This window comes from Arcobacter cryaerophilus gv. crypticus (genome assembly GCF_002993025.1).
Classification (GTDB): Bacteria; Campylobacterota; Campylobacteria; order Campylobacterales; family Arcobacteraceae; genus Aliarcobacter; species Aliarcobacter cryaerophilus_B.
On the sequence record NZ_NXGI01000007.1, the window covers coordinates 1 to 57,671 of the forward strand.

Annotated in this window: 44 protein-coding genes (1 of these 44 running past the window's edge); 32 read left to right on the forward strand and 12 right to left on the reverse strand. The window is 28.5% G+C overall.

What is annotated here, in order from left to right:
* Positions 1-706: 706 nt before the first annotated feature.
* Positions 707-1,375: a LexA family transcriptional regulator gene (locus tag CJ670_RS04350; protein ID WP_105938998.1), complete on the reverse strand. Its 669-nt coding sequence runs from the start codon at positions 1,373-1,375 to the stop codon at positions 707-709.
* A 94-nt stretch (positions 1,376-1,469) separates the two neighbouring features.
* Between CJ670_RS04350 and CJ670_RS04355 the strand changes: the two genes are divergently transcribed.
* Positions 1,470-2,762: a DNA polymerase Y family protein gene (locus CJ670_RS04355; RefSeq protein ID WP_105938999.1), complete on the forward strand. Its 1,293-nt coding sequence runs from the start codon at positions 1,470-1,472 to the stop codon at positions 2,760-2,762.
* An 81-nt stretch (positions 2,763-2,843) separates the two neighbouring features.
* On the opposite strand, the gene CJ670_RS04360 is transcribed toward CJ670_RS04355, so the two are convergent.
* A complete protein-coding gene (locus CJ670_RS04360; protein WP_105939000.1) occupies positions 2,844-3,938 on the reverse strand; it encodes a tyrosine-type recombinase/integrase in 1,095 nt (364 codons plus the stop codon).
* 149 nt (positions 3,939-4,087) lie between these two features.
* On the reverse strand, positions 4,088-5,959 hold the full coding sequence (rpoD, locus tag CJ670_RS04365) for an RNA polymerase sigma factor RpoD (protein WP_105910838.1): 1,872 nt from the start codon (positions 5,957-5,959) through the stop codon (positions 4,088-4,090).
* 165 nt (positions 5,960-6,124) lie between these two features.
* On the opposite strand from rpoD, the gene CJ670_RS04370 reads away from it, so the two are divergent.
* From CJ670_RS04370 to CJ670_RS04380, 3 genes are read left to right on the forward strand one after another with little or no spacing between them, the layout of a single operon-like run.
* The gene (locus tag CJ670_RS04370; RefSeq protein WP_105910837.1) at positions 6,125-6,622 is read left to right on the forward strand and encodes a 3-isopropylmalate dehydratase small subunit; all 498 of its coding nucleotides are present in this window, start codon (positions 6,125-6,127) and stop codon (positions 6,620-6,622) included.
* Complete coding sequence (gene leuB / locus CJ670_RS04375; protein WP_105939001.1) at positions 6,622-7,689, forward strand: 3-isopropylmalate dehydrogenase; 1,068 nt, start codon at positions 6,622-6,624, stop codon at positions 7,687-7,689. Before CJ670_RS04370 ends, leuB begins: the two co-directional genes overlap by 1 nt.
* Before the next feature lie 8 nt (positions 7,690-7,697).
* The gene (locus tag CJ670_RS04380) at positions 7,698-8,627 is read left to right on the forward strand and encodes a DHHA1 domain-containing protein (protein WP_105939002.1); all 930 of its coding nucleotides are present in this window, start codon (positions 7,698-7,700) and stop codon (positions 8,625-8,627) included.
* A gap of 18 nt (positions 8,628-8,645) precedes the next feature.
* On the opposite strand, the gene CJ670_RS04385 is transcribed toward CJ670_RS04380, so the two are convergent.
* Positions 8,646-9,005 (reverse strand): HIT family protein, encoded by a 360-nt coding sequence (locus tag CJ670_RS04385; RefSeq protein WP_105910834.1) that lies wholly within the window; start codon positions 9,003-9,005, stop codon positions 8,646-8,648.
* A 219-nt stretch (positions 9,006-9,224) separates the two neighbouring features.
* Between CJ670_RS04385 and rpmJ the strand changes: the two genes are divergently transcribed.
* From rpmJ to guaB, 8 genes are all read left to right on the forward strand, one after another.
* Entirely contained in the window at positions 9,225-9,338 is a 114-nt protein-coding gene (rpmJ, locus tag CJ670_RS04390) for a 50S ribosomal protein L36 (RefSeq protein WP_004509205.1), read from the forward strand.
* 5 nt (positions 9,339-9,343) lie between these two features.
* Entirely contained in the window at positions 9,344-9,712 is a 369-nt protein-coding gene (gene rpsM, locus CJ670_RS04395) for a 30S ribosomal protein S13 (protein WP_105910833.1), read from the forward strand.
* 9 nt (positions 9,713-9,721) lie between these two features.
* Positions 9,722-10,114, forward strand: coding sequence for a 30S ribosomal protein S11 (gene rpsK, locus CJ670_RS04400; RefSeq protein WP_105910832.1), 393 nt, complete (start codon positions 9,722-9,724; stop codon positions 10,112-10,114).
* A 10-nt stretch (positions 10,115-10,124) separates the two neighbouring features.
* Positions 10,125-10,751, forward strand: coding sequence for a 30S ribosomal protein S4 (gene rpsD, locus CJ670_RS04405; RefSeq protein WP_105910831.1), 627 nt, complete (start codon positions 10,125-10,127; stop codon positions 10,749-10,751).
* Between the two features lie 17 nt (positions 10,752-10,768).
* Complete coding sequence (locus tag CJ670_RS04410; protein ID WP_105910830.1) at positions 10,769-11,767, forward strand: DNA-directed RNA polymerase subunit alpha; 999 nt, start codon at positions 10,769-10,771, stop codon at positions 11,765-11,767.
* 14 nt (positions 11,768-11,781) lie between these two features.
* Positions 11,782-12,132: a 50S ribosomal protein L17 gene (rplQ, locus tag CJ670_RS04415; protein ID WP_105910829.1), complete on the forward strand. Its 351-nt coding sequence runs from the start codon at positions 11,782-11,784 to the stop codon at positions 12,130-12,132.
* A 154-nt stretch (positions 12,133-12,286) separates the two neighbouring features.
* Entirely contained in the window at positions 12,287-13,645 is a 1,359-nt protein-coding gene (gatA, locus tag CJ670_RS04420; RefSeq protein WP_105939003.1) for an Asp-tRNA(Asn)/Glu-tRNA(Gln) amidotransferase subunit GatA, read from the forward strand.
* 23 nt (positions 13,646-13,668) lie between these two features.
* Positions 13,669-15,114 (forward strand): IMP dehydrogenase, encoded by a 1,446-nt coding sequence (gene guaB, locus CJ670_RS04425; protein WP_105910827.1) that lies wholly within the window; start codon positions 13,669-13,671, stop codon positions 15,112-15,114.
* A 119-nt stretch (positions 15,115-15,233) separates the two neighbouring features.
* Here guaB and ligA read toward each other — a convergent pair whose 3' ends face one another.
* Positions 15,234-17,180 (reverse strand): NAD-dependent DNA ligase LigA, encoded by a 1,947-nt coding sequence (gene ligA / locus CJ670_RS04430; RefSeq protein ID WP_105939004.1) that lies wholly within the window; start codon positions 17,178-17,180, stop codon positions 15,234-15,236.
* A 137-nt stretch (positions 17,181-17,317) separates the two neighbouring features.
* On the opposite strand from ligA, the gene CJ670_RS04435 reads away from it, so the two are divergent.
* Positions 17,318-19,342 (forward strand): methyl-accepting chemotaxis protein, encoded by a 2,025-nt coding sequence (locus tag CJ670_RS04435; RefSeq protein WP_105939005.1) that lies wholly within the window; start codon positions 17,318-17,320, stop codon positions 19,340-19,342.
* Positions 19,343-19,353: 11 nt separating this feature from the next.
* Here the strand turns inward: CJ670_RS04435 and CJ670_RS04440 are convergent, their stop codons facing one another.
* Genes CJ670_RS04440 through CJ670_RS04450 form a run of 3 tightly spaced genes read right to left on the reverse strand, consistent with a single transcriptional unit; the run spans position 19,354 to position 22,400 of the window.
* Entirely contained in the window at positions 19,354-20,532 is a 1,179-nt protein-coding gene (locus tag CJ670_RS04440) for a glutathionylspermidine synthase family protein (protein ID WP_105939006.1), read from the reverse strand.
* Position 20,533: 1 nt separating this feature from the next.
* On the reverse strand, positions 20,534-21,169 hold the full coding sequence (locus CJ670_RS04445; protein ID WP_105939007.1) for a UPF0323 family lipoprotein: 636 nt from the start codon (positions 21,167-21,169) through the stop codon (positions 20,534-20,536).
* A gap of 1 nt (position 21,170) precedes the next feature.
* A complete protein-coding gene (locus CJ670_RS04450) occupies positions 21,171-22,400 on the reverse strand; it encodes a DEAD/DEAH box helicase (protein WP_228154200.1) in 1,230 nt (409 codons plus the stop codon).
* Positions 22,401-22,716: 316 nt separating this feature from the next.
* Here CJ670_RS04450 and CJ670_RS04455 point away from each other — a divergent pair, with 316 nt between their 5' ends.
* Positions 22,717-25,281, forward strand: coding sequence for a TolC family protein (locus CJ670_RS04455; RefSeq protein WP_105939008.1), 2,565 nt, complete (start codon positions 22,717-22,719; stop codon positions 25,279-25,281).
* A 37-nt stretch (positions 25,282-25,318) separates the two neighbouring features.
* Positions 25,319-26,278 (forward strand): tetratricopeptide repeat protein, encoded by a 960-nt coding sequence (locus tag CJ670_RS04460; RefSeq protein WP_105939009.1) that lies wholly within the window; start codon positions 25,319-25,321, stop codon positions 26,276-26,278.
* Between the two features lie 32 nt (positions 26,279-26,310).
* Here CJ670_RS04460 and CJ670_RS04465 read toward each other — a convergent pair whose 3' ends face one another.
* The 3 genes from CJ670_RS04465 to CJ670_RS04475 form a co-directional block, all read right to left on the reverse strand.
* Positions 26,311-26,913 carry a response regulator transcription factor gene (locus tag CJ670_RS04465; RefSeq protein ID WP_105939010.1) on the reverse strand — a complete coding sequence of 201 codons (603 nt, stop codon included), beginning with the start codon at positions 26,911-26,913 and terminating at the stop codon, positions 26,311-26,313.
* A gap of 160 nt (positions 26,914-27,073) precedes the next feature.
* Entirely contained in the window at positions 27,074-29,434 is a 2,361-nt protein-coding gene (locus CJ670_RS04470) for a hypothetical protein (protein WP_105939011.1), read from the reverse strand.
* A 67-nt stretch (positions 29,435-29,501) separates the two neighbouring features.
* Entirely contained in the window at positions 29,502-34,019 is a 4,518-nt protein-coding gene (locus CJ670_RS04475; protein WP_105939012.1) for a Calx-beta domain-containing protein, read from the reverse strand.
* 204 nt (positions 34,020-34,223) lie between these two features.
* Here CJ670_RS04475 and CJ670_RS04480 point away from each other — a divergent pair, with 204 nt between their 5' ends.
* Genes CJ670_RS04480 through CJ670_RS04490 form a run of 3 tightly spaced genes read left to right on the forward strand, consistent with a single transcriptional unit; the run spans position 34,224 to position 38,423 of the window.
* Entirely contained in the window at positions 34,224-36,389 is a 2,166-nt protein-coding gene (locus CJ670_RS04480; protein WP_105939013.1) for a type I secretion system permease/ATPase, read from the forward strand.
* Positions 36,386-37,804 (forward strand): HlyD family type I secretion periplasmic adaptor subunit, encoded by a 1,419-nt coding sequence (locus tag CJ670_RS04485; protein ID WP_105939014.1) that lies wholly within the window; start codon positions 36,386-36,388, stop codon positions 37,802-37,804. Before CJ670_RS04480 ends, CJ670_RS04485 begins: the two co-directional genes overlap by 4 nt.
* 22 nt (positions 37,805-37,826) lie before the next feature.
* Positions 37,827-38,423: a LuxR C-terminal-related transcriptional regulator gene (locus CJ670_RS04490; protein WP_105939015.1), complete on the forward strand. Its 597-nt coding sequence runs from the start codon at positions 37,827-37,829 to the stop codon at positions 38,421-38,423.
* Positions 38,424-38,448: 25 nt separating this feature from the next.
* Here the strand turns inward: CJ670_RS04490 and CJ670_RS04495 are convergent, their stop codons facing one another.
* Positions 38,449-38,550: a hypothetical protein gene (locus CJ670_RS04495; protein WP_165785180.1), complete on the reverse strand. Its 102-nt coding sequence runs from the start codon at positions 38,548-38,550 to the stop codon at positions 38,449-38,451.
* Between the two features lie 186 nt (positions 38,551-38,736).
* Between CJ670_RS04495 and CJ670_RS04500 the strand changes: the two genes are divergently transcribed.
* From CJ670_RS04500 to CJ670_RS04565, 14 genes are all read left to right on the forward strand, one after another.
* On the forward strand, positions 38,737-39,837 hold the full coding sequence (locus CJ670_RS04500) for a tyrosine-type recombinase/integrase (RefSeq protein ID WP_105939016.1): 1,101 nt from the start codon (positions 38,737-38,739) through the stop codon (positions 39,835-39,837).
* A gap of 174 nt (positions 39,838-40,011) precedes the next feature.
* Positions 40,012-40,488, forward strand: a complete 477-nt coding sequence (locus tag CJ670_RS04505; RefSeq protein ID WP_105939017.1) for an FtsZ/tubulin family protein — start codon at positions 40,012-40,014, stop codon at positions 40,486-40,488.
* A 56-nt stretch (positions 40,489-40,544) separates the two neighbouring features.
* Positions 40,545-41,471: a helix-turn-helix transcriptional regulator gene (locus CJ670_RS04510; RefSeq protein ID WP_165785181.1), complete on the forward strand. Its 927-nt coding sequence runs from the start codon at positions 40,545-40,547 to the stop codon at positions 41,469-41,471.
* Positions 41,472-41,539: 68 nt separating this feature from the next.
* Positions 41,540-45,112: a hypothetical protein gene (locus CJ670_RS04515; RefSeq protein ID WP_105939019.1), complete on the forward strand. Its 3,573-nt coding sequence runs from the start codon at positions 41,540-41,542 to the stop codon at positions 45,110-45,112.
* A complete protein-coding gene (locus CJ670_RS04520; protein ID WP_105939020.1) occupies positions 45,105-49,991 on the forward strand; it encodes a DEAD/DEAH box helicase family protein in 4,887 nt (1,628 codons plus the stop codon). Before CJ670_RS04515 ends, CJ670_RS04520 begins: the two co-directional genes overlap by 8 nt.
* Before the next feature lie 114 nt (positions 49,992-50,105).
* Positions 50,106-50,696 carry a restriction endonuclease subunit S gene (locus tag CJ670_RS04525; RefSeq protein WP_105939021.1) on the forward strand — a complete coding sequence of 197 codons (591 nt, stop codon included), beginning with the start codon at positions 50,106-50,108 and terminating at the stop codon, positions 50,694-50,696.
* A gap of 4 nt (positions 50,697-50,700) precedes the next feature.
* On the forward strand, positions 50,701-52,188 hold the full coding sequence (locus CJ670_RS04530; protein ID WP_105939022.1) for a type I restriction-modification system subunit M: 1,488 nt from the start codon (positions 50,701-50,703) through the stop codon (positions 52,186-52,188).
* The gene (locus tag CJ670_RS04535; RefSeq protein WP_105939023.1) at positions 52,185-53,168 is read left to right on the forward strand and encodes a virulence RhuM family protein; all 984 of its coding nucleotides are present in this window, start codon (positions 52,185-52,187) and stop codon (positions 53,166-53,168) included. Before CJ670_RS04530 ends, CJ670_RS04535 begins: the two co-directional genes overlap by 4 nt.
* The gene (locus tag CJ670_RS04540) at positions 53,168-53,461 is read left to right on the forward strand and encodes a hypothetical protein (RefSeq protein WP_207763611.1); all 294 of its coding nucleotides are present in this window, start codon (positions 53,168-53,170) and stop codon (positions 53,459-53,461) included. The genes CJ670_RS04535 and CJ670_RS04540 overlap by 1 nt, the downstream gene beginning before the upstream one ends.
* Positions 53,461-54,657, forward strand: a complete 1,197-nt coding sequence (locus tag CJ670_RS04545; RefSeq protein WP_105939024.1) for a restriction endonuclease subunit S — start codon at positions 53,461-53,463, stop codon at positions 54,655-54,657. Before CJ670_RS04540 ends, CJ670_RS04545 begins: the two co-directional genes overlap by 1 nt.
* Positions 54,654-55,607 (forward strand): CBASS cGAMP-activated phospholipase, encoded by a 954-nt coding sequence (locus tag CJ670_RS04550; RefSeq protein WP_105939025.1) that lies wholly within the window; start codon positions 54,654-54,656, stop codon positions 55,605-55,607. The genes CJ670_RS04545 and CJ670_RS04550 overlap by 4 nt, the downstream gene beginning before the upstream one ends.
* Positions 55,597-56,775 carry a nucleotidyltransferase domain-containing protein gene (locus CJ670_RS04555; protein WP_105939026.1) on the forward strand — a complete coding sequence of 393 codons (1,179 nt, stop codon included), beginning with the start codon at positions 55,597-55,599 and terminating at the stop codon, positions 56,773-56,775. The genes CJ670_RS04550 and CJ670_RS04555 overlap by 11 nt, the downstream gene beginning before the upstream one ends.
* A 3-nt stretch (positions 56,776-56,778) precedes the next feature.
* On the forward strand, positions 56,779-57,381 hold the full coding sequence (locus tag CJ670_RS04560; protein ID WP_105939027.1) for a type II CBASS E2 protein: 603 nt from the start codon (positions 56,779-56,781) through the stop codon (positions 57,379-57,381).
* Positions 57,378-57,671, forward strand: partial view of a hypothetical protein gene (locus tag CJ670_RS04565; RefSeq protein WP_133161061.1) — the 5' portion only. Its footprint extends 3,333 nt past the window's final position; 294 of the gene's 3,627 nt are visible here — the first part of the coding sequence; its start codon is at positions 57,378-57,380; the stop codon falls past the right edge of the window. Before CJ670_RS04560 ends, CJ670_RS04565 begins: the two co-directional genes overlap by 4 nt.

A 57,671-nucleotide genomic window follows, 5' to 3' on the forward strand; every position in this document is an offset into this window, starting at 1 on the left:
AATACTCTAAAACTTAGCTCAACCTTATAGACGCATCATAAAGATTTCATGGCTCACTTTGAAATGCGCACGGTGGCCAAATCATTATGCGTCAAGTGGCCAAGTGTCAATGCGCGCGGTGGCCAAATTCTTTGCGTCCCTACAAACCATATTATGTAATATTTTTAAATGATACATATTGAATAAAATATATTTCGTATTAATTTCAAAGGCTCGATTTTTTAAGGTTACTTAAAAAATGAGCAAACAACTGGAAGAGGTATTTATTAAAAAGAAACATTTAATCCAGTTGTTACTGATTAGTTGGTATTTAAACTGAAATATTGAAATTATCTTGCTAAACTTCTAAACTTGCCAAACTGTTATAAACGAATATCTTTAATATAAATTGTTTTTAATACTAAGTGATATTTATCTCAATCTATATTTTAAATGTACTATAATCTTTATTGTTTAGTGAGATTTTTTACTGTGTAAAATTTGTACAAAAAATTAATATATTAAAAGTTTTTTTTGATGTATTGAAAAATAATATATAGCTGTAAGGGTACTATTTGAAGGCTTTTTATTGTTTTTAATTATATTATTTTTCTTAACTTATTTAATTGTATATTATTTGTGGAGAAAAATTATAATAATTTGCATTTGTTTATTTTCTTCACAGTCCCCATGAAATTACTCTAAAAATATACGTAAAAAACTCTCCTCACACCAACCCAACTTTACCAACAACCTTACCTAATATCTGAATTGAATCTAGTTCGGTTTTTTGTATTATTTCACTATTGTAGTTTTTATTATCACTTATTAGCTCTATTGATCCGTCTAGTTTTAAAGATACTCTTTTTACAAGTAATCCTATATTTGTTGAAACTATAAATATTCCACCTTTTGAGATATCTATATTGTTTTTATCAAATAATATTACCTCTTTGTTTAATAGTGTTGGCTCCATTGAATCACCTATTACATTTAATGCAATTATTGATTCAGGATTTGAGTTATTGGATTTATATAAAGAGTCTAGTAATTTCTTATCTATACTTAATAGCTCATAATTGTCATCATAGTTAAATCCACCTCCACCAGCACTTGCATTTATCTCATTAAAGTATTTTATTCTTGAATACTTATTAGTTTGCTCTTCTAATGACTTTGGTGCTTGATCAAATAAAACCCAATTGATTGATATTTTTCTAATAGCACAGAATTTTGCTATCTCTTCATAGGGAATAGAGTTTTTCTTCTTTAATATTGATAGTGATTGCTTTGAAAGATTTAATGCTGCTGCTACATCTTTATCAAATACTCTTTTATTATTTAACTCATTTGATAATATATCTTTTATCTTCTCTATAATCTCATTTACATTCATTTTTTACCTTTAGTTAAATATTGTTTAACTTTTTAATCCATATTTACAATTATAATTATAATTTCTTTAATTAATTATAATTTTGGATACTAATATGAAGATACATTTGGATTTAGATTGTTATTTTGTGAGTGCTGAAAGAACTAGATACCCTTTTTTAAAAGATAAAAATGTTGTTGTTGCTAAAAGTAGTGATAAAAAGATATTTTCTAAAGATAAAAAACAAGGTGTAATTCTTGGTGATACTGGAGCATTTAATAGTGTTTTAGAGTTTAAAAACTCTTATGACACTAATAATATATTAAAAGCATGGAAAGATGAGTTTTTAGATGAAAATGGTGAAATTCATGGAATAGTAATTGCAAAAAGCTATGAGTGTAAACCTTATGGTATAAAAACAGGAACTCCATTAAGAGAAGCAATATATATGTGTCCTAATTTAATCATTATTCCTAGTGATCATCTATTTTATCAAGAACTATCTCAAAAGCTAAAAGCATATCTTGAATTTAAAATACCTGTACTTGAACAATACTCAATTGATGAGTTTTTTGGAGATTTAAATGGTTGGGTTAAAAATAGTGATACGTTAGAATTTATAAAAGATCTAAGAGATGATATAAAAGAGAAATTTGATCTACCAATTACAATTGGAGCTAGTAAAAGCAAATGGATCGCAAAACTTATAACTGATAGAATAAAACCATTTGGTGTATATGTATTAGAAGAAAGTAGGGTACTTGATTACACAAAAGATATTGATGTAAATGATTTTCCAGGTATTGGAAGAGCAATTAGTAAAAAATTAGCTGATTATAGAGTTAAAACATTAGGAGAATTAAGAGCTAGACCAAATTTATTATACTTATATGGTAAAACAGGAGTTGAATTATATGAAAGAATTTGTGGAACTGATAATGAAAGAGTAATACCATATAGTGATAGAAGAGGTATTGGTATTAGTAGAAACTTTAAAGCAATTATTGATAGAAATGAAATATATAGAAGAGTAATGATACTTGCTAGATATCTTAGTTATACAATTACAAAATTAAATTTAAATCCAACAACTTTTTACTTTAAAATTAGATATGAATATGGAATAAAAAACTCTCAATCAATTACAGAAAATAGACTATTTAATGAAAAATTTCTAATAGATTTAGCAAAATTTATGATAAAAAAACTAGATACAAGATTAAACTACAAAATACACTATATAGCAATAAGTGCATCAAACTTTGCATCAGATCATAATATTAAAACCTTTTGTTTAATAGATTATAAAAAAGATCTAAAATATAAAGCATTAAATGAAAATCTATTAAAAGTAAGAGATAAATATGGTATTGATATTGTGAAGTATGCAAGTGAAGAGCTTGTTTGAAATTGTTGTTGTCTCTTTTTTTAGTATTTGGGATCATTCCATCATCAATAAAAACATTTTTTTAACTATTGCATTTTTTAACTATAAATCTAAATTTACAATAGCTTCTCTTCCACTATCTGGACTCAATTTTGCATATCTCAAAGTCATTTTTATATCTTTATGATTCATTAATTTTTGAATAGTAAAAATTGGAGTTCCATTGATAGCTAAATGACTTGCAAAAGTATGTCTTAATGTGTGAATTACAACTTTATTTTTTCTATCCTCTAAATCTATACCAATATTGAATAAATCATTTAAAATGGTTCTCGCTTTTAATTCTTGAGTTGTTTTGAATATCTTATCATTTGGTTCCAAATGCTTTATTCTAAATTCTAATAAATTATTTAAATCATCAGTTAAAAAAGTTTTATAAGTTGTATTATTTTTAAAATCTTTTAAAGTTAATAGTTGATTCGATAAATCAATATCTTTTTTACAAATATTTTGTAAAGTTGCTAATCTTGCACCAGTATTTAAAGCTAGTTTAAAAAATAGATAAATTGTTTCATCCTCTTTTATTTTGTCATATAATATTTGTATTTCTTCTTTTGATAAGAATCTTTCTCTTGTATTATCTACATCAAAAAGATTTATATATTTTGTAAAATCATTTTTTAGTAAATCATTTTTTAAACCATATTTTGTAATTGCTTTTAAAATATTTAAAATATCATTCATTGTTTTTGATGCCAATGGTTTATTTGTTCTACTTACTTTTTTTAATTTTAAAGTATTTGTAAATTTTGAAATATCTTCACGAGAGATATTTTCAAAATCATAATCTTTAAAAAATGGGAGGATATGATTTTTATAGTAAGATTTTACTATTTTGTTAATTGTTGGCTTGTCATTGAAGTAGTAAGTTGCTATATTTTCTATTGATATTATTATTCTTTTTTTTCTTTGCGCTATTGCAGGTGGCTCTTCTCCATTTCTTTGCTTTGTTATAATCTCATTTCTTTTTTGATTACAGTAAGCTTCTCTTATACCTTCACTATATTTTCCAATTTTTAGTTCAATCGTTTTTCTATTGTTATCTTTATACCTTATATAATATACTTTATCAGCTTTTCCATTTGTAATGCAATCTCTATAAATTACACCCGTTAAATTCGTTGTATGCCTTGCCATTTCTTTACACCTATATCACACTCTAAAATATGTTTATTTGATTTTATAGGTTTATTTGGATTTTGTCAATAGTTTGAGAGTGCCTATTTTAAGGCTATTTGTGTTTATTATATTATTTAAGGTTTATTGTAAATTAAATTATATAGAGATTAACTCTCTACATAATTTTTAAGATTTTTCCCTACTTTTGGGTGTTTTAATTTTTTAATAGCACTTGATTCAATTTGTCTAACTCTCTCTCTTGTAACAGAAAGTTCTTTTCCAATCTCTTCAAGAGTTCTATCACTAGCATCATCCATAAGACCAAATCTCATTCTTATAACTGCTTGTTCTCTTTCGTTTAATTGTCCCAGAATTTGATCAATTTGACCTTGAAGGTCTTCTTTCATAATATTATCCATTGGAGTTGGAGCTTTTTCATCTGGTACAAAATCTCCAAATTTACCATCATCATCACTTCCTATTGGAGCTTCTAAAGATACAGGCTCTTTTGTGATTTTTATTACTTGTTTTACTTTATCGACAGGTAATCCAACTTCTTTTGCAATCTCTTCAACATCTGGCTCTTTACCATTTTCTTGAATACCTTTTCTAATAATTTTATTTATTCTATTAATAGTTTCAATCATATGTATAGGAATTCTAATTGTTCTTGCTTGATCTGCAATTGCTCTAGAAATAGCTTGTCTTATCCACCAAGTTGCATATGTAGAGAATTTATAACCTTTTTTATACTCAAACTTATCAACTGCTTTCATAAGACCAATATTTCCTTCTTGAATTAAATCCAAGAAAGCTAAACCTCTATTTGTGTATCTTTTTGCAATAGAAACAACAAGTCTAAGATTTGATTTTGCCATTCTATCTTTTGAGGTATCTGTTATTTTTTTCCCTCTTTTAATCTGTTCTAAAACAGCTTTTAATTCTTCAGGTGTTAAATCAAAACCTTCTTTACTAGCTTCTGCTGTTTGGAAAAGTTTTTTTATCTCCATATATGTAGAAACCATTGTAGCTTCGGGAACCATTGCAGTTATTTGTGCTTTTGATAAATTGATTATATTATCAAGAATTTTTTTATGATTTTTTTGTAAAGTTTCATTAAAAAGTGGTAGTTTGTACTCTAATCTTTTTAACTCACTATCAAAACCAACATCAGATTTTAAAGATGTTTCCATAGCTTTTACTATTTCAGTTATTAATTTTGAAGTAGGTCCTAAATCAAGTAAAGCATCTTTTAATAATCTTTTTTTGAATGCAACTGCTAAATCAAAAGTCATAACATCAACTTCATCATCAGATTTAGCTATTTCTTTTGCTTGAAATTTTAGCCACTCTTTTTTTGTTTTTTCAAGATTTTTGAAAGCTTCTATGATTGTTTGAGCTCTTTTATCTAGTTTTTTTTGTTTTGCACCAGATAATTTTTTCTCATCATCCTCTGCTGTATCAACAGATAAATCTTCTTCATAATCTTCTATCTCTTCTTCTTCCTCTTCTGTATCATCATCAAAGTTTTTGAATAGCTCTTTTACTTTTCTCTCTCTATTTACAAGAGGTTCTTTGTATTCTAAAATAAAATCAATTAAGTATGGAACATAACAAATAGCATCAAGGATAATATCCTCTCCCATCTCAATTCTTTTTGATATTTCAATCTCTTCATCTTTTGTTAAAAGCGGAATTTGTCCCATCTCTCTTAAATACATTCTTACAGGCGAATCAGATCTTGACCATTCTAAAAGCTCTTTATTTTTCAGTAAGTCAAACTCATCATCTTCTGCTTCGATTAGTTTTTCTCTTTGCTCTTTTCTTTTTTTAGCCTCTTCATCATTTAGAAATTTAGCTTGTTCTTGAGAACTAATAACTTTTACATTATATAGCTGTACAAGAGCAAGAATTTTCTTAATTGTTGCACCTGTTGGAGCTTTTGGAAAAATTTTTATAATTTTCTCATAAGTTAATATTGAGTCTTTATACTCTTTGATTAACTGCTCTATAGTTTTATTTATATCTTTTGTACTCATTGTTTTAGGAAATCCTCCTTTTTAAATAGGAGGACATTATACCGAAATTATTTAAAGGTATGATTATATTGAACTATTTAGAAGAGTGTTTAAACAAAGTTTACTAAAAATTAGGATAAAATTTTTGCTTAATATTTAACGGTTAATAAAAATAAGGAATTAGGTATGAGTAAAATCACAGGTAAAGTTTGGAATTTTGGTGCAAATATTGATACGGATGTTATTATAGCTGCAAGATATTTAAATAGTTCAGATCCTGAACATTTAGCAAAATATGTTATGGAAGATGCGGATCCAGATTTTCCTAAAAAGCTAAAAAGAGGTGATATTATAGTTGCTGGTGAAAATTTCGGTTGTGGTTCAAGTAGAGAACACGCTCCCATTGCACTAAAAGCTGCTGGAGTTGCTGCGGTTGTTGCTCCTTCTTTTGCTAGAATTTTTTATAGAAATGCTTTTAATATGGGACTTCCTATATTTGAACTTCCAGAATCTATTGAAATAAAAGAGGGTGAAGAGATTTCAATTGATTTAGATAATGGAGAAATTACAAATAATACAACTAAAAAAACTTATAAATTTATACCAATTCCTCCATTTATGCAAGAGTTAATCTCAAGTGGCGGATTAATTAACTATGCAAAAGAAGAGATGAAGGCTAAATAATGAAAAATTACAATATTTCAATAATAAAAGGTGATGGAATAGGACCTGAAATAGTTGATGAGGCTATTAAAGTTTTAAATGCAGTTGCAAAAAAATGTGATTTTACTCTTTCATATAAAGAGTATTTAATGGGTGGAATTGCAATTGATACAACAGGCGTTCCTCTTCCAAATGAGACTGTTGAAGGTGTTTTAGCTAGCGATGCTTGTTTGTTTGGTGCAATTGGTGGAGCAAAATGGGATACTCTTCCAAGAGATTTAAGACCAGAAACAGGGCTTTTGAATTTTAGAGAGAAAATGGGTGTTTATGCAAATTTAAGACCTGCGATTGTTTATGATGAGCTTTTAAATGCTTCTACACTAAAACCAGAAGTTATAAAAGGTTGTGACATTATGGTGGTGCGTGAGCTTATTGGTGGTATCTATTTTGGAAAACCAAGAGAAAATGATGGATTTAAAGCATTTAACACAATGGTATATACAAAACCTGAGATTGTAAGAATTGGAAAAACTGCATTTGAATTAGCTATGAAAAGAGATAAAAGAGTTTGCTCTGTTGATAAAGCAAATGTTTTAGAGGTTTCTCAACTTTGGAGAGATACTATGAATGAACTTTCACGTGAGTATCCAGATGTTGAATTAACTCATATGTATGTTGATAATGCTGCAATGCAGTTAGTGCGAAATCCAAAACAGTTTGATGTAATTGTAACTGGAAATATTTTTGGAGATATTTTAAGTGATACAGCTTCTATGGTTGTTGGCTCTATTGGTTTACTTCCATCTGCATCAACTGGAGATAAGACAGCAATTTATGAACCAATTCATGGTTCTGCTCCTGATATTGCTGGACTTGGAATTGCAAATCCAATAGCTACAATTTTAAGTGCTGCTATGATGTTAAAATATACTTTAAATGAACAAAAAGCTAGTGATATGATAGAAAAAGCAATAAAAGATGCTTTAAAAGATGGATACAGAACAAAAGATTTGGCTGCTTTTGATGCTAAAGAGGTTTTAAACTGTGTTGCTATGGGTGATAAAATAGTAGAATATATCAACAATTAAGGTATGAAATGAGTGAAAAAAAGTATAGGCTAGTAACACGAAGTGATATGGATGGACTTGTTTGCGGTACATTGCTTAAATATCTTGATATTATAGATGAAATTACTTTTGTTCACCCAAAAGATATGCAAGATGGATTGATTGAGATTACAAATAATGATATAACAACTAATCTTCCTTATGTAGATGGAGTTTATTTAGCATTTGATCATCATTTTAGTGAAACATTAAGAAATGAGAAAAAAGATAATCATATTATAGATCCAGATGCTCCTAGTGCTGCTCAGGTTGTTTATGATTATTATGATGGAGATGAAGTTTTCCCTGGATATTTTACATCTATGATGCAAGGGGCAAATAAAGCTGATAGTGCAAACTTTCTATATGAAGATATTGTAAGACCAAGAGCTTGGACACTATTAAGCTTTTTAATGGATTCAAGAACTGGACTTGGAAGATTTAGAAACTTTAAAATATCAAATTATCAACTAATGATGGATTTAATTCACTATTGTGCTAGACATAATATTGATGAAATATTAGAACTCCCAGATGTAAAAGAGAGAGTTGATTTATATTTTCAATATGAGGAGCAGTTTAAAGATCAGCTTAAAAAATGTACAAAAGTTTATAACAACTTAGTAATAATAGATTATAGAGATGAAGAGATTATCTATCCTGGAAACAGATTTATGGTTTATACACTTTTTCCTGAGCAAAATATATCTATTCATATTTTCTATGCAAAAGATAAAGATAAGATTGTATATAGCACAGGAAAATCTATTACAAATAAAACTTCTAAAACAAATATTGGTGAACTAATGCTTAAATATGGTGGCGGTGGACACGAAAATGCTGGAGCTTGTCAAATTTATAAAGAAGAATCAGAAAAAGTTCTAAAAGAGTTAATAGAAAAAATCAATCAAGATGGTTGATTGATTTTTTAAAAATAGCTAAAAATCTTTTTTTAACTCATTTATAAAAACTTCAAAAGAGGGTAAATTTAAATTTGTCTCTCTTTGTTTTTTTCCCCACATAGGTTCTGGGAAAAAGCTATCCTCTTTAAATCTTGCCATGATATGAAAATGTACATGAGGAACATAATTTCCAAATGATGCAATATTTATCTTTTCAGGATTGTAGTATTCAATCATTTTTTTTTCTATAATATCAAGATATTTCCAAATTTCTTGTTTTGTTTCATTGTTACATTGTGAAAACTCTTTAATATTTTTATTTGTAAAAATTTTTAACCAAGGTATTTCACTATTTTCTATCTCTATATTTATTAAATTGTTTTTAAATATTTGCATATTTAACTCCTACTATTTATATTTTGGAAGATTATATCATATTAAACAATCCTTAAGTAATAATTAAATATAATGCAGTTCCATTTTTTCAACCATGAAAGAAGTTTTTGTAAAATTAATCAATTAAATTTGTATTTTATAGAGAGTTGGAAGAGTTTTAATTTAGATTTTTCCTGTTGAAAATTTGGAAAAAACACAAAGCAAAGAAGGACGAAACTTATGAAAGTAAGAGCTTCAGTTAAAAAAATGTGTGATAAATGTAAAGTTATCAAAAGAAGAGGTATCGTAAGAGTAATCTGCGAAAACAAAAAACATAAACAAAGACAAGGATAAGACACATGGCAAGAATCGCAGGTGTTGATTTACCAAACAAAAAAAGAATGGAGTATGCACTAACATACATCTTTGGAATTGGTTTACACCATTCAAGACTAATTTTAAATGCAACTGGAATTGATTTCAATAAAAGAGCATTTGAATTAACAGAAGATGAGGCTGCTTTAATTAGAAAAGAGATTCAAGAAAACTACCTAGTAGAAGGTGATCTTAGAAAAAAAGTTGCTATGGATATTAAGTCTTTAATGGATTTAGGTTCATATAGAGGATTAAGACACAGAAAAGGTTTACCTTGTAGAGGGCAAAAGACTAAAACTAATGCACGAACAAGAAAAGGTAAAAAGAAAACTATTGGTGCAGCAAGTAAATAAGGATAGATAATGGCAAAAAGAAAAGTTACTAGAAAAAAAATTGTAAGAAAAAATATTGCTGACGGTATCGTTCATATAGCTGCAAGTTTTAATAATACAATGGTTACTGTTACAGATAACATGGGAAATGCAATAGCATGGTCAAGTGCTGGAAACTTAGGGTTCAAGGGTTCTAAAAAATCAACTCCATTTGCTGCTCAAGCTGCAGTTGAAGATGCTATGGCAAAAGCAATGGAGCATGGAATTAAAAATGTAGGAATTAAAATTCAAGGTCCTGGTTCTGGAAGAGATACAGCTGTTAAGGCAGTTGGCGCTATTAATGGGATTAGAGTTACTTGGTTAAAAGATGTTACACCATTGGCACACAATGGTTGTAGACCTCCTAAAAGAAGAAGAGTGTAAGGAGTAAAATATGGCAAGATATAGAGGACCAGTAGAAAAAATCGAAAGAAGACTTGAAGCAGACCTTGGTTTAAAAGGTGAGAGAAGACTTTCAGGTAAAAGTGCTTTAGAAAAAAGACCATTTGCTCCAGGACAACATGGACAAAGAAGAAGTAAAATTTCTGAGTATGGATTACAATTAAGAGAAAAACAAAAAGTTAAATTTATGTATGGTATTTCTGAAAAACAATTCAGTAACTACTTCAAAGAAGCAGTTAGAAGAGAAGGAAATACAGGAACAATTTTAATTACTCTAATTGAACAAAGATTAGATAATGTTGTTTATAGAATGGGATTTGCTACAACTAGAGCATTTGCTAGACAAATAACAACTCACGGGCATATCTTAGTAGATGGTAAAAAAGTTGATATTCCATCATACATAGTAAAACCTGGGCAAAAAATTGAAATTAGAGAAAAATCAAAAAATAATCCACAAATTAAAAGAGCTATCGAGCTTACAAATCAAACAGGAATGGTTGATTGGGTAAATGTGGATAAAGATAAAGTATTTGGAATTTTCACAAGAATACCTGCTAGAGAAGAGATAGTTATTCCGGTTGAAGAGAGATTAATTGTTGAGTTATACTCTAAATAAAAAATAAAAGGTAGCCAATGAAAAAGTTTGCAGAAACTCCGTTTTTACCAACTGAAGTTGAAATTGAGGCTATTAGTGCTAATGAAGCTAAAATTACAGCATATCCATTTGAGGATGGATTTGCGATAACTTTAGCTCATCCGTTAAGAAGATTACTTTTAAGTTCATCTGTTGGTTATGCACCAATTGCTGTTAAGATTGAAAGCGTAACTCATGAGTTTGACTCATTAAGAGGAATGCTTGAAGATGTTGCTATGTTTGTTATAAATCTTAAAAATATGAGATTTAAAATAAATGGTGATAAAAATCAGGTTTCTGTTGAGTACTCTTTTAACGGACCTAGAGATATTAAAGGTGAAGATTTAATTAACTCTGAAGTTGATGTTGTATCAACAGATGAACATTTAGCAACTATAAATAGTGATTGTAATTTAACTTTTACAGTTATTATTCAAAAAGGTATTGGATATATGCCATCTGAGGATATTAGAGATATCGTTGGAGCAGATTTTATACCAATTGATGCTTTCTTTACTCCAGTTAGAAAAGTGGTTTATAGTATTGAAAAGATGTTGGTTGAAGATAATCCAAACTTTGAAAAAGCTGTATTTAATGTGCTTACAAATGGGCAAATTAGTCCAATTACTGCATTTAAAGAAGCTGTTAGTGTTATGTATTCACAAATGTCAGTATTTAATAAAGTTTTTGATTTATCAGAAGTATCAATAAATGATACAAGTGATGATAATGTTGAGTTAAAAGATTTGGTTGTAAAAATTGAAGATTTAAACTTAACTGCTAGAAGCTATAATGCTTTAGATAGAAATGGAATTAAATATTTAGGTGAGTTAGTACTTATGAGTGAAGTTGAAGTTAAAAATATAAAAAACCTTGGAACAAAATCTTATAATGAAATAGCTGAAAAGTTAGAGTCATTAGGTTATCCAGTTGAAAATACACTTCCAGAAAATATTGCTTCTTCTTTAAGAAGAAAATTAGAGCAATTAAAAGCATAAATTAAGGGTTTAATATGAGACATAAGCACGGTTATAGAAAGTTAAATAGAACTTCTGCTCATAGAAAAGCATTGTTAAAAAATTTAGCAATTGCAATTATTGAGAGAGAAAAAATTGAAACAACTGTTCCAAAAGCAAAAGAGCTAAAAAGATATATTGAAAAACTAGTAACATCTGCTAGAAATGCTGATTTAAATACACACAGATATGTATTTGCTGCATTACAAAGCAAAGAAGCTACTAAAAAACTAATAAATGAAATAGCACCAAAATACGAAGGTAGAAATGGTGGATATACATCTATTATTAAAACAAGAATTAGAAAAGGTGATGCTACACCAATGGCATTTATCTCTTTCATTTAATCTTTCAAGGGATAGGAAACTATCCCTTTTTTTATAAAAAAAACTATTATTTCCCTAAAAAATAACCTTTCAAAATCCACTTACACTTTTTTTAAACAAAATTTAGATAAAATCAGACGTTTATTATACCTAGAAATCTTAGGAGAACCAGTTTATGACTTTAAAAGAAGCACTCAATTTAAGTAGTGAAGATATAGAAAAATTAAAAGATGATTTAAAAATAAAAATTAAAAATAGTAATGTTGGCGCTTATATTGAACAGTTAGAAAATAAAGATATATATAGTTATGGAAATGGAATTCCAATAGCTATTAAAAACAATATAAATGTTAAAAATTGGGAGCTTGACTGCTCTAGTAATATATTAAAAGGGTATATTTCTCCTTTTAATGCAACTGTTATAGAAAAATTAGAAAGTTCTGGATTAAGTCCTTTTGGACTTACAAATATGGATGAGTTTGCAATGGGAAGCTCTACAGAAAGTTCAGCTCATGGAAAAACTTTAAATCCTATTGATAATTCAAGAATTCCAGGTGGAAGTAGTGGTGGAAGTGCAGCTGCTGTTGCGGCTGGAATTGCTATTGCAGCTTTAGGAACTGATACAGGTGGAAGTATTAGGCAACCAGCTGCTTATTGTGGTGTTGTTGGAATGAAACCAACTTATGGAAGAGTTTCAAGATATGGAATAGTTGCTTACTCATCATCTTTAGATCAGTGTGGACCAATTACTCAAAATGTCGAAGATGCTGCAATTTTGTACGATATAATAGCTGGTTATGATAAAAAAGACTCTACTAGCGCTAATATTGATTATACAAAAGTTACTCCAAATTTAGATAGTAATAAAAAATTTACGATAACAGTTATTGATAACTTTGTTGCTCAAGCTTCTAGTGAAATACAAACTTCATTTAATAAAACTGTTGAACTTTTAAAAGAGCAAGGACACAAAATTGTTCATGCAAATATGATTGATACAAATAAAATTATTTCAACATATTATATTATTGCAACTGCAGAAGCTAGTACAAATTTAGCTAGATTTGATGGTGTTAGATTTGGTGCAAGAAAAGGTGATGGAAACTTAAAAGATATGTATGTAGATACAAAAACTCAAGGTTTTGGATATGAAGTTAAAAAAAGAATTATGCTTGGTTCTTTTGTATTAAGTTCAGGATATTATGATGCCTACTATATAAAAGCCCAAAAAGTAAGAAATCTTATAAAAGCAGAATTTGATAAAATTTTTGAAAGTTCTGATTTGATTTTATCACCAGTTGCCCCAACTACTGCTCCAAAATTTGGTTCATATTCAAATGCTTTAGAGATGTATTTGGCAGATATATATACGATAGGTGTAAATTTAGCAGGTCTTCCAGCTATTAGTTTACCAGTTGCAAAAGATAGTGAAGGACTTCCAATAGGACTTCAGCTAATTGCAAATAGTTTTCAAGAACAAACTTTATTTGATGGTGCTTTATCTATGGAGAAAGCTGTAAAATATAAAAAATAATAAAATATAATTAGGATATAAAGATGAGAATTAGAAAAAGAGCTTTAACTTTTGAAGATGTGTTGCTTGTTCCTGCAAAATCAGAAGTTTTACCAAAAGAGGTTTGTACAAAAACAAAATTAACTAAAAATATTGAATTAAATGTTCCATTTGTAAGTGCTGCAATGGATACAGTTACAGAGTATCAAGCTGCAATTGCAATGGCAAGACTTGGTGGAATTGGAATAATTCATAAAAATATGGATATTGAAGCACAAGTTTTACAGTGTCAAAAAGTAAAGAAATCTGAATCTGGAATGATTATTGATCCAATTACAATTAAACCTAATCAAACTTTACAAGATGCAGAAGATATTATGGCTACATATAAAATTTCAGGTGTTCCTGTTGTTGATGATGATGGTATTTTAGTTGGTATTTTAACAAATAGAGATATGAGATTTACTAAAGATTACAGATTTAAAGCATATGAAAAAATGACAAAAATGCCACTAGTTACAGCAGTAGAAGGAACAACTTTAGAGCAAGCTGCTGAAGTAATGCATCAAAATAAAATAGAAAAACTACCAATTGTAAATAAAAATAATAAATTAATTGGACTTATTACAATTAAAGATATAAATAAAAAAATTGAGTATCCAAGTGCTTGTAAAGATGAGTTTGGAAGATTAAGAGTTGGTGCTGCTATTGGTGTTAATCAACTAGATCGTGCTAGAGCTTTAGTTGCTGTTGGAGTTGATGTTCTTGTACTTGATTCTGCTCATGGGCACTCAAAAGGTATTTTAGATACTGTAAAAGCTATTAAAGCAGAGCTTGATGTTCAGTTAATTGCTGGAAATGTTGCAACTGCTGAAGCTACAAGAGATTTAATTGCTGCTGGTGCTGATGGTGTTAAGGTTGGAATTGGACCTGGAAGTATCTGTACAACAAGAATTGTTGCAGGTGTTGGAGTTCCTCAAATGAGTGCAATCGATGAGTGCGCTATTGAAGCTAAAAAAACTGGAACTCCTATTATTGCAGATGGTGGGATTAAATATTCAGGTGATGTTGCAAAAGCTTTAGCTGTAGGTGCTAGTTGTGTTATGATGGGAAGTGCATTAGCTGGAACAGATGAGTGTCCAGGTGAAGTAATTCTTTATCAAGGAAGAAAATTCAAATCTTATAGAGGAATGGGAAGTATTGGAGCTATGACAAAAGGAAGTACTGATAGATATTTCCAAGAAGGAACTGCTGCTGATAAACTTGTACCTGAAGGAATTGAAGGAAGAGTTGCTTATAGAGGAACTATTGCTGATATTATTCATCAAATGGTTGGTGGATTAAGAAGCTCTATGGGTTATTTAGGAAGTAAAGATATTGTTACTTTTCAAGATACTGCAGAGTTTGTTGAAATTACAAGTGCAGGACTTAGAGAGTCTCATGTTCATGATGTAACAATCACAAATGAAGCTCCAAACTATCACGTATAAAAAAGAGTAGAAAACGGAAACTATATCCGTTTTCTTAGTAGAATAATTTAAAACCTAATAGGATTTCTCCTATTAAAATTACTTTGACACGAAATATTTAGTGGTTTTTATAAAATTGATTATAGTTTTGAATACATCTGCTCTTCTGTTAAAATTACAACTCCAAGTTCTACTGCTTTATCATATTTGCTTCCAGCATCTTCACCATAGATTAAAAAGTCTGTTTTTTTAGATATGCTAGAGCTTACTTTGGCACCTAGATTTTCTAAAAATAGTTTTATTTCATCTCTACTTTTGCTCATTGTTCCAGTTATAACGACTGTTTTGTTTTTAAATGGATTATCTTTTGCCTCTTCTTTTATAGTTACTTTTGGTTTTAAAATATCAAAAAGTTTTAAAACAAATTCACGATTTACTCTAAAAAACTCTAAAAATGAGTTTGCCATTTGTTCGCCAATTCCATCTATGCTTATAAGATCTTCAAATGAAATGTCTACCAAATTTAAACCAAATTTACTACAAATAGATTTTGAAGCAACTTCACCAATATGTTCAATTCCCAAAGCTGTAAGAACTCTATATAATTCACTATTTTTTGAGTTTTCTATAGCATTTAAAAGATTGTTTATTTTCTTTTCTTTAAATCCTTCAAGGTTTTCTAAATCCTCATATTTTAAAGAGTACAAGTCTAAAATATCAAAAATCTTTTTTTCATTTACTAAAAACTCTACTATTTTATCGCCTAATCCATCTATATTTAGACAGTTTTTACTAGCAAAATATATTATAGAGTTTACAACTCTTGATGGACAGTCAAGATTTTGACACTTAATCATAATCTCTTCTATTAAAAGTTCACTAGAACAATCAGGACAAATAGTTGGTTTTAAAATTTCTTTTTCATTTCCAACTCTTCTATCTTTTAAAACCTTTGTAATTTTTGGGATTACATCTCCGCTTCTTATTATAATTATTTCATCACCAATTTTTAAATCAAGTCTTTTTATCTCATCAAAATTATGTAAAGTAGCACGTTCTACATTTGCACCTTCGATTAAAACTGGTTCAACTATTGCAACAGGTGTTACAACTCCTGTTCTTCCAACTTGTAAAATAATATCTTTTAATTTTGTAGTTTTTTCTACTGCTGGGAATTTATATGCACATGACCATCTTGGAAATTTTTGAGTGAAACCTAAATCTTGTTGAGTTGAAATATCATCTATTTTTATAACCATTCCATCTAAAAGCATAGGAAAAGTATCTCTTTTTTTTATCATATTTTCATATAGTTTTTTTATATCATTTATCTCTTTTACTAAAGTTTGCATAGGAGTTTTTACAAATCCTAAAGAGAATATATAATCCATCATTTGAGATGTTTTTTCAAAATTTAAACTATTTTGACCAACTCCCCAAGCATTAAAAAATAGTTTTCTTTTTGAAGTAATAGAAGAATCAAGTTGTCTTAAACTTCCAGCTGCCGCATTTCTTGGATTTGCAAAAGTTGCTTCACTGTTTTTTAATCTTTCAATATTTATAGTTTCAAAGTCACTTTTTTTAATTACAACTTCACCTCTTATTTCAATAAGAGATTTTTCATCAATTTCTAAAGGTATAGATTGTATCGTCATAGCATTTTGTGTAACATCTTCTCCTATTTCACCATCACCTCTAGTAATTGCTTGTTTTAAAACACCATTTTCATAAATAAGATTTAAAGATGCTCCATCAAACTTTGGCTGACAAAAGAACTCTAAATTCTCACCAACCTTAGAAGCTCTTTTTATCCAATCCTCAAGCTCTTTGTCGTTAAAAACATCTTCTTGAGACCACATACGACTTAAATGATTTGCTTTTTTAAATCCTTTCAAAATAGCTCCACCAACTCTTCTATTTGGTGAATTTGGGTTTATTAAATTTTGGTTTTGATTTTCAAATTCCAAACACTGTCTTGCTAATTTATCATACTCTTCATCACTTGCTATTGGTTCATCGTCAACATAATAAGCCTTTGCCCAAGATATTATTTTTTTTATATTTATTTCATACTCTTCTTTTGTCATATTTTATCTTTTCTATAAATTTTGAGTAATATTGTATCATTTTTTGCTAAGCAATATCTAAAAATACATTATTTGTTATAGTTTAATTATTTAATTATGTTATATTAAATCTCATTCAAACACAAAGGGAGAGATACATGGAAGGGTTAAATTTTACTATTGCAAAAAAGATGATGCTATTTGCTATTGTTATTTTTGTGACAATTTTTATTACAGGACTTTTGAAGTTTAATAATCTTTTAAATACAGAAAAGAACTTTGATATATTTAAAGATAGGGCAGTTACTGGTAAATTTTATGTTTTGGAAGTTGAAAAAGAATTAAATTTTGTAGCTAGAAATTCAAGAGATATTATGCTTGGAAATGCGTACGAAAATAATATAAAGAACTTAGAGAAGAGTAGGGGAAATATAATAAAATCTTTTGATGGTTTACTTCAAACTTCTCAAAATGAAGCTGAAAAAAATGTTGTTTTGGAAGTAAAAAAAACAGTTCTTGATTTTATAGAAGATGGATATAAAAAGATGAAATCTCTTGAAACTGTTGATAGAACTCCAGAAGTTTTAGCAGCAATGTATCAAGCTTATAAAAAAGATGCAACGCCTTTGGCAAATAAAAGTAGAGAAAATTTCTCTAAGCTTATAAAAGAGAAAGAGGAAGATTATAAACTTCAATCAGAACTTTACAACAAGCAGATGAAAGGTTTGAAAAATATTATAATTATTGAGTCTTTAGTTATTATTTTAATAGTTATTTTGTCTTTATTTCTTTTATCAAGAGATATTATTACATCGTTAAATAAGTTTAAAAAAGGGCTTACATCATTTTTTGATTTTATGAATAAACATAACTCAAAAGTTGAATATATAGATATTCAAAATAGCGATGAATTTGGAGCTATGGCAAAAATTGTAAATGATAATATAAAAGTTATAGAAAATAGAACTTTAGAAGATAAAAAACTTATAGATGATGTTTTTGTTGTTGTAAATAGAGTTAAACATGGATATTACAGCCAGTTGATAAAAGAAGATACTTCAGATGAGATTTTGTCTACATTAAAAGATAGTATAAATGATATGATAAGCTCTACAAAACAAAACTTTATACAAGTAAACAATATCTTAGAAGAGTATGTAAAATATAACTATAGAGAAGAGTTAAAGCTAGATGGAATTGAAAAAGGTGGAGTTTTTGAAGCTTTAATAAATAATATAAATCAACTAAGAAGTGCCATAAACGATATGCTTAAAAAAGATAAGCTAAATGGTCTTATTTTAGATAAATCTTCAAATGAGTTGCTATTAAATGTTGATAAATTAAACAATAGTTCAAACGATGCAGCAACAAGATTAGAAGAGACAGCAGCAGCACTAGAAGAGGTTACAAGTAGTATTGCAAACTCAAATAATAAAATAAATGAGATGTCAAATATTGCAAAAAATGTTACAAATGCTGCATCTTTGGGGCAAGATTTAGCAAATAAAACTGCTTTGTCTATGGATGAGATAAATATTCAAGTAAATTTAGTAAATGACTCAATTTCAGTAATTGACCAAATAGCATTTCAAACAAATATTCTTTCACTTAATGCTGCTGTTGAAGCAGCAACTGCTGGAGAAGCTGGAAAAGGATTTGCTGTTGTTGCTCAAGAGGTGCGAAATCTTGCAAGTAGAAGTGCAGAAGCTGCTAAAGAGATTAAAAATATAGTTGAAAGTGCTACATCAAAAGCAAATGATGGAAAACAAATAGCAAGTAGTATGATAGATGGATACAAAGGTTTAAATAACTCTATAAATCAAACTATTTCATTAATACAAGATATAACAAGCTCTTCAAAAGAGCAGCAAAGAGGTGTTGAGCAGATAAATGATGCTGTCTCATCTTTAGACAAACAAACTCAAGAGAATGCTAATATTGCTAGAGTTGCTAGTGATATTGCAGGAGAAGCTTCTTCTATGGCTAAAAAAATACTTGAAAATACAAACTCAAAAGAGTTTCCTGGTAAAAATAGTGTTGAAGATGATTTTGTAAAAATGTTTAAAAATGGTAAAAAAGAGAGTTCTTCAACTATAAATAGTACTGAAAATAAAGTAGAAAAAATAGAAGATAAAAAAGTAGAAGATAAAAAAGTAAATTCAGATGAGTGGGAGAGTTTTTAAACTCCCGCTTTTTATTTAATAATATGTCCAACAAATTTTGACATATTATTTAATATTTTTCCACCTCTTCTAAATCCTAAGCCACAAGCTTCATAAGAGTAGAAAACTCCAGCTTGATAAAAGTCACCATTTTCATCTTTTGGAAACTCTACATACTCTTGATAAATTGGCATATGCCCTTCATAATCGCCACTAGTTTCTACATCTGTTGAACCATCTGTGTTTATAATTTTGACATTTGCTCCCTCTCTTCCAAAGGCTCTTTTTTCTACATATTTTTTGCCTTTTAGTGGTTCAAAAGATGTTTCAAGTAAAAGTGGATGATTTGGATATAAATCCCATAAAATCTTCATAAATGCTTTTGATTGAAAGATTAGTGTATAGGCAGGATTAAATATAATAGCTTTTTTCTCTTTTATTATTTCAGTTAAAAGCAAAGCTAAATCACCCTCTTCAATACCAATATTTTCCCAAGGAATAAGTTTAAACCAAAATTCAAAAAGCTCATCATTTTTAAAAATACCATCATCACTAAAAGAGACATTTTCAATGAATTCAAAATCTGTATTAAAACCAGCTTCTTGTGCAGTATGCTCCAAAAGTTTTGTAGTATTTATATCTTCACTCGAAGTTGAAATACTAGAAAATAGTATTTTCCAACCAAGTTTTGAGTAGTACTCATCAAAATTTTCTATATCACTATTTAGTGTTATTATTCTTTTAAAATTATCTTTTAGTGCATCGTAAAGATTGTTAAATTGTGCTGCTTCATCTAAACCATTTTGTTTTAGCATTGCCCACTGAATAATTGCTGTTTCAAAAAGTGAAGTTGGTGTATCTGCATTAAACTCAATTAGTTTAATTGGTTTACCATCTATTCCACCAGCTAAATCAAATCTTGAGTATAAATGCCAATGAACATCATTTTCCCAAGACTCTTTTACAAGCTCTACTAGATTAAAAGGGATATTTAGTTCGTGAAAAAGTTCCTTGTCTATTACAAATTGAGCAGTTTCAACAAACATATCATAAAGTTCATTTGTTGCTTCATAGTAAGCATTTGCTTCATTTTCAGATATTACAACTAACTTATCAGAAATATATGAACTCTCATCACTATCTGTGTGCCAAGTAAAGCCAATATTTTCTAAATATTCAGGTGTTAGTGCTTCTAATTTTTCTAATTTCATATCAACCTCCAATGCTTTGAGTTGCTGATTTGCTACTATTATTACTTTGGCTTGAATTTTGATTATTTCCACCAAAAAAACCACTTTTTTTCGTAGTTCCAGCTCCACTTGTTGGTTTATTAAATGAACTTTGAGATTTACTATAAGTTTGTGGAGATTTGTATTGAGCTGCTTTTTGGTTTTGGAAGTTTTGATTATTAAATAGTTTGTTACCAAGCCACGAACCAATCATTGCTCCTGCTATTGAAGATAGTAAAACTCCACCAAGACCCATTCCTCCACTACTCATTTCTGGATTTGTAAGAGCTGATGTTCCAGCATCTATTTTTGCTTCTTCTTCTTTTACAAGTTTATTAATCTCTTCTTGTGATAAAATTCTTTCAGTCCCATCTGGATTTCTAAGAACTATTGTAGTTTTTGCTGCTGGAAATTCATCTGCTATTTTGTAGCTTCCATCACTACCTTTTTCTACTACAACAAAAGCTCCCTCTTGTTGACTAGCATTTGTAAAAGTTCCATTTGACTGGTTATTTTGATTTGAGTTATCATTGCAAGCATTTAATCCTAAAATTAAAAATGTAGCAAGACCACCTTTTTTTGCTAACTCTTTTAATGTTTTGATATTTTTATTTTGCATATTATCCTCTCTTTGTTGTTTTTCTAAATTTAGTCTTATTTGTTTTTTTATTATTTATTTTATCTTTACTTTCTCTTTGTTTTGAATCAGATTTTTTTTCTTTTATAGATTTTTTTTCTCTTATTTTTGTTCGTGGTTTTTTCTCTTTTGTAGTAAAACCTTCAAGCTCAACTCTAGGAATTTTAAGCAACAACTCTTTTTCTATTTCTGCCATAAGTTGATAATCTCTTACACTTAAAAGTGTTATAGCAACTCCATCATTTCCTGCACGTGCAGTTCTTCCAACTCTATGAGTGAAGTCATTTATTGTGTCAGGTAGAGCAAAATTTATTACACAAGGAAGATTTTCAATATCAATTCCTCTTGCTGCAATATCTGTACAAACTAAAACTCTAAGTTCTTTTTCTTTAAATTTTCTCAATGCCAAAGCTCTTGAACTTTGTCTTACATCTCCGTGGATACAAGATGCTTTTAATCCATCAAGGTTAAGATTTTTTACTAAATCATCGGCTTCTAGTTTTCTATTTACAAAAACTAATGCTTGAGATATATTTTTTGAACCTATTAAATATGAAAGAAGTTCACTTTTTTTATCTTCATCAACAAGAACTATTTGATGTTCAATTTTTTCAACATGACCTCTTTGATTTGTAACTTCAATTACAACAGGCTCTTTTAAAAACTCTTTTGCAAGTTTTTTTACTGTTGAATTTATTGTTGCACTAAACATTGAAATTTGTCTATTTTTTCCAATATGTGGCAAAATTTGTTCAACTTCTTCTAAAAATCCCATGTCAAGCATTGTATCAAGCTCATCGATTACAACTCTTTGCACACTTGAAAGATTTATTGTATTGTTTTTTATATGTTCAAGTAATCTTCCTGTTGTAGCAACAGCAATATCAACTCCATTAGTTAGTTTTTTTTCTTGATCTTTTATTGAGATTCCACCAAAAATAGCAACTTTTTTAATGTCAATATATTTTGAATAATCATCAACTGCATTTGCAATTTGTTTTGCTAATTCTCTTGTTGGAACTAAGATTAAAGCTCTTAAAACACTATTTTGTTTTTCATCTTTACTCTTTTCATTTATTAAATCTTCTAAAATAGGAAGCAAAAAGGCACAACTCTTTCCAGTTCCACTTTTTGCAACTCCTATAATATCTCTTTTTTTCAATGCAATAGGAATTGCTTTTTCTTGAATAGCAGTTGGGGTTGTATATCCCAAATCATCAATTGCTTTTAAAATGTTTTCATTTAGTTTTAAGTTTTGAAAAGTTTTTATAAAAAATCCTTTGGTAAAAAATATTATATATTGTAGCGAAGTTGAAATTAGATTTAAGTTTAGTATCTATTTTTTTACTAAATTTAATAATATTTAATATATTTAAAAATTATTTATATTCATAAACCCTTTAAAAATGTAATAATCAAAATTATATTTCAATAAAATAATATTTTTATATATTTTAAGTAAAAAAATAAATTATTTTTGCTACAATTTCGCTTATAAAATACGAATAATAAAAATAGGAGAAAGAGTTATGAATGTTAAAAAAGTTATTTTAAGTGTGGTTACAGCTACTTGCTTATTTTCTATAAGTGCAAATGCTTTAACTTTAAAAGAGACTTTAAATGAAGTTTTAGATACAAATCCAGTTGTTCAAGAGAGGCTTAAAAACCTAAACGAAACTAGAGAAGATTTAAATATTGCAAAATCTGAATGGTTACCATCTTTAGATTATAGAGGAACTATTGGAAGAAATAATAGTGGTGATTTAAAAGATAGTGGAAATTCTAGTTTTAACCATACTGTAAGAGATAGTTCATACTCTCATTATACAAACTCATTAAAACTTACACAAAATATTTTCAATGGTTTTAGTACAACAGAAAAAATAAATTATCAAGAAGCTAGACTTTTTGGAGCTGCTTATCACTATTTAGAAAATGCAAATGATATATCATTTAATATGACACAAGCTTATATTGATCTTTTAAGAAGTTATCAACTATTGCAAAATGCAAAAGATAATGTTGTAATAAATAAAAAAATTTATGAAGATGTACAATCTCTTTATGACCAAGGACTTACAACAAAATCAGAGATGACAAAAATATATGCATCTTTATCTTTGGCAAATTCAAATATGGTTGTTCAACAAAACAATACAATGGATAAAGAGTTTAAATTTAAAAGAGTTTATGGAAGAAGTGTAAATGTAGGAACTCTTGAAGTTCCAAAACTTGACCTTGCAATGCCTGAAAGTAAAGCAAGAGCTACAATGATAGCAATACAAAATAATCCTTCAATGATTGTAAGTAGTTATAATATAAAAGGTGCACAAGCACTTTATAGAGAGAAAAAAAGTAAATTTATGCCTAGTGTTGATATAGAAGCTGAACAAATGTTTAATGACTATACAAAAGACAATGGCTTTGATAGTGCTGATGATAGACAAAGAATTTATGCTGTTTTAAATTGGAATTTATTTAAAGGTGGAGCTCATAGTGCTGATTTACAAAAAAGTAGAAGTACAATAAATAAAGAACTTGAGCTTCAAAGAGATTTAAAAAGACAAACAATAGAGAGTTTAGAGCTTTCATGGAGTGCATATGAAATGCTAGGAAAACAACTAACTGAACTATATAAATATTATGAATATTCAGAAGAGACTCTTTCTAGTTATCAAAGTGAGTATGAGATGGGAAGAAGAACACTTCTTGACCTTTTATCTGCTCAAAATGACCTAATAAGCTCTAAAGCACAAATTATAAATGCACAAATGGATAGACTTTTTGCACAATATAGAATTTTAGATGCTATGGGAATGCTTGTTAGTTCAGTTTTAGATGATAAGGATTATGCAAAAATTATAAAAACAACTACAAATCCACTTGATTTGGCGAAAGATGAGATTCCTGTATTATTGGATGTTGATAATGATAAAGTTGTAGATCATCTTGATATTTGTGATAACTCTGTTGTAGGAAATAATGATATTGGACCAGATGGTTGTAGTAAAGAGAAACAAGATAGTGATTTTGATGGAATTAGTGATGAGGCAGATAAATGTCCAGATACTCCATTTGGTGCAGTTGTAGGAGTAGATGGTTGTCCTGTTGGAACTGAAAATAAATTTAATATGACAAGCGGTGAGTATATAAACAATGTTTTAGCTTATGGTGAAGATAGTCCAAAAAAATCTGAAAAACTTGGACTTTATGACTATGAGTTTAATGTTGCAGCAAATAAAAATATAGAATCTACAACACTAGATAAACATCTAATGTACGATGATTTTGCTATGATAAAAAGATTTGACTTTGTAAATATGAACAACAAAGATGAAGCAAAAATAGATGAAATGGCAAAAAATCTTAAAGAGTACAACGGTACAAACGCAGTTGTAACTCTAATAGGAAATACAAGAGTTACAAAAAATAAAGAAGCAAGTTTTGATAAAGGTTTAGAATATGCAAACTCTCTTAAATCAGAACTTGTAAAAAAAGGTGTAGATGAAAAAATAATAGTTACACAATCAAGAGCTGATTTAGATAAAACATACACACAAACAGTTAGAAGTGATAGAAGTTTAAATGATGTTGTTGTAGCAGCTTTATATGTTCCAAAATCTTCAAATACAAACAATGATAGCGATGGTGATGGAGTTATAAATGAACTTGATGAGTGTCCAAATACTCCAATCGGTCAAATGGTAAATGAAAAAGGTTGTCCAAATACTATAAATCTTGAAGTACTATTTGAAAATGATAGCGATAGAGTAATAGAAAGTAGTGTAGAAAAAGTTAAAGCTTTTGCTAATTATTTGTTAGAAAATAAAGATTTTGAAGCTAGTATTACAGGACATGCAAGTCAAAGTGGAAGCGAAAGTAATAAAAACAGTTACAAAAATAGTGCTAAATACAATTTAGAACTATCTTTAAAAAGAGCCGAAGCTATTAAAAATATTTTAGTTCAAAATGGTGTTCCATCTTCAAGAATAATAGCTACAGGAAAAGGTTTTGAAGAACCAATAATGAGTAATGATACAGAAGAGGGAAGAGCTGCTAATAGAAGAATAGAGGCTATTTTAGTAAAAAAATAGAAAGATAGTGTTGAAAATAAAAAATTAAAGGGAAGAAATGAAAAAAATAGTTATATCAATACTACTTGCTACAACACTACTTTTGGCAAATAGTAATGTAAATAATAGCTCAAGTAACTCTACAAATAAAATTGTAGAGAGTTATGAAAAACTAGCTTCACAAGGAGAGATTGAAGCTATGTTTGACTTAGGTTTAATTTATGCAGCAGGTGATGGTGTTGAACAAGATTATACAAAAGCTAGAGAGTGGTTTTTAAAAGCTGCAAATAAAAATGATACTATGAGTGCATACAATTTGGCTCTAATTTATAAAAATGGATTGGGTGTTGCTAAAAACAACAAAGAAGCATATAAATATCTTTTAATTGCTGCAAATAAAAATTATTCACAAGCTCAATATATGCTTGGAACTATGATTGAAAAAGGTGAAGGAGCTAAAAAAGATTTAAAAGAGGCTTTCTCTTGGTTTTTAAAAGCTGCACAACAAGGGCATATTTTAAGCGAATATAGAGTTGGGAAAATGTACAGATTAGGTGAGGGTGTCGCTAAAAGTGATACAGAAGCTAAAAAATGGTACGAGTTGTCTGCTAACAAAGGAAATGCATTTGCTCAAGCAAATTTGGGTGTGATGTATAAACAAGGAATTGCTACAAAACAAGATTATAAAGAGGCATTTAATTGGTTTGAAAAATCAGCAAATCAAAAAAATACATTGGGACAGTTAAATTTGGCGCTAATGTATCAAAATGCTTTGGGTGTAGAAAAAAATTTAAAAGAAGCTTTTAAATTGTATCAAATGGCTTCAGATGAAGGAAATAATGCAAATGCTCAGTTTAATTTGGGCTTAATGTATTTAAAAGGCGATGGAGTAGAAAAAAATATTAATAAAACTATTGAGTACTGGAAAAAGGCATCAGAACAAGGTTTTGAAAGTGCTACAAATAATTTATCAATATTATGTAAAGAAGTTCCAAATAGTTGTAAAAAAGGTGTTTAATTTTTATTAAACACCTTTAATCTTTATTAAAACTATTGTATAAAAAGTTTTAATAAAGAGAGTCTATCGCTTACATTTAATTTCGTGTATATGTTTTTTATATGTTTTTTTACTGTGTTTACTGATATATTTAGCTCATGGCTTATCTCAATATTTTTATAACCTATTTTCAAATACTTTGCAATATTAACCTCACTTGAAGTAAGATTTGAGAAAATATCATCTTGTTTTTCAAAATTATCTTTATTTTGTGATATATTTACAAATAGCTCATGAGCTATTTGTGGGCTTAGCCATGAATAACCAGAAATAATAGTCTCAACAGCAGAATTAAAAAACAGATCTTGCATATAGGCATTTCCATATCCATTTACTTCTTCATTCAGCCATATTTTTGCTTTGCTAAAGCTTGGATTTTCATCTAAAATCAAAATTAGATTTTTATTTTTTTGAAGTTTTTTTACCATAATCTCTTTGTTTCTAGCTTTTATAGAAGCTAGAATTATTAAAAGAGAATTTTCTGTAAGGTAAAAATCTTCTTCATTTGAAATTATGTTTGTATGGTATTTTTTATTTAAAATTTTTTCCCATCTTGAAATAATTTCCAGATTGTCTGCATATATAAAAACTTGCATAGCTTATTCTACTTTCATGTAATTAATAATACGATATATTATTATATCTTCACTTGTTTTTTGGTTAAAAATATATTGTAATTGGGCAGGGACTAAAGTCCCTGTTCCGAACTAGATTTACAATATAACTATAGTGTCTTCAACTAAATTCTATTTTGGGCTATAACGGTTGTTCTATCTCTGGTTTTATCTGTACTTTTACAGAAGAATCCGTATTTGTATACTCCCAAAAACCATCTTGATTTACTTCATTTGCTTTAGTCCAATTTGCACTATCTGCAAATGAAACTTTATCTTGATTAGTTCCTAATATTTCAAGGTTAATTTTACCGTCATTTTCTTTTTTACCCATATCTAATATATCTTCTAGTTTCAAATTTAAAAGTTCGTTTTTACCATCAACTCTTAAGTCAATAATAGTAAGATTTTTTAGTTGCTCATTATCTATAGCCGAAAAATCAATATTTATATCTTTACCAAGAATAAAGTTTGAAGTACTTGCATTTCCTAATTCCAGTTTGAAAGTAGCATCTCCTTCTGTTGATTTTACATCTGTAGAAAAAGGCTTTCCATCTGCATCTAGCTCTTGAGTCCAAGCTTTAATTCCTACACTATCTACCTTTTTATCATTTGTAAATTGGATTTTGTTTATCTCATCATATTTGATACCTGTAATAGTCCATTTACTATTAGTTGCATCCCAAACTGCTTGTGTACCATTTAAAACTGCTCCATCCTTAATTCTAAACTGAGAACTTGCACTAAGTCCTGTTAATTCAAGATTCATAACCTCACTACCATCTACATCTTTCATATTTGCATTTAGTTGTAGTGCTACCCAAGAGAATACTGAGCCATTTACTTGAGTTGGAGCAATAGTAACACCATCTGCAACAGCAGCTATTGTGCCAGTTGCAGTTATTTGTTGCCCAACTGGAGTTGCCAAATTTTGCTCATATACAGATAATTTAACATCAAAGTCAAAAGTTCCTGCCCAGTTTTCTGGTGCATTTATATATATTTCTGGTATGACATTGCTTCCAACTGTTGGGATTAGCCATTTATTTACACCTACATTTGTATTGTCTCCATTTGGATTTAGTGTATAGCTTTCTGTTGAAGTTCCAATATTTGTAGCCATTTTAAGATTTCCACCATCCATATACCAAACTGTCATACCATTTGGTATTTTATCTAGTACAATATTTCCTAAAGTTTCAGATTTATCTGTAATAACTAGTGCATCAGCACCACCACTAGCAGTAATTGTTACTTTTAATGGGTTTGCTAATCCAACAAGAGCTAAATCCTCAGTTCCTGTTGCTACAACCGTACTAAATTCTAAAACTGTATCAATAACAGGAGCAACTGTTATAGTTTTATCTCCTTTAGAATCTAGTGTTACACTGCTTTCCTTTTCATTATTTTTTACACTTACTTCAAATTTAACTTCTCCATCTCTATTTGATGCAGGTGTATATGTTAATCCATTTATATCTCCAACACTAAAATCAGATATAGGATCTTTTTGAATATTATATACTTTATTTCCATTTAAATCAGTAGATGTAGATGAAATTTTGTATCCAGCTGGTACAGTTAAAGTTCCATTTGTTCCACCACCATCTGCTATATCTTTCCAATTTTCAATAACAGTTATACTAATAGTATCTCCTAGCTCCGTTTTAGAACCATCGCTTGGATTTGATAGATTTATATTTATATTGCTTGTACCATCTTCATTTATACTATTTGCTGTAATAGTTACAGTCATTGCATCTGTTACAGGTGCTATCTCCCTATCTTCTATTTTAGCCTCACCACTTTGATATGAGCTTCCACCTTTTGTAACAGATATTGTACCTGTGATATTAAAATCAGATTTTAGCGGTGCATCTTGTTTTGAGTTTACATCTTTTGGTAATAGTATTTGAACATTGTTTAACTCATTTTTAATATCATCTGGTGTTACTGCTGTAGATGTTGTTCCAGAAACTACATAATAAGTTTTTTCTACACTGTCTACAGTTTCTTTATAACTATATACACTTCTACCATTAAGCCCTATTACTTCAGAATCAGCTGGAATATCTGTAAATGTTACTGCCCAGTTGTAACCATTGTCTACTGGATTTGATACAGTGTAGCTATTTACATCAAATAAATTACCAAGTAAAAGATTACCATTAAGATCGCCATTTTCTCTTCCCATATCTTCAAAAATATCTTTTTCTAATGGATTTAGTGTAAAGTCTGGTAAAACATCAGTTCCATTTCCATCTTTATCTCCTTCTGGTCTGCTATCTTTTAGAGTAATATTTACAAAATCATTATTTTCCGAAGCTGTTCCATCTTTTGTAAATGTTTTTATAGTTACATTTCTATTGCCAAAATCACCACCATTATGAACTATAAATTTAATATCTGAAAATGTTCCATCATCGTCTAGTGTTTTATCCGATGGATTTGTTATAACCCATACACCAGAACCACCTTTGTATCCTTCAAATCTAGCACCCACTATTTCTACACCTTTTGGAACACCTGTGATTTCTATTCTTTGAACTGTTTCGCTCCCATCTTTATCATCACTTGTAGTTTTTACTTGTAGTTTTTACTTGTACTGTAAACTCGGCACTATTTTGTGAAATCGTAATTTTTGTTTTATCACTATTATCAACAGTAACTTTTTCAGAAGTTGTAGTTGTTGTATCATTTACAGTAATATCTGGTTTATCTGTAACTGGATTTATAGTTAAAGTATGTATGTAGTTTTCTGCAGGTTTTGATACTTCACCTGAAGTATCATTTGTTGTTTTATCTTTTATTGTATACTCTTCAATACCTACAGAAACATCCCCACTAAAATGTTCATTTACTTGTACATAAATATTACCTAGATTTGCTTTATAGATTGAATTGTTAGTAGAGACAATTTTTGTAAAAGTATCATCATTTTTAATATAAAGTTCATATCCATTTGTTGGAACAGAAAACTTAATACTATCTATATATTCATCATTATCGCCATCGTTATTTATAATTCCTAAATCTAGTTTATAGAAGCTTTTTCCAGCATTAGCATCAATATAATTTACACCAATTTCTTCCGTCGCTTCTGATTTATTTTGTAGTTCTCCATCTACCACTGGAGTTACAAATAGTTTTACCGTTTGTTCAAAGTGTGTTTTACTGCTATTTTCTTTTTCTGTTTCTGTTGTGATATATTTTAGTTTTATTTCACCTGTAGTTCCACTAAAGTTTTTATCGAATACTAATTGTATATCTTTTAATTCAGAAGATTTTATTACATAATCCTTTCCATCTATATGGTATTTTGTACCATTTAGTATAGTAACACCATCTGGAAGAGTGATTTTTATAGATAAAACTTCTGCACCGACATCATCAAAAGAGCTAGGAGTTCCATTTTTATAAATATCTGCTAGTTTAAACTCTATATCTTCAGTAGCTTTTATATAGTTTGTTCCACTAATATTTACAATTTTATCTCCATCTACAAGCTCTGTATTTATAGGTTCATCTGCAATATTTTTTACTATTACACTCATATCAAGAGTGCTTCCACTATTGTAAGGTTTTGTACTAACTACTGTTTGCCCATCTATAACAGCACTTGAAACTTTTTCACCTGAGATTTTAAAAATATAATCTTTGTCATCATTGTGTGGTGGTATAAATGTTGGTAATTCTATATCTGGTGATTTTAAATTTTGATAATCTTTTATCTCTACTTTATAAGTATTATCACTATTTAAAGTAACAGAGATATTGTCACTTTTTCCACCAATTAATTCTGTTTTTTCAGTATATTCATTGTTACTATCTTTTGTATATTCATATACTTTACCACCTTCAACACCGATTAGTTTGTATGCTTTTGTACTGTTATCATAGATATACATACTTCCACCAACAGGTACTTTATCTATCCAAATAGTTGCAGTTTCACCTTTTGCTCCTAATTTTGAACCTTTTGGCTCAATATTTAATTTTAAACCATTTTCTGGATTTGTAATATTTCCACTACTTGAAACTTCATTTCCCTCTTTATTGTGAACATTGTTAGTTTCACCATCTTTGCTACCTCTTCCCGCATCTTCATTTCCAATAGCTTGAGCTATTTGAATAGTTTCGTTTGATGGGTCACTTATAACAACTGGCATTACATTTATTTCAAAGTTTACAGAGTCTTCTTTAACTCCTAAAAGTGGATTACCACTACTATCTTTCACTCCATAATCTGTTGTATCTTGCTGACTTTCTCCTGTAACCCCTTCGTCTTTTACTTGTAAAATGATAGTTCCATTTACAGTTCCTGCATAGTATTTTGGAAGTTCGATTTTGAAATCGCTATGGTCTAGTTCTTTATTGTTTGCATCACTAAATGTTATTGTTGCTTTTCCATCTGCACCAACTGTTACAGGTTGCCCACCAATAGTTACTATTGTACCAGTTGGTAAACCTTCTACAATATAAGTTCTTTTTTCACTTCCATCTAAATCGCCTTTTGTTCCACCAGTTCCATGTAAAGCACCACTTGTTGCAGACATAATGTCATCTATATACAATTCGTTGGTTTCTGCCTTATTCATAGGGTTAAAGGTATATGTTTTACCATCTTCTGTATAAGTACCTTTTGAAGTACTATCCCATTTGATAGAGATATCATCTGTAACAGGAAGAATAACTACTTTCATCTCTGCATTTGTTGTTTTAGATAAATCTGTATTTGTTCTATCTGGATATGTTGAATCTAATGCATTTAATGGTTTACCATCATCATCAAGCTCATAAGATGTTACACCAATATTTATTTTTATATCTGTGTCATTGTCTTCTGCATGTTGGATTTTTAAGTTTTTGTACTCATCTTTTGTAAGATATAAAACTGTTCCACTTGGATTTGATGCTGTTATATCTTTATGATGATAAGTATAATCCACATCTTTTGTTTCTGATTGTGTTACTATCACAACTTTTATCTCTTGATTATTTGATGAAATATTTGCAACTTTACTATTTCCATTAAATAGTTTTGCTCCAGTTACACTTGAACCATTTGTAAACTTAAGAGTTATCTCACCATTTCTTTCAGGATGATCTCCAGCACCACCATTTTTATCTGTTAGGTCTTTTGAAAGTGATGGAACTATTAATCCTAAAGCAATTTTATGTTGTCCCTCTTGAGTGTTTTTATTATCTTCATAAGTTGTTACATTATTTACAGTTATAGTTGGAGCATCTGCAACTGGTGTTACTTCAACTGTAACATTTTTGAACTCTCTTGAGTCATCATTATTTACAGCATAATATAAAAATTTAATATCATCTGCATTTTTATAGTTACTATAATCTTCATTTGGAGTAAAAGTAAATTTGTTACCACTTTGGTCATAAGTGATAGTTCCTATTGGTTTATCCTTGTCATATAATATAACTTGTCCATTAGGAGGAACTTTTACAAACCCTTTTCCATTGTCCACAAACATATCTTTTATATTGCTTGATATAGTTAAATCTTTTGACTTATCTTCTGTTGTCTCTATTTTTGCATTATCTGGAACAGTATCATATATAGCACCTGTTACTGTATTTTCTGTTGGGTGTTTTGTCACATTTTCAAATGGATTTCCATTTTGAGTGATTTTACCAATAGTTAGTTCATAAATCTCTAAACCTTCATCATCTCCATCATATATTGCAGGGTTTTTTATATCTACTATATATACACCATTCGCATCTTTTGGTGAATTTGAATCCAAAGTTATAGTAACTTTATTTTTTAAATCTACACCTTCTTGAAAATCACCATCTTGAAAATCGTTCTTTGTTACTGTTCCTAAAATATTTTTATACTCTAGCTCTACAGTTATACTTTTCCCAGTAGGTATAACTACAGGGTTTCCATTTTTATCTACAAGTTGAATATAGTGTTTTAAAGTTGATTTTTTTAAATCATCATTAACATCTATTCCCTCTTTTACTGTAGCACTATTTACAAGTTTTACATATACAGTATCACCACTATCATAAGTTCCTGTTCCACTATCTGGGGTATTGTTTGTAGTTGGAGTTTTTTCTGTTGTTGGTGGATTATCTAAAATTGTACCAATTCCTACAGGTTTTACCATATTTACATTTCCTGTTGGATTTGTTAAAGTTACTTTAAACTGCTCACTATTTTCATAATAGTAATCATCATTTATAGGAACTCTTATTTGTGCAGTAGAACTTCCGCTTGGAATTGTAATAACTCCTGTTGTAGGTGTATAATCTTTTCCAGATTCTGCTGTACCATTGCTTGTGGCAAAATTTACAGAGATATTTCCATTTGCAGGTCTATCTAAAGTTACAGTAAATACCATATATCCATCTTGTTCATACATAGTAATATCATCTATGCTCAAATTTGCTATAGGCACTGGAGTAGGTGGAGGAGGTGTTACTGTTGGTGGAGTAACAGGCGGTGGAGTTACTGGAATAGTTGAAGGAGGTGTTACCGTAGTTATAGAATCAATTCCACCCAAAGGTTTAAGTGAAGCTTCTTCTAATGCCTCACTATTTTCAACCTCTCTATAGTCTTGAGTTCGTACCCATGATTTTTTTCTTAAATCACTAATAACATCTACTAAAGCACCATCTCTAAGAGCAAATTGTCCAATGCTTCCTTCTTCAAGAACTTCTTCCTCTTCTTCTCCAGCTGTAGTCTCTTCTTCTGTAATATCTTGGTAATCAGAAAAACCTTCTTCATTTAGGTTGCTCCATACATTTGTCATATCTGAGTGTGAATCAAGCATTGCATCTAGTGACTCTTTTGCAAAAACCATCTCTTCATTTCCAAAAGTTGAAGCTATTAAACTTGAATCAAAAAGTTGTTGTACTCCATTTTTTAAAACTATTATATCTTCACCTTCTAATGCTATCTTTATTTGTGCCAAATTAGAGTTTGAACCATCTGAAAACACTACATCGTTTTCATATATAATATCTCCATTTTTCAACTCTTTCGTATTTCCTGAGCTATCTTTTACAAAAAAGTTACCATCGTTTATTTCTTGTACTATTCCTACTTTTGCTGACATTCTTTTCTCCTTAGAATTTTATCCTTGAATAATATAAAAATATATTTTTTAATAACAGTACCCCACTAGGTACTCTTTAGAAAAATTTATTAGAATATAAGCAGTTTGAAGCTAGTATTACAAAACTTACGAGTCAAAGTTCAAATATAAATTGAAATTAGAGGCTGTTTTAATAAGAAAAAATAAAAATTAGGACACAAGTTAATGGTAAATAAAAATTTACGCAAGAATGATACTTTGTTGGACTCTTTAGTCCTTTATACTAGGCTTTTTCATAAGCCGTTTTCCGCTGAGTCTTTACTTCAAGGATTACCTCTTGGTAATAATGAGACAGATCAGCTTCTATTTTCAAAAAATAGCTCTAAATCTATGTTTAGTAGAGCAGCTGCTAGAGCTGGTCTTAAAACAACTATCGTTGAAAAACCAATCAAAGATATTTTAAATATACAACTTCCAGTAATACTACTTTTATCAAATGAAAATAGCTGTATTTTGGACTCTTTTAATGAAGATAGAACAAAAGTAAAGATTATTTTTGCTGGAATTGATGATCCTCTTGAAGAGTGGGTTGAGGTGCAAAAGCTTGAAGATGAGTATTTAGGCTATGCTTTTATGCTAAAAAAAGTTTATGAATATGAAGAAGATAATGGTAAAAAGACTTTATCAATTGATAATCAAAAACATTGGTTTTGGAGTACTTTAGGAGTTTCTAAAAATATTTATATTGATTGTATAATAGCTTCAATTTTAATAAACCTTTTTGTCCTAGCAACTCCACTTTTTACTATGAATGTTTATGATAGGGTTATTCCAAATAACGCTCAAGAGACACTTCTTGTGTTTACTATTGGTATTGTTGTTGTATTTATTCTTGATGCAATTTTAAAGTTTGTTAGAACCTATTTTCTAGAAATGGCTGGGAAAAAAAGTGATATCATAATGTCTTCAATTATTTTTGAAAAAGTTTTAGATATGAAACTAAGCGAACACCCAAAATCTGTTGGGAGCTTTGCAAATAATCTTAAGAGCTTTGATAGTATAAGAGGGTTTTTAACGAGTTCTACTTTGACTGTATTAATTGATTTTCCATTTGCTATTTTATTTTTAATAGTAATTGGATATTTGGGTGGTTTTTTGGTGATAGTTCCAATTTTTATTATAATACTAATCATAATTTATGCAAAAATAATAAAAGACCCACTTAAAAAAAGTATTGAAGCAACTTATGAAGCAAGTGCAAAGAAAAATGGTATTTTGATAGAAAGCTTAAATAATATTGAAACAATAAAAGCTCAAGGAATGGCTGGAAATGTTCAATACTCTTGGGAAGAATCAACTGGAGAAATAGCAAATAAGGGTCTTAAATCAAAACTAATATCTGCTTCTATTCCTACAGTTACAGGTCTTTTGACTGGATTAAATACAGTGTTAATTGTTGTTTTTGGAGTTTATTTAATTCAAGATTTCCAACTAACAATGGGAGGTTTGATTGCTACTATGATTTTATCAGGTAGGGCAATTGCACCTATGGGGCAAATAGTTTCACTTATTACAAACTATGAAGATACTAAACAATCTTTTAAAATGTTGGATGATATTATAAATAAACCACAAGAAAGACCAATTTCTAAAGAGTTTGTAAAAAAGACAAACTTAAATGGAAATATTGAGTTTAGAAATGTAAGTTTTAGATACCCAAATAGCGAATCTTATGCTTTACGAAATGTAAGTTTTACTATAAAAGAGGGTGAAAAAGTTGCTTTTATTGGAAGAATTGGAAGTGGAAAATCAACTATTGCAAAACTTATTTTAAAACTATATGAACCAGAAGAAGGAAATATTTTAATAGATGGTATAGATATAGCTCAAATAGATCCAGCTGATTTAAGAAAAGGGATAAGTTATGTTCCTCAAGATATTCATCTTTTTGGAGGAACAATAAAACAAAATATTTTAGGAATTCATAAATTCATAGATGATGAGTGGATGTTAGAGTGTTCAAGAACAAGTGGAACTGATGAGTTTGTAAGAATGCATCCTGCTGGTTATGATATGCCTTTAGGTGAAAGAGGTGCTGGTTTAAGTGGAGGGCAAAGACAAAGTGTAGGAATTGCAAGAGCTTTAGTAAATAACTCAGATATTTGGATGTTCGATGAACCTACAAATGCTATGGATCAGACAAGTGAAAGTATAGTTTTAAATAATTTAATGAGTAAAATAGAAGGAAAAACTCTTCTTTTAGTTACTCAAAAGATGAGTATGGTAGATTTAGTTGATAGAATTATTGTTATGAATTTTGGTACTAAAGTTTTAGATGGTCCAAAAGATGAAATTATTGATAAACTTGCAAGTAATGGTGATAAACAATGAATAAAATAAAGAATTTTTTAAATAGTCCAGAAATAAATAGATTAAAAGAGATTTTTAAACTATTCAATGATAAAGATAATCTAAAACTTCCAAAAACACCTCTAAATAAAAATGATTATGAGTATATGAAGAGCTTAAGTTCAGCTGTTGTTTTTAGTTCATCAAAAAAGCTTCATTGGGTTTTAATCTCTTTTTGTATTACAATATTTTTATTTATTACTTGGACTGCATTTGCAGAAATTGATGAAATAGCCAGAGGAAGTGGAAAAGTTGTTCCAAATGGTCAAAATCAGGTAGTTCAAAATCTTGAAGGTGGAATTGTTCAAGAGATTTTAGTAAAAGAGGGTGATATAGTTGAAAAAGACCAAATACTGATTAGAATTTCAAACGAAAAAGGTACAAGTACAGCTATGTCAAATGAGATAAAGTCTTATTACCTACAAGCTCAAATTCAAAGATTAGAAGCAGAGTTAAAAAGAGCTCCTTTTGAATATACTAAAGGTGAAAATCAAGAATTAAATGAGTTTTTAGATAATGAAAACCAACTGTATATAACAAATCAAAAGCAGTTGGAGTCAAAAATATCTATATTAAAAGAGCAGATAAAACAAAAAGAAAATGACTTAAAAGATGCAAAACAGACTATTGAGCATATGAAATTTAGTGTTGGAGCTATCTCAAAAGAGGTAACTATGACTAAACCAATGGTTGAAAGAGGTATTAGATCTCAAGTTGATTTTTTAAAGTTACAAAGAGAAGAGAGTGATGCTAAAAATAAACTTCAAAGCGTCACTTTATCTGTTGATAAAATTAACTCAGAAATTTTTGAAATAAATAAAAAAATAGATGAAACAAATGAGATAAACGATGCAACAATAAGAGAGAAATTAAATGAAGCAATTAATAATCTCAAAGATGCTGAAGCAAATAAATTAGCTTCAAGTGACCAAGTTGCAAGAACAGTTGTAAAATCTCCTTCAAATGGAATTGTGCAAAAACTACATATAAATACTGTTGGTGGAAGCATTAAACCTGCTCAAGATTTATTAGAAATAGTTCCTACTGATAGTAATTTAATAGTTGAAGTAAAGATTTTGCCAAAAGATATAGCATTTATATATCAAGGACAAAAGGCTATTGTTAAATTTTCAGCATTTGATTTTTCTATTTTTGGTGGACTTGATGGACATGTAATAAATATAAGTCCAGATACAATAGTTGAAAAAGATGAAAAAACTTTTTATATTGTAAGAATTGAGACTGAGAAAAACTATATTGGTGAAGAGAAAAATCAAAAATATATTATTCCAGGTATGATAGCAGATGTTGATATTTTAACAGGTAAAAAAACAGTTCTTGATTATATTTTAAAACCAATATTAAAAACAAAAACATATACATTTACAGAGAGATAATATTAAAACTAGGGGGTTGAGTATGAAAAAAGTTTCTTTATATACAAATCTAAATATAGATTATGAGAAAATGAAAAATAGTCTTGTTGATTATGATTTAAAAAAGATAGAAAATAGGGAAGAGCTACTTACTTTAAAAGATAATCTTGTTATTATAAATACTTCTGTAAATCTTGAGAAAGAAGAAGAAACTATTGAAAGATTGTTAGAAAATAGAAATAAAATTTTAATACTAGAGAGTAGTCCTAAGCTTATAAATGCTCAAAACTGGCTAGTTTTAGGTGTTCATGGTTATGGAAATAGTATGATGAATGATATTTATCTAAAATCAGCTATTCAAACAATAAACAATGGTTTAATTTGGCTAATTCCAGATATCACTATGGAAATTCTAAGTAAACTAAATGGTGCTAGTTTGAAGCAAAAAGATGTTTTAAATCTCCTCTCAAAAGCGGAGCAACAAGTAGCATTATTGTTAAAAGATGGATACTCAAATACAAAAATTAGTGAAGAGTTGAAGCTATCTGTAAATACAGTAAAATCACATATAAAAAATATCTATTTAAAGCTTGATGTAAAAGATAGATTTTCATTTGTTAATCTTTTAAATAAGAACTAAAAAGTCTATTTTTTTAATAGACTTTTTACTCTCCTTTTAAGCCTTTTCTCATCGCTTCAATTACCATATCATCGGCTTTTGTCTTAGTAAAAAGTTCAAATGCTAAAACACCTTGAAATAAAAGCATATCTTCCCTATCTATTTTTATAGTTATCTTACATTAAAGAACAAATACCTACAAATACGCCTTTTATATAAGCTTTGTTTTGTTAGTATTTTACACTTAACTACATAGTTATACATTAAAAAACATTATTAAGCTAGATATAGGCTAGATAAAAAAACTAATCTAGCTAGAAAAAAGGTTCTTAAAATGAATAGAAAAAAATCTAACAAATACACTGGGGTTTACTACCAAGAATTAATCAATGGTGATAAGTCTTATTATATAACATACAAACATAACAAAAAAGATATTTGGAAAAAAATAGGACTTTATAGTGAAGGTATTAGAGAAGCTTATTGTAGTCAAAAAAGAAATGAAATTGTAAGTAAAATTAGATTAGGTGAAGATTTACCTCATGTTGCAAATAAAAATAATTTTATAAGTTTAATTGAAGTTGCAGAAAAATTTTATGAACTAAAAGAACTTCACAATAAGCAAAATAAAAAAACAAGATCAAGAGTTTTAGCTAAATTAAAAAAACATTATATAGGTGAAATGTCAATAAAAGAAATTCAAAAACTTGATATTGAGAATTTTCAGATAGAAATCGAAAAAGATTTAATGCCAGCTACAATAAATTTTATAATTCAACAAACTAGCTCTATATTTAATTGGTCGATAGAAAATGGTTATTTAAGTAAAAATCCTTGTCAATTTGTGAAAAATTTAAAGGTTAAAAATGCAAGACTTAGATACTTAGAAATTGATGAAATAAAAAGACTTTTAGAAACTGTTAAAAATGATAAACATTTATATTATTTTGTACTTCTCGGTTTATCAACTGGTGGAAGATTACAAACTATTTGTAACATTAAAGTATCTGATATTAGAGAAAATGGAACAATAAGATTATATGATTTTAAAAATGAAAGTGAATATTTTGGCTTTTTAAATAATGATTTAAAAAGCGAGCTTAATGAATATATAAAAATAATTAATTTGAAAGAAGATGATTTCATTTTTAAGAATACAAGTAATCAAAATTATACTAATCAATACTATTATAGAAAATTACAACCAATTTTTGATGTTTTATTTAATCCAGATGGAACTGAACCTCTCGAAAAAGTTACTATACATACACTAAGACATACTTTTGCAAGCCAGTTAGCTATAAATGATACACCAATTTTAATAATTAAAAAGCTAATGAACCATAATGATATTAAGACTACTATGAGATATGCAAAATTGAGTAAAAGTAGTGGTGATGTATATGTCGATAGATTAGTAAATAGCTTTTTATAAATTATTTACTAATCTTTGTATGATTTTTTTTGAATGTATTTATACTATTTGTAAAATTGGCTTATCTGAGTTATCTAACTTATCTTTTAATGTTTTGCTTTAAATATAATGATTTATCAACCTAAGTAATTCACTCATACTATAATTACACATATCAAAATATGAGGAGCAAAAATGAAAAAAATTACTATTGTAGGTTTAGGCAATATGGGTTTGAATTTTATTAATTCTGTTAATAAAGACTTTAAAAAAAATATATCTGATGTTGAAATAAATAGTTTATTACTGATTCCTAAAGAATTAGATAAAGATTTTATTATAAATAATATTCAAAAAAATCATCAAATTTTTGTTATAGCTGGACTTGGTGGCTCTACTTCAAATGCTTTAATTGAATTAGTAGATATTTTAAAAAGAATAGATATAAATCCAAATGTAATTGTTTTAAAACCGTTTGCATTTGAAGGTAAAGAAAAAGTTGAGTTAGCAAATAGTATTATTGAAAAATTAAATGATAGTTTAAATAACTTAAAAATCTTTGATAATAATGATATTGAGAGCTTAGGTGATAAAAATTTACCTATGAAAGAGATGTTTACATTAATGGATAAAAATATTTTTGAGTTTATTATAAAAAAAGCTTCAATGTAAAATGAAATATACTGAATATTTTAGATAAAACTTATATGAATTGGCTAAAATATTTTATGCAATTAAATAATAGAATAAAAAGAATAAAAGCGATACTAGATTTATTAAATCAAGGTTTAAATCTTTCAACACCAAAGCTTGTTGAAAGATTTGGTGTAAGTAAAAAAATAATTCAAACTGATTTTAAAGATTTTATTCTTCCTTTATTTCCTAATGAAACAATCTATTATGATTACTCTTTAAAAACATATAAAGCAAAAAACAACTTTTTATCAAAAACTCTTTTTAACTCAAAAGAGTTAGCAATTATTTCTATATTAAAAAATAAATCTACTGATAAATATAGTGATATAGATTTAAAAGCCAATGTAGATGAGTTATTTTATAAATTTGAAAAAGAGTTATCAAATCAACTTTACTCTAAATCATCTGTTGAAAAGATAGATAAGTTTAAAAATGAATTCATACAACTTGAAAATGCAATAGAAAATAAAAATATCGTTAAATGTTTTTACAACAATAAACATAGAGAAATATATCCTCTTAAAATACTTAACCTTGAAGAGTTTTGGTACTTAATAGTTTTTGAACCAATTGATAATAAAATAAAAACATTTCACCTAAATACTATTAAAAATATAGAAGTTCTTCATAATAAATACTCTTTTGATAAAACAAAAATAGATTCATTTAATAACGCAATAAATGCTTATCATAAATTAGATAGTGAAAAAATATCAGTAATATTGTTTGCAAATAAAGAAGTATCAAGATACTTCCTTAGAAAACCACTAAATCAAACTCAAAGAGTTTTAAAACAATATGATGATAAATCAATAGATTTTGAAATAGTTGTAACAAACCTAATGGAAATAATCCCAACAATACAAAGATATATTCCACACGTAAGAGTAATAGAACCCCTTGAGCTAAAAGAAGCTATAAAGAAAAATATGGATGAATTTGTAAAAGTATTTGAGTGATGAAGTTTGGGGATTTAGAGATGGTAAGATTATACAGAATTTTATAGAACATAAACAAGGATAAAAAAATGAGATATTTAGCTTTTGAAGAAGCAAGAACTTATGTTAGAAACCAAAAGCTTGAAAATACTAGAGCTTGGAAAAAATGGTCTAAAGGAATACTTGAAGGAAAAGAAAGACGCCCTGATTTTATTCCTGCTAGTCCAGATATAGTTTATAAAAATAGTGGTTGGTTAAGTTGGAGTGATTGGATTAGTGAAAATATTGAAATAGATTATCTACCATTTGAAGAAGCGAGAGACTATGTTAGAAGTTTAAATTTAACAAGTGCTGAACAATGGCAAAGATATTATCAAGGCAAAATAGATGGGTTAGTAAAACCTGATAATATTCCTTGGAATCCACAAAAAATTTATGCTGAACAGTGGAACGGAATAAAAGATTGGATAGGTACAGATTGGAAAAACTTTGAGGAAGCTAGAGAATTTGTTAGAAATTTAGGTTTAAATGGGCAGGTTGAATGGCGATTATATTGTAAAAATGAACTAAATGGCTATGAATCTAAACCTCTTGATATTCCAACAGATCCAAAAAGAGTTTATGAAGATAACGGTTGGATTGATATGTCTGATTGGTTAGGCACTGAGAGAAAGAGAAGAACAACGCATGGTGAAGTTGACGATACATGGTTGTCATATGAAGATGCAAAGGAGTATGTTCACTCTTTAAAATTATCATCATATGATGAATGGAAAGCATATATAGATAATAGAATCGAAAATTTGCCATTGAGACCTATGGATTTACCAAAGTCACCACAATATGTATATAAAAATGATGGATGGAGAAATTGGAGTGATTGGTTAGGGAATAATGCTCATGATGACATTGCAGAACAAAAACATATCATCATACAAAAACTTCCAAATGCGGATATTCAAAAACATAAAAATGTAATTAGTTTTAATTTGGAACAACTAATGAAAGAGTATCAAAGCAATACTACAATAACTAAAATATTGTCATTTCTTGCAAATGATAATAACTTTAAATCTATAATAGATCTAGATTTGAGGGAAAATGAAATAAATGAAATAGAAAAAGTATTTTTTAAATTAAGAGGAGAACCTACTAAGCTAACTTACACAAATAAAGCATTCGTAGGATTAGTGTTTTTAACTTATGTAATTTATAAACTCGAATCAAATCTTAGCTATTCATCACTTTGGAAAGCAATTATCAGTGATTTAGAACACCATTCTACAGTTACAAGACATTTTTTAGATTCATATTTTACAACTCAAAATCATCCAAATTTATTCTTAAAAGAGTCAATAGAGTATGCATGCAATTTGTTTAATCTTAGAAATAATTTTGATGTAAAAGATGAGCAGCAATATGTAAGAAATACTATATTGTTACAAATAGGACTTTTAAATAAGAGCTTCGAGCATTTAAAACTTTGGCTATCAAATTACAACCTACCAGTTATTGTTTCAGAATTGTTAGATGTAGATTCTAAAAATTATTCAAAAGAGTTTAATGATGGGTGGAGGGTATTAAGAAGGTTTAGAGATAACATTTTATCAAATGAACAAGCAAAGAATATTTTAACTCAAAATATATGGTTTAAACATCTCAATTTAGATGAGTTACTAAAAGCAGCTAAACAAAGAGCTAAAAAGCAATTAATGATCACTCAAGATGAAGATTTACCTGTGTTTTATCTTGAAAAAATTAATTATTCAGATGATGGATTAAGTTTTACAATTAATGCACAAGACCTTTATTCACTAAATTTAAGCGGATTTAGATATGAAATTTATATAGACGATGAATATAAAGGTGTTTTGATTGCTAACAATTCAAAAGAACTTATATTAGAATCGCCAATTATTATTTTTAATCCAGATACAAATCAGATAGATTTAGAACTAAGAAATGAAGATGATGATGTAGTATTTGCTACAGAAATAGTGCTATTTGATTTTACTGAACAGATGGTGCTTTTTGATGAAGATGGAAATATCTATCAAAACATATTCAAAAAATTAAATGCTCATAAAAAATATCATATTTTGATAGATTCTGATTTAGATTGCGATTTTAATGATGACTTTCAAAGAGAGTATTTTGACGGATATGCTACACTAGTTCCATTTATTGGATACAAAGATAATTGTAAAATTACATACAATGAAGAAATATTATTTGAGCTAAATTTTACAGAAAATGTTGAAAAACCTGAATTTATAGATCAATTAGTTTTATATACAACAGCTAATCCTTCATTTATATTGAATAATGAATATACTTTTGAATTAAAAATTATGCAAATTGATTCAAAAACAGAAGAAGTTGATTTAAAAACATTGCCTCCAGAAGCTAAAATTATAAAATGGTCATATTTGGGTGGTTATTCAGATAGTGATGATATTGAAAATAACAGCACAATAAAAAGTAAATTGTATCCTGAAATGATTACTTCTCCAAAGCATACACTACTTATTAAATATAAAAATAGGGTATTTAAAAAGGTAGTTTATTGTAACTTCTTTGAAAAACAAAATCAATATAGATTATTTCAAATGGGAAGTGATGCAACTGTTAAATTAGTTGATAGAACAAGCTATTTAACAAAGTTCGATTTAAAAAGATATAGATATTATCTTAGTTATTTTAGCAGAACTGAGCAATTTTACATTAAAAACAAATCTAGTTTTTATCAAACAATTAGACCAAATAAAATTATAAATTTTGCAAAATTTGATGGATTTGGAGAAACTATTTTTATTGCGGAGCATTTATTTAATTCCCCATTGATAAGTGTTTTTGATTATAGAAATAGTGATGAATATATTTCAATAAATCAAGAAAAAAAGAATGAAATTTTTATCCATAGAGAGTTACCACAACAATGTAAATTAATACTTTTAGATCAAAATTTAAAAGAATATGAATTCTCACATCAACAGTTACAAGAGAATGTAAAAAATCATAAGATATATTTTGACAATGAGTTGGTTTCAGTCCTTGTTATTCAGGGTAATAGTGTAGTTGATAGTTCATATGATAATAGTTTTTTAGATAGTTTTAATGACTATACAAATACAGAAGTTATTAAAAATTTATTAGTCTCAAACTATCCATTTTTATCTAAGCAATCACATACAAATTTTTTAAGAAAATTTATAATGCATAACATAGAAGAGTTGTTCTCCATTTTTTATAATGATCGAATCATCATAAATGAAAATTTATTGAGATTAGATTTCTCAAAGATTAATCTTTTGATAGAGCATGTACTATTTAGTTTAAAAATAGATGCAGAAGTTAGTGAAAGAATTTTACAAAGAATAATTCTTGAAAGCCACGAAATACTGATGCTTGATACTCCTATCATTTTATTTAAACTTTTATTATCGTGTGGTTCAAATAAACTCAAAAATTACTTTTATAATCTTGTTAATGATGCAGTACTTGAGGATGAGAGAGATGAGAGTTTTATAGAGTTGATAACTGATAATCTATTTGATACTACAACTTTAAATGGTATTCAAAAACATAATTTAAAGATTGAAATGCACTATGTTAATGGAAAATATTATTTAAAAAAAGCATTGGAGAAATTAAATGGCTAAATATTTAGATGCGATTGAACTATCGAATAATTTGAAAAATAGACTTGAAGAGATAGTTTTAAGCAGCATTAGTGTAAGAGATGAAGAGCTTCAAAATGAGTTAAGTGAAATAATCAAATCAAATGATGGCTTAATATCTGAAATACTTGTAGAAGGGGCATTTTCAGCAAAAAAACATGATGATATTTTAAGAAACATTCCATTTTTAAATAAAAAGTTTTTAGATTTACTTGATTTAAATAAAGTATTTAATCCAAACTTTTATCCATTTAAGCATCAATATGAAACTCTTAAAATTGTCAATGAAATGGAAAGTAACAATAAACCTGCTATTGTTGTAACCGCACCAACTGGTTCAGGTAAAACAGAATCTTTTTTACTTCCAATGCTAAATGATTTGGTTTCTAATCAAAGAAAGTTTGATGAAAAAGGTGTTAGAGCTATTATTCTTTATCCGATGAATGCATTAGTTGCAGATCAAAACAAAAGGCTTTTTTCGTATTTAAAAGGTCAATCAAATGTGAGTATGTTCTTTTATAACAGTGAAACTCCCGAATCAAAAAAATATGCGACTGATGAGTTTGATGATAAATGCTTCATAAAAACAAGAAAAGAAGCAAGAGACAATCCACCTGATATTATGATTACTAACTATTCTATGCTTGAGTATATCTTAGCAAGACCAAACGATTTTCCTTTAATTGGTAATGCACTTAGAACGATAGTAGTAGATGAAGCTCATTTATACACAGGTACTTTGGCTGCTGAAGTTTCATTGCTTTTAAGAAGAGTAAATACTAAAGCAAAAGTTGATAATTCAAAGATATTATATATCGCAACAACTGCAACAATCTCTGATGATAAAAAAGAACAAGATAATTTTTTTAGTAAATTTTTTAATAAAGACAATATTCATAGAGTATCTGGAGAAAAAGAGTTTAAAGAGATAGATGCAACTATCAATGTTGATAATGAAATAGAGCAGTTTATAGATATATCTTTTATTATTTCAAAGCCTAATTTGGATTTATACAATGAATTTAAAGGGTATAGAGTATTTCCTAAGATACTTAAGATATTATCTGAAAAATATACAATTCAATTTAGTGAATTATTAAAATTAGTCTCTTCAAGTATAGAACCAAAAACTTTATTAAATATTTTTACAATTGGAGCAAAAGCTCGTTTGAATGACAACGAGCTGCCATTACTTCCTCATAAATTGCATTTACAAGTAAGGAGTTCTCAAGGTTTTTCAGTTTGCTCAAATCCAAATTGTCCTGATTCTAAAATTAAGGGTCTAGGTAAAATTCATCATGGAACTTTTTATAACTGTACAACATGCCAAAGCCCTACATTAAACCTTATAAGGTGTTCAGAGTGTAGTGAGCATTTTTATCATGGCAAATTTAATGACAAAGATACTTTATACCTAGAAAGATTTTTTAAAGATGATACAAAAAATGAAAATAGCCATATATTAAGTTTTAAAGAGTCAAGTGAAGCAATTTACATCAATAAAGATGGTAAAAAATGTTCAGAACATGACTATAACAATAAATTTTATAAACATTCCGTTTGTCCTATATGTTCAAATGATGAATTTTATGGTTTAAGTGTGAGTGATCAGTTTTTAGTTCCTTTGGTATCAGAAACAATGCTTGTTAATATGCCTGAAATTGATAAGGAAATAAATATTTTTTTACCTGCTCGTGGAAGAAGACTTTTAACATTTTCAGATAGTAGAAGTGAAGCTGCGAGACTTGGACCACTTTTAACAATGCAACATGAAACACAACTATTTAGAAGGTTAATAGTAGAAACCATACAAAATAATATTTCTAAAAATCAAGATAATGTTCTAAGAGAATATTACCAAAATGAGATAAAAGAAAATGAACTAAAGCTATCAAGCATTGATAACCCAATAGTCAAGCAAAAACTTGTAGAAAAAATTAATGAAGCAAAAGTAGAATTATCAAAAATGAGTTCAGGGCTTTCAATTGCTGATTTAGTTGATAATATCATAAAACATCCTCTAATTAGCGAGTTTTTTGACAGAGAGAGGATGAAAGAACAATCAGCTGAAGAGCGTGAGCAATTGTCATTTGATAAAAATCAAGAAGCTATTAAAAAAAATATCTATATCAGAATTGTAGAGGCATTAATTACCCCAAATATAAAAGATATAAACCTTGAAAGTTTGGGATTAATAACACTTACTTATCCAGGAATTGGTTCTATTGATTTTTCTGATAAATTTAACAATCTTTTTAATGAAAAAGAAGAGATTATTGACAGTTTTAAGCAAAATATTTTGAATCAGATTTTATATATATTTAGAGATTATAGGAGTATTACTTCTGAATATCAGTTTAAAGAATTAAAAGACTATGAGGTTTCAAAAATAGGCTTAGGACAATATATTGCTTATGATGCTAAAAACAAGAATATATTTAATCTAAAAGTGACGAGTCGAAGTTCTATTTATAAGTTTATTGCTTTGGTACTTAGAAGTTTTGAAATTGAAGATACAGAAGAAAATGTACATACTTTTTTGGAAGCATTATTTGAAACCTTTTTAGATGCTGCAAAAAGAGATGATATTAGATGGTTAGAGCACAATAGAGTTCAAACAGATGATGGAAGAATTGTTGATGCATTTAGAATAGTATTCTATGAACTATCTATTGAAATACCACAAACTTTATATTTAAATACTATCAATAAAACTATTTGGCAAGAAGCCATAAATGGTGTTGTTCCAGTAAAACATAACATTGTAGAATTAAAAGAAGTTACACAAAGTGATTTGGACGCAGATCCATATTTTTCACGATATAGAAAAATGTATCTTAATCCTTCAAAAGAACTTAGTATGGGATTATGGGCAGAAGAACACTCTGCTCAACTTGCACAAAAAGAAAATAGAAGGTTGCAAGATTTGTTTATACAAGGTAAGAGAAATGTATTATCTGCAACAACAACACTTGAAGTGGGTATTGATATTGGAGGTTTAAGTGGTGTATTAATGGCAAATGTGCCTCCAAATAAAGCAAATTATATTCAAAGATCAGGACGAGCAGGAAGAAGAACTGATGGCTCATCTATAATTATTACTTACACAAAGACAAGACATTTTGATCAAAATGTATTTAGAGATTTTAAATTTTATTTAGATAAACCTCATAAAAAACTAACAATATCGCTTGAAAAAGAAAAAATAGCAACTAGACATTTTAATTCATTAATGCTATTCAAGTTTTATGAAAATCATGCAAGCAGTAAAGATGCACTAATTTTTGATTCATTCAAAAAAATGGGATATTTTGTAGGTATATATGAAATACCAAAACATACAGATAATCCTTATGCAAAGATAGATTTTGAAATGGATGAGAATTCTATTTATAATAAATTTATTGATTTTTTGACTAATTTTGAGATTATTGAAGATGATAAAAAAGCATTTGATGAAATCTTTAAACATACGAGTAAGGTTCTTGATTATCAGCAATTAATCAAAGTTTTTAACAATCAAGTTCAGGCTATGAGTACAACATATATCAATAGTTTAAAAGAACTCTATTCGGATTGGAATTTTGCTACAAATTCAAGCCATAAAAATGCAGTTAGATATAACATTAAACAAAAACATGGTGAAAGTTTAATTGAGATTTTCTCAAATGCACAAGTTTTACCAAAATATGGATTTCCTATTGATATAAAGACATTGCAAGTAATTAACGCACCTAAAATGTTTGAATTATCAAGAGGTAGTTTTCTGGCATTGTCTGAGTATGCTCCAGGTTCAAAGATTTTAGCAGGTGGGATGTTGATTGAGTCTAAAGGAATTTCAAAACACTTTACGGGTGAAAATTTAGATGAAGCATTTGGTGAAAAAGGGTTTACTTATCTTTGTGATAAAGGACATTTTTTTACATCACCGTATATCAAAGTTCAAGAGTGTAGTATGAGTGGCTGCAAAGGTGTTGTAAAACCTGCTTCAAATTATTTAATGCCTGAACATGGATATATAACAGCCGCATCTGATAAATTGTCTTATAGAGCAGGTAGTCCCGAAAAAGTTGGAAGATTGGAGATTCATAGTGCAATTCATACAAGTTCAGAAAATGATATTAATTTTTCATATGATGATTTTTCTATTATTTATAAAGAGAAAGCACTTATTTATGGAGTAAATAGAGGAAATAAAGGCTTAGGATTTGCAATTTGTACAAAGTGCGGTTATACAGAATCAGAAATAGAAAAAGTCAATACAGGCAGTTATGATAAATTGCCAACATCATTTAAAAAACATTCATCTATTTATAGTGAATCATCTGCAAATATATGTTTAGAAACTTCGCCTACTATATGGAGAAATCACAATTTAATCGCTAAAATGATTACAGATGCGATTATGATTATTCCAAAAAGAGATATTAAAGATATTAATATAGCTCAAACATTGGCAAATGCAATGCATTTAAGTGGAGCAGAAGAGTTAGGCATCGATGAGAGGGAGATTAATGCTCTTATTCAAGAAGTAGATGGTAAATTGAGTATATTAATTTACGATAATCAATCAGGTGGTGTTGGATATGTTTATGATTTGGCAAAAAATCGATGGAATGATTGGTTAGAAAAAACAAAACAAAGACTTTTTATAGATGAAAAACACAATGAAGAGTGTTTAAATGGTTGTATTAAATGTGTAGTTACAATGAATACAAGTGAACCATTACCAAGAAGAGAAACTTTAGATTATCTTGAAAGTAAAACAATGCCTAAAAATGAAGATATAAAGATAGTGAAGAAAAAAAATATAAAAAAAGAGATTAGTAAAGAAGATAGAATGAAAAGATTTAAGAAATAAATGTATTATTTTACTAATACTACAAAAAACTCTTGACAATAATATTTTCATCTGATATACTTCTAAAGTTAATGTATTATTATTTATATGATACAAAAAATACGAGGTGTATAGGTGAAAATAAAACTAAACGACATAGCCGAGATAAAAACGGGACTTGTACTCAACAGAAAAAAAGCTGATATGAGCAAAGATCAAAAGTTATATTACAGTGTTGTATCTCTCAAGTCTTTCAATGTTGATGCCATCTATGATAATACTTTTGCTGATGAGTTTATCTCAAATGAGCAAATAAAAGAGGATTATCAAGTAAAACAAGGAGACATCCTTTTAAGACTTCGAGAGCCAAACTTTGCAGTGTATATTGACAATGAGTTTAAAAATCTCATCTATCCATCTTTGATGGTTCGAGTAAAAATTAAAGATAATAGATTTGATGAACATTTTATAGCTCATTATCTAAATAGTAATATAGTGAAAAAACAATTATCGCAAGGTGCAATAGTTGGAACAACAATACCTATGATAAAAGTGGCAGATGTAAATGAGATAAAAATACCGCTTACAAACCTTGATAAACAAAAAAAGATAGTAGAATACTTAAAACTTGCTCACCAAGAAAACGAGCTTTTACAAAACCTAATAAACGAAAAACAAAAATACTCAAAAGAGATATTTGAAACATTAGCATTACAAGGAGAATAATTAAATGCAAAAAACGACTCAAAGCACAATCAACAATGTAGTATGGAAAGCTTGCGATACATTCAGAGGTACGATGGATGGAAGTGATTATAAAGATTATGTTCTTACGATGCTATTTGTGAAGTATCTTTCTGATTTTTACAAAGAAAAACTAGAACAGCTTCAAGCAGAGTACGGTGATAAGACTGATAGAATCGAAGCAAAGCTAAAAAGAGAAAAATTCAGACTTGATGAGAGTTGTACATTTGATTATCTTATTAAACACAAAGAGGCTTCTAATCTTGGTGAAATAATGAATAAAGTACTAGAGAGAATCGAAGAGGACAATAGGGACAAACTTGAAGGTATCTTTAGAAGCATAGATTTTAACAACAAAAATAAACTAGGGGACACAAAAGAGAGAAACACAATACTTAAAAATCTTATTGAAGATTTTAGTGATACTAGACTTGATTTAAGACCTTCAATGTTAGAGGGAAATGATGTAATAGGAGATGCTTATGAGTATCTTATCTCACACTTTGCAAGTGATGCAGGGAAAAAAGGTGGGGAGTTTTATACACCAAGTGAAGTATCGACTCTTTTAGCAAAACTAGTTGAGCCAAAAGAGGGAGATATGATTTATGATCCAACTTGTGGTTCTGGTTCACTACTTATTAAAGCATCAAAAGAGATAGGAAGTAAAAACTTCCGTCTTTATGGGCAAGAGAGAAATGGACAAACTCAAGCACTTTGTAAGATGAATATGTTTTTACATGAGATAAACGATGCAGTTATCGAGTGGGGAGATACGATAAGAAATCCACTTCATCTACAAGATAATCTTCTAAAGACTTTTGATGTGGTGGTAGCAAATCCACCATTTAGTCTTGATAAATGGGGAGAAGAGATAGCAAGTGAAGATAGCTTTGGAAGATTTAAATATGGAACACCACCAAAAAGTAAAGGAGATTTTGCTTTTGTTCTTCATATGATTAGTTCACTTAATTCTAATGGGAAAATGGGAGTTATTTTACCTCATGGAGTACTTTTTAGAGGTGCTAGTGAGGGAAAAATTAGAACAAAACTTATTGAAGATAATCTTCTTGATGCAGTTATTGGCTTACCTGCAAACTTATTTTTTGGAACTTCAATACCAGCTTGTATTTTAATATTCAAGAAGAATAGACCAAATAAAGATATTATATTTATCGATGCAAGTAGGGAATTTGAAAAAGGAAAAAATCAAAACAATCTAACAGATGAGCATATAGCAAAAATATTTGATACTTATAAAAATAGAAAAGAGATAGAGAAGTATAGTCATGTAGCGACACTAGAAGAGATACAAGAAAACGACTACAACCTAAATATCCCTAGATATGTAGATACATTTGAAGAAGAGGAGATTATTGATTTAGATGCTACAAAAACAAATATAGCAACTATTGAAAATGAGTTAGTGGAGATAAAATCAAAAATGAGCGGGTATCTTAGGGAGCTTGGGCTATGAGTGAAATGATAATATATCAAGATGATAGTGGCACTACAAATCTTGAAGTAAAACTTGAAAATGAAACTTTATGGTTATCTCAAAAACAATTATCTGAGTTATTTGATGTAACAACAGCTACTATAAATGAGCATATTAAAAATATATACTATGAAAAAGAGCTTGAAAAAGATTCAACTATTAGGAAATTCCTAATAGTTCAACAAGAGGGAACAAGAAATGTAAAAAGGGATATAGAACACTATAATCTTGATATGATTATTTCTGTAGGTTATAGAGTAAAATCAAATATTGCTACAAGATTTAGACAGTGGGCTACAGCAAGAATTAAAGAGTACATCATCAAAGGTTTTGTAATGGATGATGAAAGATTAAAACAAGCTAAAAATAGTTATTTTGATGAACTTCTTGAACGAATTAGAGATATAAGAAGTAGTGAGAAACTATTTTGGCAAAAAATTCTTGATATATATGCTACTAGTATAGATTATGATCCAAGCGATGAAGCATCTCAAGAGTTTTTTAAAACGATACAAAATAAAATGCATTTTGCTACACATGGGCATACAGCTGCTGAAATAATTTATCAAAGAGTAGATAGTACAAAACCATTTATAGGAATGACAAATTTTAGTGGATGTAAACCTACAAAAAAAGAGGCATCAATAGCTAAAAATTATCTCAATAATGAAGAACTGGATACTTTAAATAGAATAGTAACCACATATCTTGAGTTTGCAGAGTTACAAGCAAAAAAAAGAAAAACTATGAAAATGAGAGATTGGATAAAAAAACTTGATGATTTTTTAAGTTTATCTGATTTTGATGTGCTTCAAACAAAAGGTAAAATATCACACACAGAAGCCTTAAAAAAAGCCAATGAAGAGTATGAAAAGTATAAAGTTCAAATGATAAATGAGAAAAGTAAAGTGCAAATTGACTTTGAAAAAGTTGTTGCATCTTTAGGGGATAAAAAATAATGAAAAAAGATATAGAACTAAAACACCATCAAATATTTGAAGAGATAAAGCAACTTGATAGTTACACAGATAAAGCAACAGCTATGTTTACTATTACTCAAACAGAAGAAAAACTCAAAAGAGACAATATCCAAGGTAAAACAAAAGCCAACCAAACTCACTATGAAGTAGGCAAAAAAGTAAGAGAAACTATAAAAGAGCTTGGTGAAACTATGCCAGAAGATTTACCAACTCCAAAAGATAGTGTAAACAAGATAGAGAAATCACATAAAAGTCTTGAGGAGAAAAAATAATGAATCAAATCAAACAAGGCTATAAGCAAACAAAAGTGGGGATTATTCCTGAGGATTGGGAGGTTGTAAAATTAAGAAAACTTGTTGAAATTAACAGTGGGGAAAGTCCTTCAGAGCAAACATTTGAAAGTTTTGGGGTCCCTTATTTCAAAGTTGAACAATTAAATACATCAACAAAGTATCAATTTGAAACACCTTACTTTATTAAAAATCCAAAAAAAGTGATTAAATCAGGAAGCATTATTTTTCCAAAAAGGGGAGCTAGTATTTTATTGAATAAAATAAGAATATTAAAGTTTGATAGCTTTATGGATACAAATTTAATGACAATCACTATTAATAAAGCTAATTGCAACAATGAGTATTTATATTATTTTATTTTAAGAACAGACTTATCAAAAATAGCAGATACAACATCAATTCCACAAATTAATAATAAGCATATTGAACCTTATTTAATCCCCCTTCCACCCCTAAAAGAACAAGAAAGAATAGCCGAAATTCTCACAACTTGGGACGAAGCCATCACCAAACAAACCGAGCTTTTGAGAGCAAAAGAGCTACAAAAAAAAGCCCTTATGCAAAAACTTTTAAGTGGTGAAGTTCGTTTTAGTGGGTTTAGTGATGAGTGGGAAGAAATTAGACTAGGTAAATACATTAAAGAAATAAGCAAGAAAAATAAAGAAAATGTAGAATTAGTTTTAAGTGTAACAAATAAGCATGGATTTATAGCCCAAAAAGATTATTTTGAAAAAGAAGTTGCTAGTAAAGACACAAGTAATTATAAAATTGTAAAAAAAGGAAATTTTGCATATAACCCATCTAGGATAAATGTGGGTTCACTTGGACTACTAGAAGAGTATGAAATTGGGATTTTAAGTCCTATGTATGTTATTTTTGAATGTTTAAAAGGATTGGACAAGCAATATTTAAATTACTGGTTAAATACTCATAATTTTACTGGAAACTTATCAAAATTTTTATCTGGAAGTGTTCGTGATAGCTTAGCTTTTAATGATATGAAACTAATGAAAATCAAACTCCCATCACTTCCAGAACAACAAAAAATAGCCGAAGTTTTAAGCCTTGCAGATGATGAGATAAATCTTCTTAAAAAAGAACTTGATGAGCTAAAACAACAAAAAAAAGCACTTATGCAAAAACTACTAACTGGAGAAGTGAGGGTTAAGGTATGAGTAAAAAATTTAGAATATTATGTTTAGATGGTGGTGGCATTAGAGGTTTATATTCAGCTCAAATATTGAAAAGAATGAAAAAAGATTGCAATATAGATTTTTATAATGATTTTGATTTGATTGTGGGTACTTCTACTGGTTCGATATTAGCTGGATCGATAGTAAAACAGATTGATATAGAAAAAGTTATTGCTTTATATGTAAATGAAGGTAAAAATATATTTAAAAAGAGATGGCTTTCTCGAATCGGATTATTTGCAAGTAAATATAATCCTAATCCATTAAAAGAACAACTAAAAGCAATTTTTAAAAATACAACTTTGGGTGATATAGAAAAACCACTATTAATAAATGCAACCGACATTGGCAATTCAACACAGTTTGTATTTAAAACCACTTTTAATGGTCAACAAGATAGTAATGGTAATACAAAAGAATTAGTAAGAGATAAAGAAATCTTATTATCTGATGCTATTTTGGCATCTTCTTCTGCTCCAATCTTTTTCCCTCCTCATAAAATTGGTAATTTTTTACTTGCAGATGGTGGGCTTTGGGCTAATAGTCCTGTTTTAGTTGCACTTGCTGAAGCAAAAAAGATATTTAAGATGGAACCAAATGATGTAATAATCGTATCAATTGGAACTGGTGTAGAAGAAAATGATTACCATATTAATACAAAGTGGTGGGGATTTTTGACTGGATGGAAAAGAGAAAAACTAATTTCTATGATATTAAATTTGCAAACTAAAACCAATAATAGTTTACTTCAGTTTTTAATGCCAAAAGAAAATATTTTACGATTAACATATACAAGTGATAAAGCATTGCCACTTGATGATGTATCTCAAAATGAGAATTTGTTAAGTAAAGCAGATAAAGATTTTTCAGATAGACATTCTGAAATTCAATCTTTTATAAATAAATATATCAAGGATGAGCATGTCAACTAAAAATGAAATATTTAAAATACTAGAAAAAGTTGGTGAGTCTTTAGAAATTACTAAAACACAGCGTCAATTGGCGGAAGAGCGATATAAAGCGGTAGGGAAATGGCTAGCAGAAGGAGAATATTGCTTATTGGGTGATGGTAAAAAACAATGCTTTAAAGATGGAGAAATATATCCTCAAGGTTCATTTAGATTAGAAACTACAGTTAAACCTATTGGTAAAAATGAGTTTGATATTGATTTGGTTTTTTATACGCCGAATGTATCAGCGGATATGATTACTCCAGAGCGATTGAAGGAGCTTGTAGGTAATAGACTTAAAGAGCATGATACATATAAAAAAATGTTAACGCCACTAAATAGAGGTTGGTGTATTAATTATGCAAACGAATTTCATCTTGATGTGACACCATCTCTTGATAATCATTTTGAGCCCCATAATGAGAGTGAATTGGTAGCAGATAAAAAACTTGAACGATATATGCCAACAAATCCTGAAGGGTATGCAAAGTGGTTTGATGATATTTCATCAATGCAACCAATATTAAAATTTACAAAAGCTATGTTTGATTCTAGAAATATTATGATTACAACCGAAGATGCAGCAACAGTAACAGAACTTCCCGAACATAATCCAAATAAACCTTTATTAAAAAGATTTATCCAAATTTTTAAAAGACATAGAGATATTATGTTTGATGGGAAAGATGATGCCCCAATATCAATCATAATTACTACATTAGCGACAAAATCTTATGAGTATTGTATTCAAAACTATTCGTATGACAATGAATATGCATTAATGATGGATACATTAAAATATATGACAAAATTTATTGAAAATCGTAATGGATATTGGATTGAGAACCCTACAGTTAATGGGGAAAATTTTGCTGAAAAATGGAATTATAAGTCTATAAAAAAACAAAATTTTGATAATTGGCATAATGCAATTATTGGAATATTTGAATCAGTCATTAATCTTCAAGGTCAACATCTAATTTTTGAATCTCTTAGAAATGGATTGGGTGAATCACCCGTTAATAAAGTTTATAAAGATATGACAGATAGTGTTACTCAAAACAGGTTAAATGGATTACTTTCCCTTGGATTGTCTAGTAATGCAACAGACTCACTTGCAATGAAGCAAAATACTTTTTTTGGAAAATAGATAGTGTTAGCAAAAGGTGTATCTAAATATCATAAAACAACATTATTACAACAATATAGTAATGTAAAATTTTGTCCTCTTTCAAAAAATGGAACGGGTGAGTTTTATGGTAAATATTTTTTTTGGGAATTTGATGCAAAACCTACAGAACTAAGTAAAACATATAAAGTATTGATTATTTTTCATATTGATAATTACTCACCTGATGTGTTTGTTTTGAATAAAGATATATGGGAAGTTTCAAAAAGCAAATCTATACCACATTTGTATGACCATAAAAAAATTAGATTATGTTTATATTATCCTTCTTATAATGAGTGGAATACAAATATGCCACTTTGCAATACTATTGTTTCTTGGACATACCTTTGGTTATATTTTTATGAAGAATGGCTTTATAGCAATAAATGGAAAGGTGGTGGTATTCATCCAGAGAGCTCCAAAGAAGAAGAAAATGAAAATATAAAAAATACGCCTAAGCAATTAATTATTGAACAAAGAAAGAAGAAAAAGCAAGATAGTGTTAAAAATATTATAAATAAAATTTACCTAAAACGGAAAAGTATTTATATGCAAGAACTTCAAAATAACGAGGTTGTAGAATGAAATCATTTTTGATCACGATATGGACTTATCTTTGTAAGGGTTTTGATTTTGTAAACAACACGACTTTGGGTAACTTTTTACTTGAAAAAGTTTTATTTAGAACAAAAGGATTTTATACAGTATTAAACAGTTTTAGCACATTACTACTGGCACAAGTGGCTACTTTTATCTATCAAAATAAATTAATTTCTGAATTAGATAAATTGATTGAATCTTCTACTGTATGGTATGAAAAAATAGCATATATAATAATCCAATTTTTTATGCCTGAAGGAAATGTTTTTATCATT

What these genes read in the sequence shown, in the direction of transcription:
- CJ670_RS04355 (WP_105938999.1), top strand. Translation starts at nt 1,470, where the DNA reads ATGAAGATACATTTGGATTTAGATTGTTATTTTGTGAGTGCTGAAAGA.
- CJ670_RS04380 (WP_105939002.1), top strand. Translation starts at nt 7,698, where the DNA reads ATGAGTGAAAAAAAGTATAGGCTAGTAACACGAAGTGATATGGATGGA.
- CJ670_RS04410 (WP_105910830.1), top strand. Translation starts at nt 10,769, where the DNA reads ATGAAAAAGTTTGCAGAAACTCCGTTTTTACCAACTGAAGTTGAAATT.
- CJ670_RS04490 (WP_105939015.1), top strand. Translation starts at nt 37,827, where the DNA reads ATGAAAAAAGTTTCTTTATATACAAATCTAAATATAGATTATGAGAAA.
- guaB (WP_105910827.1), top strand. Translation starts at nt 13,669, where the DNA reads ATGAGAATTAGAAAAAGAGCTTTAACTTTTGAAGATGTGTTGCTTGTT.
- CJ670_RS04520 (WP_105939020.1), top strand. Translation starts at nt 45,105, where the DNA reads ATGGCTAAATATTTAGATGCGATTGAACTATCGAATAATTTGAAAAAT.
- CJ670_RS04435 (WP_105939005.1), top strand. Translation starts at nt 17,318, where the DNA reads ATGGAAGGGTTAAATTTTACTATTGCAAAAAAGATGATGCTATTTGCT.
- CJ670_RS04455 (WP_105939008.1), top strand. Translation starts at nt 22,717, where the DNA reads ATGAATGTTAAAAAAGTTATTTTAAGTGTGGTTACAGCTACTTGCTTA.
- CJ670_RS04500 (WP_105939016.1), top strand. Translation starts at nt 38,737, where the DNA reads ATGAATAGAAAAAAATCTAACAAATACACTGGGGTTTACTACCAAGAA.
- CJ670_RS04555 (WP_105939026.1), top strand. Translation starts at nt 55,597, where the DNA reads ATGTCAACTAAAAATGAAATATTTAAAATACTAGAAAAAGTTGGTGAG.
- CJ670_RS04545 (WP_105939024.1), top strand. Translation starts at nt 53,461, where the DNA reads ATGAATCAAATCAAACAAGGCTATAAGCAAACAAAAGTGGGGATTATT.
- CJ670_RS04495 (WP_165785180.1), bottom strand. Translation starts at nt 38,550, where the DNA reads ATGCTTTTATTTCAAGGTGTTTTAGCATTTGAACTTTTTACTAAGACA.
- ligA (WP_105939004.1), bottom strand. Translation starts at nt 17,180, where the DNA reads ATGACAAAAGAAGAGTATGAAATAAATATAAAAAAAATAATATCTTGG.
- leuB (WP_105939001.1), top strand. Translation starts at nt 6,622, where the DNA reads ATGAAAAATTACAATATTTCAATAATAAAAGGTGATGGAATAGGACCT.
- CJ670_RS04460 (WP_105939009.1), top strand. Translation starts at nt 25,319, where the DNA reads ATGAAAAAAATAGTTATATCAATACTACTTGCTACAACACTACTTTTG.
- CJ670_RS04540 (WP_207763611.1), top strand. Translation starts at nt 53,168, where the DNA reads ATGAAAAAAGATATAGAACTAAAACACCATCAAATATTTGAAGAGATA.
- CJ670_RS04510 (WP_165785181.1), top strand. Translation starts at nt 40,545, where the DNA reads ATGCAATTAAATAATAGAATAAAAAGAATAAAAGCGATACTAGATTTA.
- rpsD (WP_105910831.1), top strand. Translation starts at nt 10,125, where the DNA reads ATGGCAAGATATAGAGGACCAGTAGAAAAAATCGAAAGAAGACTTGAA.
- CJ670_RS04505 (WP_105939017.1), top strand. Translation starts at nt 40,012, where the DNA reads ATGAAAAAAATTACTATTGTAGGTTTAGGCAATATGGGTTTGAATTTT.
- CJ670_RS04370 (WP_105910837.1), top strand. Translation starts at nt 6,125, where the DNA reads ATGAGTAAAATCACAGGTAAAGTTTGGAATTTTGGTGCAAATATTGAT.
- gatA (WP_105939003.1), top strand. Translation starts at nt 12,287, where the DNA reads ATGACTTTAAAAGAAGCACTCAATTTAAGTAGTGAAGATATAGAAAAA.
- CJ670_RS04445 (WP_105939007.1), bottom strand. Translation starts at nt 21,169, where the DNA reads ATGCAAAATAAAAATATCAAAACATTAAAAGAGTTAGCAAAAAAAGGT.
- CJ670_RS04535 (WP_105939023.1), top strand. Translation starts at nt 52,185, where the DNA reads ATGAGTGAAATGATAATATATCAAGATGATAGTGGCACTACAAATCTT.
- CJ670_RS04480 (WP_105939013.1), top strand. Translation starts at nt 34,224, where the DNA reads ATGGTAAATAAAAATTTACGCAAGAATGATACTTTGTTGGACTCTTTA.
- CJ670_RS04360 (WP_105939000.1), bottom strand. Translation starts at nt 3,938, where the DNA reads ATGGCAAGGCATACAACGAATTTAACGGGTGTAATTTATAGAGATTGC.
- rplQ (WP_105910829.1), top strand. Translation starts at nt 11,782, where the DNA reads ATGAGACATAAGCACGGTTATAGAAAGTTAAATAGAACTTCTGCTCAT.
- CJ670_RS04550 (WP_105939025.1), top strand. Translation starts at nt 54,654, where the DNA reads ATGAGTAAAAAATTTAGAATATTATGTTTAGATGGTGGTGGCATTAGA.
- CJ670_RS04350 (WP_105938998.1), bottom strand. Translation starts at nt 1,375, where the DNA reads ATGAATGTAAATGAGATTATAGAGAAGATAAAAGATATATTATCAAAT.
- CJ670_RS04465 (WP_105939010.1), bottom strand. Translation starts at nt 26,913, where the DNA reads ATGCAAGTTTTTATATATGCAGACAATCTGGAAATTATTTCAAGATGG.
- rpoD (WP_105910838.1), bottom strand. Translation starts at nt 5,959, where the DNA reads ATGAGTACAAAAGATATAAATAAAACTATAGAGCAGTTAATCAAAGAG.
- rpsK (WP_105910832.1), top strand. Translation starts at nt 9,722, where the DNA reads ATGGCAAAAAGAAAAGTTACTAGAAAAAAAATTGTAAGAAAAAATATT.
- rpmJ (WP_004509205.1), top strand. Translation starts at nt 9,225, where the DNA reads ATGAAAGTAAGAGCTTCAGTTAAAAAAATGTGTGATAAATGTAAAGTT.
- CJ670_RS04385 (WP_105910834.1), bottom strand. Translation starts at nt 9,005, where the DNA reads ATGCAAATATTTAAAAACAATTTAATAAATATAGAGATAGAAAATAGT.
- rpsM (WP_105910833.1), top strand. Translation starts at nt 9,344, where the DNA reads ATGGCAAGAATCGCAGGTGTTGATTTACCAAACAAAAAAAGAATGGAG.
- CJ670_RS04440 (WP_105939006.1), bottom strand. Translation starts at nt 20,532, where the DNA reads ATGAAATTAGAAAAATTAGAAGCACTAACACCTGAATATTTAGAAAAT.
- CJ670_RS04515 (WP_105939019.1), top strand. Translation starts at nt 41,540, where the DNA reads ATGAGATATTTAGCTTTTGAAGAAGCAAGAACTTATGTTAGAAACCAA.
- CJ670_RS04485 (WP_105939014.1), top strand. Translation starts at nt 36,386, where the DNA reads ATGAATAAAATAAAGAATTTTTTAAATAGTCCAGAAATAAATAGATTA.
- CJ670_RS04475 (WP_105939012.1), bottom strand. Translation starts at nt 34,019, where the DNA reads ATGTCAGCAAAAGTAGGAATAGTACAAGAAATAAACGATGGTAACTTT.
- CJ670_RS04530 (WP_105939022.1), top strand. Translation starts at nt 50,701, where the DNA reads ATGCAAAAAACGACTCAAAGCACAATCAACAATGTAGTATGGAAAGCT.